Source organism: Paenibacillus qinlingensis (assembly GCF_013204845.1).
In the GTDB taxonomy this organism is placed as follows: Bacteria; Bacillota; Bacilli; order Paenibacillales; family NBRC-103111; genus Paenibacillus_E; species Paenibacillus_E qinlingensis.
Genome location: NZ_JABMKY010000038.1, coordinates 1 through 57,671 on the forward strand (window position 1 = coordinate 1; position 57,671 = coordinate 57,671).

General features: G+C 41.7%; 52 protein-coding genes and 4 pseudogenes (1 of these 56 running past the window's edge). 18 read left to right on the forward strand and 38 right to left on the reverse strand.

The window, feature by feature from the left end; all coding sequences use genetic code 11:
• Positions 1-862 precede the first annotated feature (862 nt).
• Entirely contained in the window at positions 863-1,501 is a 639-nt protein-coding gene (locus HQN88_RS37425; RefSeq protein WP_216855930.1) for an immunity protein Imm33 domain-containing protein, read from the forward strand.
• A gap of 38 nt (positions 1,502-1,539) precedes the next feature.
• Here the strand turns inward: HQN88_RS37425 and HQN88_RS38755 are convergent.
• Positions 1,540-1,942: pseudogene (locus tag HQN88_RS38755) on the reverse strand (IS110 family transposase); the annotation flags it as partial.
• Positions 1,943-2,144: 202 nt separating this feature from the next.
• On the opposite strand from HQN88_RS38755, the gene HQN88_RS35545 reads away from it, so the two are divergent.
• The 3 genes from HQN88_RS35545 to HQN88_RS38550 all read left to right on the forward strand — a co-directional run bounded on the left by HQN88_RS35545 (position 2,145) and on the right by HQN88_RS38550 (position 2,963).
• On the forward strand, positions 2,145-2,390 hold the full coding sequence (locus tag HQN88_RS35545) for a hypothetical protein (RefSeq protein ID WP_173121159.1): 246 nt from the start codon (positions 2,145-2,147) through the stop codon (positions 2,388-2,390).
• A 45-nt stretch (positions 2,391-2,435) separates the two neighbouring features.
• A complete protein-coding gene (locus tag HQN88_RS38545; protein ID WP_337995196.1) occupies positions 2,436-2,579 on the forward strand; it encodes a hypothetical protein in 144 nt (47 codons plus the stop codon).
• A 132-nt stretch (positions 2,580-2,711) separates the two neighbouring features.
• The gene (locus HQN88_RS38550; protein ID WP_337995195.1) at positions 2,712-2,963 is read left to right on the forward strand and encodes a reverse transcriptase domain-containing protein; all 252 of its coding nucleotides are present in this window, start codon (positions 2,712-2,714) and stop codon (positions 2,961-2,963) included.
• On the opposite strand, the pseudogene HQN88_RS38760 reads toward HQN88_RS38550, so the two are convergent.
• Both HQN88_RS38760 and HQN88_RS35555 read right to left on the reverse strand, forming a co-directional pair.
• Positions 2,944-3,104, reverse strand: a pseudogene (locus HQN88_RS38760) (IS110 family RNA-guided transposase); the annotation flags it as partial. The gene HQN88_RS38550 and the pseudogene HQN88_RS38760 sit on opposite strands and share 20 nt — an antisense overlap.
• Positions 3,105-3,333: 229 nt before the next feature.
• Positions 3,334-3,744 (reverse strand): Lrp/AsnC family transcriptional regulator, encoded by a 411-nt coding sequence (locus HQN88_RS35555; protein ID WP_173121161.1) that lies wholly within the window; start codon positions 3,742-3,744, stop codon positions 3,334-3,336.
• Between the two features lie 256 nt (positions 3,745-4,000).
• Between HQN88_RS35555 and HQN88_RS35560 the strand changes: the two genes are divergently transcribed.
• Positions 4,001-4,759, forward strand: a complete 759-nt coding sequence (locus HQN88_RS35560) for an MBL fold metallo-hydrolase (RefSeq protein WP_173121163.1) — start codon at positions 4,001-4,003, stop codon at positions 4,757-4,759.
• An 85-nt stretch (positions 4,760-4,844) separates the two neighbouring features.
• On the opposite strand, the pseudogene HQN88_RS38765 reads toward HQN88_RS35560, so the two are convergent.
• Positions 4,845-5,080: pseudogene (locus HQN88_RS38765) on the reverse strand (transposase); the annotation flags it as partial.
• 135 nt (positions 5,081-5,215) lie between these two features.
• Between HQN88_RS38765 and HQN88_RS35565 the strand changes: the two are divergent.
• From HQN88_RS35565 to HQN88_RS35585, 6 genes and pseudogenes are all read left to right on the forward strand, one after another.
• Positions 5,216-5,705: pseudogene (locus tag HQN88_RS35565) on the forward strand (IS1595 family transposase); the annotation flags it as partial.
• Between the two features lie 26 nt (positions 5,706-5,731).
• Entirely contained in the window at positions 5,732-6,130 is a 399-nt protein-coding gene (locus HQN88_RS35570; protein ID WP_173121165.1) for a hypothetical protein, read from the forward strand.
• Between the two features lie 252 nt (positions 6,131-6,382).
• Positions 6,383-6,805 (forward strand): DMT family transporter, encoded by a 423-nt coding sequence (locus tag HQN88_RS35575; protein WP_173121167.1) that lies wholly within the window; start codon positions 6,383-6,385, stop codon positions 6,803-6,805.
• A 39-nt stretch (positions 6,806-6,844) separates the two neighbouring features.
• Entirely contained in the window at positions 6,845-7,069 is a 225-nt protein-coding gene (locus tag HQN88_RS38555) for a hypothetical protein (protein ID WP_338118554.1), read from the forward strand.
• Positions 7,029-7,556 carry a Crp/Fnr family transcriptional regulator gene (locus HQN88_RS35580; RefSeq protein WP_338118555.1) on the forward strand — a complete coding sequence of 176 codons (528 nt, stop codon included), beginning with the start codon at positions 7,029-7,031 and terminating at the stop codon, positions 7,554-7,556. Before HQN88_RS38555 ends, HQN88_RS35580 begins: the two co-directional genes overlap by 41 nt.
• Positions 7,553-8,020, forward strand: a complete 468-nt coding sequence (locus HQN88_RS35585) for a DMT family transporter (protein ID WP_173121169.1) — start codon at positions 7,553-7,555, stop codon at positions 8,018-8,020. The genes HQN88_RS35580 and HQN88_RS35585 overlap by 4 nt, the downstream gene beginning before the upstream one ends.
• Positions 8,021-9,733: 1,713 nt before the next feature.
• Here the strand turns inward: HQN88_RS35585 and HQN88_RS35590 are convergent.
• Positions 9,734-10,183: a tellurite resistance TerB family protein gene (locus HQN88_RS35590; protein WP_173121170.1), complete on the reverse strand. Its 450-nt coding sequence runs from the start codon at positions 10,181-10,183 to the stop codon at positions 9,734-9,736.
• 201 nt (positions 10,184-10,384) lie between these two features.
• The gene (locus HQN88_RS35595; protein WP_173121172.1) at positions 10,385-11,302 is read right to left on the reverse strand and encodes an AraC family transcriptional regulator; all 918 of its coding nucleotides are present in this window, start codon (positions 11,300-11,302) and stop codon (positions 10,385-10,387) included.
• Positions 11,303-11,487: 185 nt separating this feature from the next.
• Here HQN88_RS35595 and HQN88_RS35600 point away from each other — a divergent pair, with 185 nt between their 5' ends.
• Positions 11,488-12,903, forward strand: coding sequence for an MFS transporter (locus HQN88_RS35600; protein WP_246320637.1), 1,416 nt, complete (start codon positions 11,488-11,490; stop codon positions 12,901-12,903).
• A gap of 62 nt (positions 12,904-12,965) precedes the next feature.
• Here the strand turns inward: HQN88_RS35600 and lepB are convergent, their stop codons facing one another.
• From lepB to HQN88_RS35630, 6 genes are all read right to left on the reverse strand, one after another.
• Positions 12,966-13,634, reverse strand: a complete 669-nt coding sequence (gene lepB / locus HQN88_RS35605; RefSeq protein ID WP_173121174.1) for a signal peptidase I — start codon at positions 13,632-13,634, stop codon at positions 12,966-12,968.
• Between the two features lie 440 nt (positions 13,635-14,074).
• Positions 14,075-15,004, reverse strand: a complete 930-nt coding sequence (locus tag HQN88_RS35610) for a hypothetical protein (protein ID WP_173121176.1) — start codon at positions 15,002-15,004, stop codon at positions 14,075-14,077.
• A gap of 30 nt (positions 15,005-15,034) precedes the next feature.
• The gene (locus HQN88_RS35615; protein ID WP_173121178.1) at positions 15,035-15,712 is read right to left on the reverse strand and encodes a DUF7002 family protein; all 678 of its coding nucleotides are present in this window, start codon (positions 15,710-15,712) and stop codon (positions 15,035-15,037) included.
• Between the two features lie 202 nt (positions 15,713-15,914).
• Positions 15,915-16,457 carry an NAD(P)H-dependent oxidoreductase gene (locus HQN88_RS35620; RefSeq protein WP_173121180.1) on the reverse strand — a complete coding sequence of 181 codons (543 nt, stop codon included), beginning with the start codon at positions 16,455-16,457 and terminating at the stop codon, positions 15,915-15,917.
• Between the two features lie 93 nt (positions 16,458-16,550).
• Positions 16,551-17,534 (reverse strand): SLAC1 anion channel family protein, encoded by a 984-nt coding sequence (locus tag HQN88_RS35625; protein WP_173121182.1) that lies wholly within the window; start codon positions 17,532-17,534, stop codon positions 16,551-16,553.
• A 96-nt stretch (positions 17,535-17,630) separates the two neighbouring features.
• Entirely contained in the window at positions 17,631-18,497 is an 867-nt protein-coding gene (locus HQN88_RS35630) for an SDR family oxidoreductase (protein ID WP_173121185.1), read from the reverse strand.
• A gap of 291 nt (positions 18,498-18,788) precedes the next feature.
• On the opposite strand from HQN88_RS35630, the gene HQN88_RS35635 reads away from it, so the two are divergent.
• Positions 18,789-19,700, forward strand: coding sequence for a LysR family transcriptional regulator (locus tag HQN88_RS35635; protein WP_173121186.1), 912 nt, complete (start codon positions 18,789-18,791; stop codon positions 19,698-19,700).
• 56 nt (positions 19,701-19,756) lie between these two features.
• On the opposite strand, the gene HQN88_RS35640 is transcribed toward HQN88_RS35635, so the two are convergent.
• The 4 genes from HQN88_RS35640 to HQN88_RS35655 all read right to left on the reverse strand — a co-directional run bounded on the left by HQN88_RS35640 (position 19,757) and on the right by HQN88_RS35655 (position 22,633).
• Positions 19,757-19,963, reverse strand: a complete 207-nt coding sequence (locus tag HQN88_RS35640) for a hypothetical protein (RefSeq protein ID WP_173121188.1) — start codon at positions 19,961-19,963, stop codon at positions 19,757-19,759.
• Positions 19,964-19,987: 24 nt separating this feature from the next.
• The gene (locus HQN88_RS35645) at positions 19,988-20,314 is read right to left on the reverse strand and encodes an NIPSNAP family protein (protein ID WP_173121190.1); all 327 of its coding nucleotides are present in this window, start codon (positions 20,312-20,314) and stop codon (positions 19,988-19,990) included.
• 256 nt (positions 20,315-20,570) lie between these two features.
• Positions 20,571-21,056: a GNAT family N-acetyltransferase gene (locus tag HQN88_RS35650; protein ID WP_173121192.1), complete on the reverse strand. Its 486-nt coding sequence runs from the start codon at positions 21,054-21,056 to the stop codon at positions 20,571-20,573.
• A gap of 11 nt (positions 21,057-21,067) precedes the next feature.
• A complete protein-coding gene (locus tag HQN88_RS35655) occupies positions 21,068-22,633 on the reverse strand; it encodes a putative bifunctional diguanylate cyclase/phosphodiesterase (protein WP_173121194.1) in 1,566 nt (521 codons plus the stop codon).
• A gap of 385 nt (positions 22,634-23,018) precedes the next feature.
• Here HQN88_RS35655 and pdxR point away from each other — a divergent pair, with 385 nt between their 5' ends.
• A complete protein-coding gene (gene pdxR, locus HQN88_RS35660) occupies positions 23,019-24,452 on the forward strand; it encodes a MocR-like pyridoxine biosynthesis transcription factor PdxR (RefSeq protein ID WP_173121196.1) in 1,434 nt (477 codons plus the stop codon).
• Positions 24,453-24,619: 167 nt separating this feature from the next.
• Positions 24,620-25,654: an S-layer homology domain-containing protein gene (locus tag HQN88_RS35665; RefSeq protein ID WP_173121198.1), complete on the forward strand. Its 1,035-nt coding sequence runs from the start codon at positions 24,620-24,622 to the stop codon at positions 25,652-25,654.
• A gap of 49 nt (positions 25,655-25,703) precedes the next feature.
• Here the strand turns inward: HQN88_RS35665 and aroC are convergent, their stop codons facing one another.
• Positions 25,704-26,759, reverse strand: coding sequence for a chorismate synthase (gene aroC, locus HQN88_RS35670; protein WP_173121200.1), 1,056 nt, complete (start codon positions 26,757-26,759; stop codon positions 25,704-25,706).
• Between the two features lie 19 nt (positions 26,760-26,778).
• Entirely contained in the window at positions 26,779-28,125 is a 1,347-nt protein-coding gene (aroA, locus tag HQN88_RS35675; RefSeq protein WP_173121202.1) for a 3-phosphoshikimate 1-carboxyvinyltransferase, read from the reverse strand.
• A 106-nt stretch (positions 28,126-28,231) separates the two neighbouring features.
• Here aroA and HQN88_RS35680 point away from each other — a divergent pair, with 106 nt between their 5' ends.
• A complete protein-coding gene (locus HQN88_RS35680) occupies positions 28,232-29,110 on the forward strand; it encodes a LysR family transcriptional regulator (protein ID WP_173121204.1) in 879 nt (292 codons plus the stop codon).
• A gap of 77 nt (positions 29,111-29,187) precedes the next feature.
• Positions 29,188-29,667 carry a hypothetical protein gene (locus HQN88_RS35685; protein WP_173121206.1) on the forward strand — a complete coding sequence of 160 codons (480 nt, stop codon included), beginning with the start codon at positions 29,188-29,190 and terminating at the stop codon, positions 29,665-29,667.
• Between the two features lie 74 nt (positions 29,668-29,741).
• Here the strand turns inward: HQN88_RS35685 and HQN88_RS35690 are convergent, their stop codons facing one another.
• Positions 29,742-29,960 carry a hypothetical protein gene (locus tag HQN88_RS35690; RefSeq protein WP_173121208.1) on the reverse strand — a complete coding sequence of 73 codons (219 nt, stop codon included), beginning with the start codon at positions 29,958-29,960 and terminating at the stop codon, positions 29,742-29,744.
• A gap of 307 nt (positions 29,961-30,267) precedes the next feature.
• On the opposite strand from HQN88_RS35690, the gene HQN88_RS35695 reads away from it, so the two are divergent.
• Positions 30,268-30,825 carry an NADPH-dependent FMN reductase gene (locus HQN88_RS35695; RefSeq protein ID WP_173121210.1) on the forward strand — a complete coding sequence of 186 codons (558 nt, stop codon included), beginning with the start codon at positions 30,268-30,270 and terminating at the stop codon, positions 30,823-30,825.
• A 178-nt stretch (positions 30,826-31,003) separates the two neighbouring features.
• Here the strand turns inward: HQN88_RS35695 and HQN88_RS35700 are convergent, their stop codons facing one another.
• The 19 genes from HQN88_RS35700 to HQN88_RS35790 all read right to left on the reverse strand — a co-directional run.
• Entirely contained in the window at positions 31,004-32,596 is a 1,593-nt protein-coding gene (locus HQN88_RS35700) for an ATP-binding protein (protein ID WP_173121212.1), read from the reverse strand.
• Positions 32,597-33,020: 424 nt separating this feature from the next.
• Positions 33,021-33,665, reverse strand: coding sequence for an HAD family hydrolase (locus HQN88_RS35705; RefSeq protein ID WP_173121214.1), 645 nt, complete (start codon positions 33,663-33,665; stop codon positions 33,021-33,023).
• A 392-nt stretch (positions 33,666-34,057) separates the two neighbouring features.
• The gene (locus HQN88_RS35710; RefSeq protein WP_173121216.1) at positions 34,058-34,816 is read right to left on the reverse strand and encodes a sugar isomerase domain-containing protein; all 759 of its coding nucleotides are present in this window, start codon (positions 34,814-34,816) and stop codon (positions 34,058-34,060) included.
• 51 nt (positions 34,817-34,867) lie between these two features.
• Positions 34,868-35,620 (reverse strand): SDR family NAD(P)-dependent oxidoreductase, encoded by a 753-nt coding sequence (locus tag HQN88_RS35715; RefSeq protein ID WP_173121218.1) that lies wholly within the window; start codon positions 35,618-35,620, stop codon positions 34,868-34,870.
• A 22-nt stretch (positions 35,621-35,642) separates the two neighbouring features.
• Positions 35,643-37,307, reverse strand: a complete 1,665-nt coding sequence (locus HQN88_RS35720) for a glycoside hydrolase family 3 protein (RefSeq protein WP_173121220.1) — start codon at positions 37,305-37,307, stop codon at positions 35,643-35,645.
• Positions 37,304-38,659 carry a neutral/alkaline non-lysosomal ceramidase N-terminal domain-containing protein gene (locus HQN88_RS35725; RefSeq protein WP_173121222.1) on the reverse strand — a complete coding sequence of 452 codons (1,356 nt, stop codon included), beginning with the start codon at positions 38,657-38,659 and terminating at the stop codon, positions 37,304-37,306. Before HQN88_RS35725 ends, HQN88_RS35720 begins: the two co-directional genes overlap by 4 nt.
• Positions 38,660-38,747: 88 nt before the next feature.
• Positions 38,748-40,868, reverse strand: a complete 2,121-nt coding sequence (locus tag HQN88_RS35730) for a choice-of-anchor Q domain-containing protein (RefSeq protein WP_173121224.1) — start codon at positions 40,866-40,868, stop codon at positions 38,748-38,750.
• 30 nt (positions 40,869-40,898) lie between these two features.
• A complete protein-coding gene (locus tag HQN88_RS35735; protein ID WP_173121226.1) occupies positions 40,899-43,823 on the reverse strand; it encodes an OmpL47-type beta-barrel domain-containing protein in 2,925 nt (974 codons plus the stop codon).
• Between the two features lie 131 nt (positions 43,824-43,954).
• Positions 43,955-44,836, reverse strand: a complete 882-nt coding sequence (locus HQN88_RS35740) for a dihydrodipicolinate synthase family protein (RefSeq protein ID WP_173121228.1) — start codon at positions 44,834-44,836, stop codon at positions 43,955-43,957.
• Positions 44,837-44,880: 44 nt separating this feature from the next.
• Positions 44,881-45,756: a carbohydrate ABC transporter permease gene (locus HQN88_RS35745; protein ID WP_420794180.1), complete on the reverse strand. Its 876-nt coding sequence runs from the start codon at positions 45,754-45,756 to the stop codon at positions 44,881-44,883.
• A gap of 18 nt (positions 45,757-45,774) precedes the next feature.
• Complete coding sequence (locus HQN88_RS35750) at positions 45,775-46,734, reverse strand: ABC transporter permease (RefSeq protein ID WP_173121232.1); 960 nt, start codon at positions 46,732-46,734, stop codon at positions 45,775-45,777.
• 87 nt (positions 46,735-46,821) lie between these two features.
• Positions 46,822-48,459 (reverse strand): extracellular solute-binding protein, encoded by a 1,638-nt coding sequence (locus tag HQN88_RS35755; protein WP_173121234.1) that lies wholly within the window; start codon positions 48,457-48,459, stop codon positions 46,822-46,824.
• 149 nt (positions 48,460-48,608) lie between these two features.
• Positions 48,609-49,961 (reverse strand): neutral/alkaline non-lysosomal ceramidase N-terminal domain-containing protein, encoded by a 1,353-nt coding sequence (locus tag HQN88_RS35760; protein WP_173121236.1) that lies wholly within the window; start codon positions 49,959-49,961, stop codon positions 48,609-48,611.
• 197 nt (positions 49,962-50,158) lie between these two features.
• On the reverse strand, positions 50,159-51,763 hold the full coding sequence (locus tag HQN88_RS35765; RefSeq protein WP_173121238.1) for an extracellular solute-binding protein: 1,605 nt from the start codon (positions 51,761-51,763) through the stop codon (positions 50,159-50,161).
• A 23-nt stretch (positions 51,764-51,786) separates the two neighbouring features.
• Positions 51,787-54,099 carry a helix-turn-helix domain-containing protein gene (locus HQN88_RS35770; protein ID WP_246320639.1) on the reverse strand — a complete coding sequence of 771 codons (2,313 nt, stop codon included), beginning with the start codon at positions 54,097-54,099 and terminating at the stop codon, positions 51,787-51,789.
• Between the two features lie 163 nt (positions 54,100-54,262).
• Positions 54,263-55,597, reverse strand: coding sequence for a DegT/DnrJ/EryC1/StrS aminotransferase family protein (locus HQN88_RS35775; RefSeq protein ID WP_173121242.1), 1,335 nt, complete (start codon positions 55,595-55,597; stop codon positions 54,263-54,265).
• 73 nt (positions 55,598-55,670) lie between these two features.
• Positions 55,671-56,045: a Rid family detoxifying hydrolase gene (locus HQN88_RS35780; protein WP_173121244.1), complete on the reverse strand. Its 375-nt coding sequence runs from the start codon at positions 56,043-56,045 to the stop codon at positions 55,671-55,673.
• A 28-nt stretch (positions 56,046-56,073) separates the two neighbouring features.
• On the reverse strand, positions 56,074-57,099 hold the full coding sequence (locus tag HQN88_RS35785) for a galactitol-1-phosphate 5-dehydrogenase (protein ID WP_173121246.1): 1,026 nt from the start codon (positions 57,097-57,099) through the stop codon (positions 56,074-56,076).
• A 19-nt stretch (positions 57,100-57,118) separates the two neighbouring features.
• Positions 57,119-57,671, reverse strand: partial view of a cyclase family protein gene (locus HQN88_RS35790; protein WP_173121248.1) — the 3' portion only. Its footprint extends 110 nt past the window's final position; only the last 553 of its 663 coding nucleotides appear in the window; its start codon lies off the right edge, out of view — the gene reads right to left on this strand; it ends in the stop codon at positions 57,119-57,121.

Below are 57,671 nucleotides of genomic sequence, written 5' to 3' on the forward strand. Positions count from 1 at the left end.
GTAGAGCGTCCTCCTGGATGATGGAATTAAAGGGCTTTTGACCCGTAGCGTACTTCCATCGTACAGAGGCGCTCCTTTTTTTACAAAGCTGAAATTTATCCATCTACAGGAATCTAACGGATAAGATAGCCTGATTTTTTCTAGAATATAGCGCTACTTGGAGGCTAATTAATGTCTGTTAATGTGTTTAGAACGAATCAAGAGGATAATTCATTTGAGCTAGGTTTTGAAATACCAATTTCTTACGAAGAACGTTTTTTCAATACACAGCAATGGAAGGCTTAGAGTAGGCGTTTAAACTTGAAATTAGCTAAATTATCTCTTTTAAGTTGCCTCATTGTTTCTTTAATTGTTTTTGCTTTGTCATTATTTCTAAACAGTGGTTTTAGTCAACGAATATCGGGGCAATGTGTTTAGGGGCATTAATTTTAGCCGATATCTCTAAAGCTGTCTGGGCATTAAGTGACGATTACTTGGGGGCTATGAGAATCATGAAGAAGGGAAATCACTTTAGACATAAATTCGATAAAATCTCTGTTATATCAATGCCTTATAAGGACTTGGCTATCCGTTCGCAGGAACTTCACCGCCAATGGGATGAACGGCGTGGAATAAAATACATAGTTAGTGATATTGTCTAAGTATCGTTCAACTAGAAAAATCGTTTGTTCAATAAGAAATCAGGACGAGGCGGCCAGCATGAACGGGAAGCCTAGTTAAAGTAACAGATAACGATAGTTAATGACAAAAGGAGCCGCGAAAGCTGCTCCTTTTGTCATTAAGCTATTGGCCAGATAGAATTGCTAATCAACTGTAAAGAAGGGAAAAAAGATCATATTGCTTTGATATAAGGAGAATATGAATGATTGAATATCGTGGAATAAAAGTTATGTTTGGAAATGGATGCATTCGGACAAATGGGTTGTTTAAAATGATTGAAAAAGATTTCATGATAAATATTAAAAAAAGGATACAAGATGAGTATATAGAGCTAATCAGATACCTAATTGATTACGTAATAGATGCTAAGCCATCAATTACGCCTGACCAGACCATTGCATACCATTCTTTGCTGGTAAAATGTCATGAACTTTCTGAAGTTTATTATGAGATATGGGAAGTTCAAAGTACTGGTGAAGGTTTTGTAGAGGGTGCCGACTATGCAATTAAAGTAGTTCAAGAACAAAAACAAGAATGTCAGAAGTTCGGGGCAACGCCCCTATTTCCGATTTTTAATCAAATGATTGTTATTTCTAAATGTGTGTATGAAGGACTAGCGGTCGAAGCAGTGAGATATCCTTCACCAGAGCTTATGTCGGGATGGTGGCTTACAACTGACCTTTATGACGATAACGTGCAATCTTTGATGACGGTTCCTTTTCACCATTTAGCATTAATGAGACCAGAGATAATCAAATATTTCGCTTTACCTTTTGGATATAGATTTTACATCTCAGATAAAGAACAAGATATTTGGTTCAATGAGAATGCATTAAAATAACAATGAAAGATAGCGAGATATATTAGGTCGTGCCGTTAAAAAGGTATGCGGGAACAGCGGTAGATCTGGTTAACGGCACTGAAAAGTCGTTTAACGACTGTTTCTCGGTTAGCCATGAGTACTCGCAGCTCCTCGTACTCGGAGGAGTGGAAGCAGGCAGGGGAGTGCCGTTTTTCACCATGTCGGCAATAACTAAAGCATCCTTTTTCGCTTTTAGAGCGTGTGTTGTCGCGGTTTTCTTTATTTTTTTTTAACTAGGTGAGGATTTACAAGTACAGCTTCAATTTCTTTATTTTTAAGCCACCCGGCAAGGCTGAGCCAGTAATGACCAGTCGGTTCCATACCAACGATAATTTGGGATAATTTGTATGAAGCTAGCAAGTCGCGAATCCAACGATCGAGTGACTTGAAACCATCTTTGTCATTACTGAACACTAAAGGATCAAAACAAACAAAAACCGCTGCATCCTAATAAGGAGAATATCGGTTTTTGTTTGTTTTTATCTTTGCTAAGTGGCAGTTCCTACTTTGTTTTAGTTTAAATAGATGTACAAGTTTAATGAAAATTTTATTTTTAACCCCATTTCTTTTTAAATAGTTTTTCTTAACCTAGAGTCAATGAATGATTAGGAGGAAACTAAGGATGAAGAAGTGGGTTTTTGGGCTTGTTTTACTATTACTGCTTGGCTATGTAGTTGTTCAATATAAACAGGAGGTCATTAGCGAGAATTTGTTACCGAGTGTAGCTAATCAAGCCCAAGTGGTAACTCCTCAAATGACAGAGCTTAAAGTAACCAAAGATCAAGTTAATAAAGGAAATTTGTTGTTGGTCAATAAGGATAACCCTGTACCCCCTCAGGTAGGAATGTGGGGACAACGCTTCATTTAGGAGGGTGCCACAATGCAAGCTTTACGATATTGGGAGTATTAAGGCATGACGGAATCTTTTACGGATTTGCACGAAAGATCAGCAAACAAAGAGAACTTCTCACATCTCTATGAGATCGTCACATCTAGAGAAAATATCTTGCTGGCTTACCGTACGATGAAGTCCAATAGAGGATCAAAGACACCTTGAACTGATGGACTAACCATTAAAGACATCGAACAACGACCCGAATACGAATTAGTAAGTGAAATCCAAAACAAACTACAAAACTATCGCCCCAAGAATGTCAGACGAAAGCTCATCGAAAAAGATAACTGTAAGATGAGAGTGCTCGGCATCCCATGCTTCCTCGACCGCATCATTCAACAGTGCTTCAAACAAGTCATTGAGCCAATAGCTGGAGCCCAATTATACAACCAAAGCTATGGTTTCAGCCCCCTACGATCGGCACATCATGACATGGCAAGAGTACAGTTCCTCATTAATCAGGCGTCGATGCATTATGTAGTCGACATCGACATTTTAGGGTTTTTCGACAACGTCAACCATACTCTGAACCAACAGAATGACTAGCAAGAGCAATAAGTGCTCGAGCCTTTATTTCGCTAAGCTGACGTTTCATTAGGGACTTCCACCCACATACCACATCTTGAGGCTCTAATTTCCTCATTCTTCAGATGTTGAGAAAAGCCTTAATGTGGCCAATGAGCCTTTTTTAGGGGTATGGAGCGTTGCGTACTCACATCGTACCGAGGCGCTTGTTTTGTTGCAAAGCTCAAAATTAACGCTCTACAGGAATGCTATCGCACCATAAACTGTGCAAAAAGTATTTGCTATTAATTAACTAATTACCTTCTAATAAAATTATTCTGCTCTTTAGTCTGCAAAATCGGGTTCGCAAACTGCGCAGAAACCGATCGGTTAATTCACAATACTAATTTCACTAATTATTAATAACAATTGATAATTTATAGTTTGCATGCTCGTTTAGATCTACTAAGAATTGATCTAATAATTCATTAGATGGAAATCTACACTCAAGAAGATAACAACCATCACCACTAATTTTATTGTTATTTATTAAGTATTGATCTTGTGTTCTTATAAATGAGAGATAAGGCTGGTGAGATGGGCTATTTGTATAAATCGTAATAAAAGCGTGAATAAAACACCCTAATTTAGCTTGATTAACTTTTATGGTATAACCCTCAAGTACTCCGTTATCCTCCAGTTTTGCAACTCTAGATGCAGCTGCTTGTCCGGTCAAATGAACTTTCTCTCCTAATTCTTTCTTCGTAATACGACTATTTTTAGATAATTCAGCTAATATTCGCATATCGGTTTGATCCAACATGTAATCACACCCTGTCTGTGGAATGATAAATACATATATATAAGCATAATTTTTCAATATTCCTTCTCTTGGTTAAATGTTATTTACGTTGAAATCAATATTTTATCCAATCCGAAGGTATTTAGTCCCATGTTAAGCCCTTTCACAAATCAATTTCAAAAATCAAGTCAAACCTGCAAATGACTTGATTTTATCTATGTAACAGCTAGTCCTTATCATATAAAATTAAAACATAAAAGAAAAGGAGATGAAGTTAATGAAAGTATCACAAATTAGAAATGCTACTTTAATTATAGAATATGCTGGTAAGAAATTTTTGGTTGACCCGTTTTTGGGTAAGAAGGGGGCTTACATACCATTTCCAAACTCGTTAAGACAAGATCAATTTAATCCATTAGTAAGTTTGCCGATCTCCATCGAGAATATTATAAATGTCGACGCAGTCATTGTAACCCATCTACATTTAGATCACTTTGATGATGCTGCCAAAGAAGTTTTGTCTAAAGACATCAAAATGTTTGTACAAAACGAAGAGGATGCCGCGGAAACTAGAAACGCTGGTTTCCAAAATGTTGAGGTTCTACAAGAAGATACGAGTTTCGAGGGGATCCAATTAATTAAAACAAAAGGGCAACACGGAAGAGGAGAAATAATAAAACTTGCTGGTTTAGTGTGTGGCATTGTTTTCAAACACTACAATGAAAAAACGTTATATGTAGCTGGAGATACGGTCTGGTATGACGCAGTCCAAGAAGTAATAGAAATACACAAACCTGAGGTCATCGCTGTAAATGGTGGAGATAACCAATTTCTTCAAGGCGGATCTCTTATTATGGGAAAAGACGATATTTATGAAGTGTATAAGTCTGCCCCTAGTGCAACAATCATTGTGAGCCATATGGAGGCAGTGAATCACTGGACATTATCTCGAAAAGAATTAAAAAGTTATATTCAAGAAAAGGGTATATTGTCCAATGTATTCGTGCCAGATGACGGCGAATCCTACACTTTCTAAAGAAAAGGAGGAGGGAAAATAATCATGTCAATTTAAGCTTATAAAGAATTGGTTCGTCGTTTCTATGAAACAATTAGAACAAGAGAATTATGAGGACCGTAGCTAAATATAGATATTTTCGCAAATGCTACATCGCCTCTTTTAAAGAGAATAATCTGGCCCTTACGTTTCCTGACGTGCTTTCAGCTAAATTTAGGCCAGCTTACGCAATAATTGACGCCCATGTGCGTATGGTCTTAGGTCACCAGCTCCTGAAAGAATTACCGCAGTACAGATTAAGCCTAGTCCTTTGATAGAGTAAAGCTGATCGGCAATTGGAAGGCTATTATCCTCAATTCTCCTTGTTTCGTTTAGTTATAATCGGATTCACCATAACTTTGATACCCTTGTCAATATATTGAGCATCGTTCGCCGATAGAGCATAACACGAAACATTGGATCTTGAAAAAATAGAGTCAAAAGAGCCTGTTACTATTAGGTGATGAGGTTACCCATGTAACCTTGTTTTACACTGGCGGCATAAGATTCTTTCGGCTCTGAAGCAAATCCCAACCGAAGAGTTCCAAGGAATTGTCGAAATGGACGAGACCAATTTCTTGTACTCTAAGAAAGGCAAAAAAAACATCTCTGAACGGAAGTCCCGTAAACGCGGCGGCAAAGCTAAATTTCGAGACATCAGCAAGGACCAAATATGCGTACTGGTCGCTCGCGACCGTCAGAAGATGACTTTACCACATTAAGAACGTGAACAGTTACCACAGCCGATTGAAACGCTGGATTAACCGTTTTATCGGAGTTGCAACGAAGTATTTACAACATTATTTAGCTTAGTTCCTACTAAGGAATATGAGAACACTCAACGTCGAATAAGAAAAATATGTTGGTTGCCTCGTGCCTATTTGCTGTAAATGAGATAAACAATAAACTTCGACGGACGGCTTCTTAATGCTGCACTGACGGGCAGTAAATATTTTGAGGAATATATTAAAAATTAATATTTTATTATTATTTGTTGTAGCATTTTTATCAGGTTGTAACGGAAATGGAATAGAACTTAAAGATGGAGATAGAAACATTACTGAAGAAATGGATGAGATGATTTCTAATTACATCATTCAAAATTACTCATCTTCATCTCGTGCCACAGGAAAGCAATTTGAGGTCCAAAAAGTATATGGTACGAGTGAGACAAATAGGGTCCTCAGTGTCTACATGTGGTCTTATTACGGTGGATTTAATAAATCAACTGGTACGGCAACCTATGCAGGACGTTCTTTGCCTGCTGTAATTCAGTTGAAGAAAGATTTAGCACATTACTCTATTATCAAATATATAGAACCACAAGACGGCAGTTTGTATCAATCTTCTTAAAAAAAGATGTTTCCCGAAAAATACTTGAAATTAGCTCGGTGAGTGGCGTACTGAACATTTATGTTTGTGCTGGTGTAGTCTAGTTAAATTTCTTTATCAAGCACATGCTAACACATACCACCCTCTCGATGTAGATATTAAATTGAATTGTAGCTTAGCTGTGGAATAGGTAAATAGGACATATGTCCTTTACCGAACCTTGACTTATCGTTAAATTGAAAAAGCGTGAAGATGAAGGGAGGAATATAGGAGATGAAAGGGGCCATATATGCTTGTTTGGGCGGCGCTTTCCTGACTTTACAAGGTGCGGCTAATGCGACCATCGGCGAAAAAATCGGAACATGGCAGGCAGCTGCTCTTACTCAGGGTACTGGATTTGTAGCAGCATTAATACTCGTTTGGTTGGTCGGGGATAAGTCATGGAGGAATCTTAAACAAGTGAAGCCAGCATACCTGTTCGGTGGAGCTTTTGCAGCTTTTATCCTGTTTAGTAACATAACGGCGTTTCACCGAAATGGTGCAGCATTAACTGTATCGGCAGTTCTGATTTCTCAAATCACAGTAACCTTAGTATTGGAGAAAATCGGTTGGTTCGGCTCAGTCCCACTTCGCTTGAGATCATCACAATGGGTCGGTATCGGGTTAATGGTTATTGGGATCTTATGTTTAAAATAATAATGTATAGAATACCTGATAAAGGAGGAGGCGATTGCTATGAAAGAGATCGTGGACACGAATCGAATCAATCAATATCTCAGTCAATTTGGCTTGGAAAATGCTTTGCCTGAGGGATTACGACAACATCTAACCCTATTTCGTTTTGAATCGGAAGAAGCACTTTGCCTCCAAGGCGAAGAACCCCCAGTATATACATTTTCTTGTGCAAGGAAAGGTAAAAGTGTATACAACCTCAACGGATGGAAAAACATTACTAATTAATTTTACTATCCCGTTGGGGGTAATTGGGGAAATAGAATGTTTGAGAGGGAAGGAAAATCTCAATACAGTAACAACTGTGTCCTCTGTAGAGACGATCAGCGTTCATAAACGTTGGTTAAGCCAATATGAAGATGATGTATCGTTTCTACGATTTTTGCTTGACATGGTGACCCACAAATTCTACCTAAAATCGATATCGCTTAGTTATAATCTTCTATATCCAGTAGAAGTCAGGCTCGCCAGTTATCTACTGTCTATTTCAACGGAGGACGTGAAGGGGGCATATTCAGGCGTAAGCATGGCGAATTTGAAAGATACAGCGAACCTAATCGGGACGAGTTACCGACAATTGAACCGGGTTCTTCAGGAATTCAGTCAATCAGGAATGGTTGAGCGGAGCAAAGGAACACTTATCGTGAAAAATCGAAAGGGGCTAACCGATGTAGCTGGCCAAAATATTTACGAGAATGGGGATAGGAAGTCATGATATGGGGCATTTTGATGGCTTTGGCGGCAGGCTCCTTAATAAGTGTTCAAACGATGTTCAACAATAAAGTTAATGAAGCTGCGGGATCTCATTCTACGACGGCTCTTGTGCTCGGTATGGGATTCTTTGCTTCTACTAGTATGGGATTAATGATTGACGGAGTCGCGCTTTTTTCGTTAAAACCTATGCAACCATGGTTTTGGTTTAGTGGTTTACTGGGGATTGGCGTCGTAACTTGGATAGTAAAAGGAGTGAAACTGTTGGGACCAAGCTACGCGATTTCGATCGTCATGGCATCTCAGCTATTATGTGCATTATGGTGGGATTCCGCAGGCTGGTTCGGACTGGATAGGGTCCCTTTTACGATTCAAAAAACAATAGGGGTTACTTTATTAATCTGTGGCTTGATTTTATTCAGAGCAAAGCCCAGAACTCTTATTTCAAAACAGAGGGAGAGTAATTAGAAGCAATTATTATAAGCCCTAGAATTTGAAGGCTCAACTAACGGTGTAACGTTTGTTGAATACACAACAACGAAAGGCTGCCGATCGTGATATAAATTCAATACACGTGCTTGACCTTTGCGTTATTTCGAATTGACACCACCTTCGATATATGTATAAAATACGGATTTCAATTTACTGAAAATTTGATGGAACATTTTCCATGAGAATCATAATATAACCATTCTTCGAAATTGAAAAGAGGGAGGACACTCCTATTTTTTTTCGGAGACAAAAAAAGCTTCCTTTTTTAGGGCGCTTTTGTCTATTTGCATAGGGTATTTTTTTCCCTAAAATGAGGCCGTTTTGGTTTTTGCACCCCCCCTGTTAGTAAGGTCGGGGGGAGCGGCGGTAGGAGGGAGGGTAATTGGTATCGAAGAGAAACTAAAAAGGTAGGTTCGCGAACCTCAGCTGACGCTGAGATATCCCGAAGCTTCGAGATACGCAGATTAGGGAATTTCACGATCGTAAGCTCAACTTGACTATCGAACTCAGCACGAAGTCGTTCAACTTGTCGACGATATGCAGGAAGCAAGAGATCTTCACAGCAAGAGATCTTCACGGCTATAAAGCTTTCTGGCCAACACACCGATATTCGTAAATTGCGCTGCCATGACATGAGATCTCAGCTGTCGAAGCTGCTTGACAAACGGAACTGGATGCAGTGTAAATTCCTTGTAACTCGGAACCACGATAACAGTTTAAGGCAAAAGTTTACATAGTCCAGGATATGGCATCGTTAATGCCGATAAGTAGTCCGGATCAACTTGTGTATAAAATACGGATTTTGTGAAGTAGTCATTGCTTCTTCTGTTGTTCCGGGGGTTTATTATAATTTATTGGCACAGCATCTAGGCACTGTCAAGGGCTAAATTCTGACTCATTTGCCCCCTGTTTTCTTAAAGAGGGTTTGATATCATCTATTTTGCATGCGTTCTTCGACAGACTCAGTCCTTAGGATTAAATGGTGACATCTCTGCATCTTCCCAACATAATTCAGTAGCATTATTTAATTGAACTACTTCCTTAATTTCAAATTCTATTACTCGTTCCGCTCCAGAAAATGTTGCAGTCGCCACCTTATCCCAAATGATTTCCCCCGAACCCGTCAGGTGCAACGAATGACAGGAAGTCTGGAAGTCTTTTTACTGAACGATCATTGAAAGAGAGTTACTATATCTGCGAGGGATAAAACAGAAGAATTTAGAATAAGAATTGAAGAAAATAATCAATTATGTATTAGAGGAAGGTTGACAAATTATTAGACATTGAAGAGAAATAGTAAGTGCGGGAGAAACCCAAAACCCCTCAGAGCCTAAGAAAAATGCTGCTTAATATATTTTACATTTCAATATATTCCGGTTGATTCTCCGTTCATAAACATCGACTATAATGAAGCTATCAAAGGCTCCAGGAGGTATCCATATCACATGTATTACGAAGAAGATCGCGAACCGTATGATAACGATAGGGATGAAAAGTAAACGACATCGGCAAAGATCAGTTCTTATCCGCATTCCACAATGCGTGTAAAGAACTGATCTTAATCCATATAGGAATATACATGTCGCAAACACAACAGTTGTTGCAAAATTTTAATCGTGTACATTGTGCGCAAAAAGCCAGCAAAAGAGATTGCTGGCTTTTCTGGTGTTCTCTATTTTGGTTTTGTTCTTATAAACTGAATTCACTAGGATTTAAGCCAAGCGAATTACATATGTCACGCACCGCGGCTTTTTCTTTATCATCGAAATCTCCATCTGCAGCTCCGATTGCACTGCATACACCAACGATGACTCGTCCAATCTCAGGCTTACCTTTGAACTTGGCAATAGATTTTAGTGCTTCTTGTTTGCCAATCATGGCATCAAACTCAAGGTTTCCAACATAGTGATTGAATCGAGCAATAACATCGCTCATATCAAACACTTTTAGTTCTTCACTGCGGCTCATGTATCCAGCCATTTTTTGTTTTTCATTGGAATCTATGGTTCCATCCGCTGCGGCTACAATAGCACATCCGGCAACTACGGCATCCATAAAGTCCTTGTTCTTGAATTTTTTCACCTGTTCGGTTAAGCCTTGTTTTGAATTTTGCAACCATGATTTGAATCCAATACTCATATAGGAAGCCTCCATTATTTAATTTACACGCTTCCTTTATTGTAGATACAATTTTTAAAATTAGCAAATTATGTAGAAATCAATCGATATTTCTTAGATATATTGGACCCTTGTAACCAATTTACTCTAGTGAATTGAAGTCCTTTTCACTTTACTCGCTTTTTGTAATAAGGTTACCGGACTTACGCCGATGAACTATGATTACATAATCTCGAACGCTTCCGGCACGGGTTTTCTATGAAACGCTTTAATATCTTGCAGTGGAGGAAGCCCAAAGAGTCGGCGGTACTCACGGCTGAATTGAGCCGGGCTCTCGTATCCGACTTCCAGGGCGGCGGATGTCACGTTCACGGATCCGTTCAGCATGAGGCGCCTCGCTTCCTGAAGGCGGAGCTGTTTCTGATATTGCAGAGGAGCAATCGTCGTGACTGCTTTGAATTTATGGTGAAGTCCTGAGACACTCATTTTAGAGGATTTCGCTACCTCTTCGATTGAAAATGTCCTGTTGTAATTCTCCTTTATCCATTCAATGGCTCTACTCACCCCCTCGTTCTGCTGGTCCATGAAGGCCCTTTGAACAAACAAGTGTCCATAATCTCCTGTTAGTAAACGGAAAATCATCTCGCGCTTGATTAATGAAGACAGAAAGCGAATTTCCACCTCTGACTTGCTCCGCAGCTCCAATAGCCGGATGAATAAAAGCTGCAAGTGCTCATCAGATTTACCTACGTAGGCTCCCGGACCCAGCTTTCCGTCGAGCGGCTTCACATGGATACCGGTATCCATCATGACAGAAGCAATTTCTTCCGTCGTGATATCAATTCGCAAGCCGATATACGGTGATTGCCGCGTAGCGCCGACAACTTGACCGGAAGCCGGGATATCAATTAACGAAACCAAATAGTCACCCTCGCTATAATACACCGTATCTTCACCGAGATGAAGCTTCTTGGACCCTTGTAGAATTAGGCAAAATGATGGTGTTAGAACACCGGGGATGATCGCCGTCGGTCGGTTACGCCGAATCAGTGAAAAAAACGGTATAGACGTCTCCGTACGACCCTCTGTAAGCTGAAGAGAATCAACAATATGCAATAATTGTTCCAATTTTGTCTGCATAGGAACATCCCTCCATTCCTTTTCCCACTCCTATTATACCCCCTTCCTCCAAGGACGCCAACTTGTTTATCGAAATTAAAAATATTATTTTTGCAGGATTGTGCAATTTATTAGCAGAAACGAGCTACTTCCCAATCTGGAATCGCGTCATAATAACGCTATAACATGAAAGGGAGGTCTTCCTCTTGAATGAACATTCGAAACGAATTATTTTGGCGATGATCGTCGCCTGTCAGCTAATGATGGTACTCGACGCTTCCGTTTTAGTTACTGCGTTACCTGAAATCGGCCGCACACTCCATCTATCGACAGCGGCTTTGACTTGGGTGCAGAATGCTTATATTTTAGCGTTCGGAGGCTTCCTCCTGATAGGAGCCCGGGCGGGAGACATACTAGGAAGAAGAAAAACATTTAGCGCTGGTATCGCTTTGTTCTCCCTGGCCTCAGTGCTGGCCGGATTGGCGCCGACTGCGTCACTGCTGCTAGTGGCTCGCGCTATGCAAGGATTGGCTGCAGCGCTTGCAACGCCGTCTGCTCTCGCCTTATTGTCTGTTAGCTTCTCGGCAGCTCGGGAACGCTCGAAAGCGATCGCTGTTTACAGCGCTGTATCCGGAGCCGGCGGCAGCGTAGGTCTAATCGTCGGCGGACTACTGACAGATCTGATCTCCTGGCGCGCCGGGATGTTTCTCAATGTGCCTATCGGCATCGTTCTACTACTTATGGTACCTCGTTATATGCAGGAGACAGAGTCTAAAACAGGCCGATTGGATATTATGGGAGCTATGACGTCGGTGATCGGTATGACGGCGCTAGCATTCGGCTTTGTTCAAGCCGCGTCTGGCGGATGGGAAACGCCACAGGTATGGGTCTCGCTTGCTCTCGGAGGTATCTCCTTAGCGGCCTTTGTGCGGATCGAAGCACTGGCCAAAGAGCCGATTACACCACTGCGCCTATTCGCAAGCCGCACGCGATCCGGGGCCTATTTAGGTAGGTTGTTTCTCTTGTGTGGAAATTATCCGATCTTTTTCTTCGTTCCGCAATTTCTGCAAAACGTCCTTCATTTCAATTCTTTGGAAGCTGGACTCGCGATTATGCCGTTCACGGTCGTTCAATTTGGGATGATGTATGCCATGCCTTCGCTTGTTGCCCGATTTGGAAACACGAAAGTATTGATCGCCGGATTGATAATCGCGATCACTGGAACAAGCTGGCTGAGCTTCCTTTCAGCTGATTCTAGCTATCTTTCACATGTGTTTTTCCCTTTAATCGTTATGGGGGGCGGTGCCGGGATGATCTTCCAACCCTTTACGACACTTGGATTGTCCGGTGTGGACGCCAAGGATGCAGGAGCGGCGTCAGGGCTCGTCAACGTTGCTCATCAGACCGGTGCGTCCCTTGGACTCGCGGTTCTGATCGCCGTCTTCGAGGCCGTAAACCGACAGGCAGTTCCTTCTGTTACGTCTTTTACCCATGCGATCTCCGTCTCGCTTGTAGGTTCAGCCGTTTTCCTGACGGCTTCTCTATTAGCGGTCTTGATCTTGCTCTTGCCGGCAGATAGAGCACAGCGTGCCGTCGCGGCCAGCATGCAGAACGCGTCCTAAAGCTTAACCACAACGCATCAGGGAGCAAATGCCATGTGGCAATCTGCTCCCTGATGTATTCATTATCGTTCAGACTTACCAGCATATCCTAATACCTTTCCCTTACTAGCAGTGATTGGCAAAGGTCCATAGATCTGACTGTCAACGCTTCGCCACCACGTATCCCCCATAACAAAGAGATGGCCTTCGGGCACTTTAACCTTTCCCATGTCCATATTAAAGTATTCTTTCATGGTATTCTGGCATGATTCATTACATTGAGCTGAACCAGGTTTATTCAAAGTTTTAAAATATTCATCTTCTTCGAGTCCCCAACTAAGAGCCTCACCATAGAAGGTGTCTAATCTTTTATCATTTATATACACTTTGCCTTTTTTAATTTCAATTTCTTCGCCTGAAAGTGCTATTACCCTTGCAATATTATACTCAGATGGATTTAGATGTGGGTACTTGCTCTGATCGATTTTTGGGGTTTGATAGTAAATCACATCGCCCCGACTATAATCGTTATGATCGAAGTAGTTCGGATCAACAGCGATCTTCCCTTTGTCTTTCGAGATGTATTCTAAGTTCCTCCGCGCCATTCCATCATTATTATGTTCAATCGCGATATAGTCTTGAGACATGACAACTGTCTGTGGTGTCTCTTGCGTATTTACATCTGTAATCGTTTGCTTTTCGCAACCTACAACGACCAGAACAAAGAATACAATTGCAATGGACTTCTTCATTTAATCCCCCCCCCCCCATTTCATCATACAGACCTCACGACGGCCTGCTTATTAATCAATCCTATTTCCGATGAGAAAGATAACTTAGTAATTTTACCGTTAAAATAAGAGAACTAATTGCAAGGCAAAATAAAGCAAGCAGTTCTAATAAACTTTGGATTGGCATTCGAGCATTTAGATTATCTAATACAACAAATCGTGTAATCTTTAAGGAAATGTAATAGATGGATACAAATACTAAGACAGCGGTGATAATTTTAACGAATCTATACATAACGTGGCCCCTACCGTTTTAATCAGATAATTCCAATATCTGTATAAATATTAGACGATCATATTTCGTAATAGTTGCATAATCCTTCCAGTTCGTAGCCAGGACGATCGTACGGATCAAATTGATAATAAAAACACGATACCAAGGGGTACCGTGTTTTATGACTTTAGCTGCGCTCGGATAGGCGTTGTATTGCTTGTTTATTTCTTAATTGACGGTAGCCTGCCGACACACACATCAATACGCCTGTGGTGACAAAAACACCTACTGGGAAACCCCAACTCCCCCATGCTGGAACGATCAGAGGCATTAACGAGACACCGAAAGCAACAGGTACAGGTGTTTTAAACAACATGCAGAGAATGAGTGTTATCAGTATATTGATTACGCCAACCCAAACGATTGAACCGGGCAATAAATGATAAACGCTAACCGCAAAAAGAGCAGTCAGTGTCAGCACCGCTAACCGAGATGGAACCAATTTCCAATTAAATTTCTCTGTATGAAAAATCTCGAATATGAGGGCAAACACAGGTGGAACCACGATAACCTCTACATTTGTTGCGAAGGCTAGTCCGATCCAAGCACATAAAATGATGCTAATGATAACCGTATCCGTTATTTTCCGAAAATGCTGCGGAGGACCAGCTGTCGTTAACTGTTCTGGTTTCCTTACTTTAAAAGCGGCTATCATAATCACAAAAGTAAACACAGCCGTTGTAATCGCAAAAACATAATCATGCAAACCTAAAAAGATCGGCAGCAAGGCAGCTGGAATTGTTGGTCCAAAATTAACGCGAAATAGGTGCATGAGAATGACGATAATGACAAAACCTAGCCAAAGTTTGGACAGAGGCGTTAAAGACAGCCCATTTAAGGAAGTTCCCAAGAATGCAGCTATAGTTGGGGAAAGCCACAGATGAAGGGGTTTCTTTATCCAATGTGGAACAGGAAACACCATCACCCCCATGGCCATACCAGCAATTTCTGGGAAGAGAATTTCCTTTTCTTGTAGACTTACTGAACCGACTAGCATGAGAATAACTAACATGTATCCTGATAAAAAACCTCTCGATTTTAACGTATTCCAAATCATTTCTTTCGCCCTCCTTTTCGTACCTTCCATTTAAAATCCCTGTAAAGATTGTGCATGCTCCTTCCAATTGTCATTCATCTCACTACGATGATCGCAATACACGGTTTGTAAATAGCGACTCAGATTCGTTACTTTTCCTTCTACAAGAACTTCACGTATCTCCGATGGTTTTGAAGGCACATCATTTCGCTGCACAACCTCAAATTGGTCTATTGGTAAAAACATTTGCAAGCTTTTTTTATATGAAGTCCGAGTTGGATAGCGTGGTGAACTTCCAGAATCATACTTTGTTAACTTTATCCTGTCATAAAAGTCAGTCATCAAAGAATACGCATCGAACTGAAGAATAGCGAAAGCCTCATTGGGTTCTCTTTTTGAGTAAATCGCTAGCATCTTCTTACAATCTCGTTGGGTCGGCCAGAAAAATACGTGCTTATCCACATACTGGTGAAATGCTAGATGAGTGGTATTTGCATCCATTACTTGATCGGCAATCTTTAAATGCGCATTTGCTACAAACAGATGTCCATGAAATTGAATTTCTCTCCTCGCTTCTCTCCTTGCATCAGATAACTGAGGATTTACCTGATTACAAGAATACAAAGCATCCAGATGTAAAATAGATGGTAAATTTCGTGCCCTTGTAAAGTGAAATAATGACTTCCTCATTGAACTATTCGTTATTTTTTTTACAATGAAATCGTTCATAGCTGGATACCTCTTCGCCTTCGTTTTGTGCGCAATTTAATTATAGTAAATCAATATGTATACGATCAATATCGGGTTTTCTATTATCATAATGCTTCTTTTCTATGACAAGAGCCGTTCTTATAATAAAGAACAGTCCAAAGATTAATTGAACATCATTGGACTGTTTTTTGATTTTCCAGTGTTTATATGACTACATTATTCATGAATGAACAACGGCTGATTTGACAGTTTTAATATGATGAAGGTAGTCCTTGCTACTCTTAGCTATACGCTCATCTGTCACGTTCGTCGAATCGTTTAATGAGAAATGCGGCAAATAAGTAGCACTTATGAAGTTAGCAAGTGCTTCAATAGGTCTCAGCAATTCTTGCAGTGTAAACTGATTAGAGCCGCTTGATTGATACGACGCTTCCGTACCGTAGGTTGAAATGGCAACCCCTATTTCTTTGCCTTTTGTTTTCGAACCATCTGGTCCATAAGCCCATCCATATTGTAAGACTTGATCAAACCATTTTTTGAGTAGCGGTGGCGTGCTGTACCAGTAAAACGGGTATTGGAAAATGATTCGATCATGCGACTCCAGCAACTGCTGCTCCTTAGCCACATCGATCTTTTCATCAGGATACGTTTGATATAACTGGTGTATGGTGAACTCATTATGCTTTTGTAATTCCTCTACCCATGCTTTATTCCATGTGGATCCTTCAATGTTCGGGTGAGTAACGATGACTAAAGTTTTCATTGTGATTGCTCCATTTCGTATTTAATATTTGTGTTTATTAAAGTAAGGGCACCAGAATTACACTAGTAGTATCTGAAGAATAGCTCTCTATTATCACCCTTTAAGCAGATTGCCATTAAATAACGCCTTTATTGTTCGAACAAAGAGAACGACCAATACGATGTTCATCAAAACAAGAATGATCGCAGCAATGGTAATTAGCGGCCACGAATTTACAAACATCGCATATTGCAAAGCAGCGTTGCTGAGTGCAGCCAATGGAAAGCTTACACCCCACCAGGAAGCACCGAACGGGATTGATTTTTTAAATACTTTGAAGAACAACACAATAAACAAGAACAGACCAAAGTAAAACAAGATCGAAGCAAACTGATCAATTCGATGCTCAAAATTAATATAGCCAAGAAATCCAACCTCAAACGGCCCAATCATGATAAGCATAGATGGCGTTAACCCTGCATGCATGGGAGCATGATGTATCAATCTGGATAGGATCATAGTAAGGAATACTAAAGCTACAATTCCGCCAATCGCTAGAGAAAGCAGATTAACTTCATGTGCCCAGGCAAACGGCATACTCCCACCTGCAACCGCAATATCTAGTGTTCCTACCCCAGGAATGAGCCAAGCTGGTACCGCATGACCATGCTCATGATTCCCGTCTAACAAACGTGTAACGATGATAAAACTAAGCACTAATGTCGTTACAGTTCCGATGATCCAGAGCACTTGACCAGTCAATTCACTGTAATTCCCAACCACGGATGACAGCAATAAAATGGCAATCGTGATCGTACCAAAGAAATTTCCTATGATGGGATGCTTAAATTCATCTTTGACTTTTTGCGGGTAGAGAATCCACTTAGACATATATCCTAAGCTTAATATGATAAAAATGAGCACCGCGGCAATTCCAATGATATCTGCGATTACAAGTGAAGTACCGAATAACTTACTTGCTTGTCTCCAAGCCAATGACAGACCGGAAATTCCCATAACCGACGCAAATAGATTAACGGGTAAAAATTGTACAGAACCGATGCTTTTTTGTTTAGGTACGGCAGTTATGGTTTGCATAGTTGATTGTCACTACTTTCTATCATTTTTATAGTCGTCTTACCCTTTTATACGATTGCTTTGACAAAAGCCGTCTGGCTTTGCTTTCTTCCAGTATTAATTCTTGCTTTTCAATGTTCTAAAAATGAAAGATGAAAAATCATTTGGCTTTCGACCCAATATCCACGTTAAAACATTCGAATTACCGATAGATCCATGTTCATTATAATGTTGAAACATCTTTACTCGTGTGTTTACTTGATAGTCTCCTAATTCAAGCTTTTTTAATCGTGCCGAGAACGTTTCGTCTTGAGGCGTTTCAACTTTGATCTCATGGCCTAAACGCTGTTCCATAGCTGCTATCATATCTGACAAAGATAAATTTTCAGGTCCGCAAAATTCATATGTAGCCCCTGTAAATCCTGAACCAGTAAGAATGATTGAAGCTGCCTCGGCTACGTCTTCTAAGTCAACCATACTTATGCGTGTTTCTTGCGTAGTAAAATACTTTTGTTGAAAGATACCTCTTTCACTAAGCAGCTTCCAAGACTCGAGTAGATTCTGCATCAATACTCCAGGCTGAATAATCGTATAGGGAATACCTGAGTTCACTAGAAGCTCCTCAACCATGAGTTTCTTCTGATGATGAGGCATTTCCTGAATAACGGGATGTAATACGGAATGGAATACGAAATGTTCTACTTCGGCTAAGCGAGCTGCATTTAACATCACTTGTCCTATTTGAACTTCATTGGGATTCATAGCTGAACAAATGTGGTATACAGCCCTAATTCCAACTAAAGCTTCATTTACAGCGTTTTGATCCATCATGTCTCCTAGAACTACTTCCATCTCACCTAAGGATTCAATTTCCTGAATGTGTTCGGTTTTATGAACAAAAGCCCTTATCCGCTCCCCTTTAGATAGTAAAGCCTTAATAATTGCACGACCCGTTTTAACGTTTGCTCCAGTTATAAGAATCATAATAATTTCTCCTCTTTTCCTTATAAACTCTTAGCGCTCCCCTATTTTACCTATTAAAAGGTAGTTGTTTTATCAACATAAGTATCATTATCAAATAATTGATGAAAAGTATCAATACTTGATGTTCTATCGTTATCATTAATAATATGGATGATTGACTCCACTTCGTTTTTACATAAATAGAAGGCGTTTATGATAAAGTATAAGTTTAAAGGATTGTTGCCACGCATTTACTTTTCACGAAATACATACTACTATTTGTCAATAACCATACAAAAGTGAGGTATACCCATGGAGTTTCGACAACTTGAATACTTTATTGCCATCTGTGAAGAGTTGCATTTTACAAGGGCTTCAGAGAAACTGGGCATGAGTCAGCCGACGCTGAGTCATCAAATTAAATCGCTAGAGGATGAGTTAGGTGTTCCATTATTTGATCGAATCGGTAAAAAGATTGCAATTACCGAAGCCGGTAAAATATTATTACATGAGTGCAAAGTGATTTTTACTTCCTTAAATAATGTCAAAGTACAGATTTTGGAGCTTCAGAAGGTTAACCGCGGAACGTTATCCATTGGTGCACTTCCTGGTGAGTTAACGCAGCTTGTTTCATCTTTATTGCTCGATTTCCATCACATTTATCCCGAAGTACAAATTAAAATTCTAAATCTTGACGATATTGTGGAGCGAGTCATACAGAATCAAATTGATTTGGCCATAACGATTTTCCCTGTCGAAGATGAACGTATTCGCAAAATTCCATTGTACAAAGAAGATATCTATTTGGCTGTTTCTAGAGACCACGCTTTGGCCGACCGTGTAAGCATTAACTTTGACGAAATCAGCAGGTACCCGCTTATCCTCTTCCCCCAATCGCATAAATGCCGTCAAATTATCGATTTAAACAGCACAGTCTGTGGCATACATATGGAGCCGATTATCGAGACAACCGCGATTGAAACGATTATTGGGCTTGTAAAACAAGGTGCCGGCGTGACCGCGCTATCCAAAACTTACTTGAATATGTACAACGATAAACAATTAACAGCTATTAAAATCGTAAATCCAACGCTGCAAAGGGAAATTGGTATTATCCATCATAAAGATAAGTATTTAAGCCAGGCTGCCCGGTTATTTATCGACTTATTATCAAATCATATTGTTAAATTGAAGTTAGCTGAAGAAAGTGCGATACTAGCTTAGATTTCGTTCAAAATTAAAAAAAAAAAGAAGCCGCTTCGATGCGGCTCCTAACATAATTAGTAATAAATAGCGGTTTGAGGCGCAGGTGACACAATAAAAGTACATGTTTTACGTAAATACCATTTGTCACCCACTTTGACTTCATTTTCATTCCATGTGTCAATCATACCGCCTCCAACAATTCTTCCTTCCTTCATGACCATGATAAATTGCCCGAATAAAATAGCATTATCTAATTCAATGTCGTACTGAACTGTTTCCATGGTTTTTCCACCTTTCTCGATGAATTATGAGCTCTTTACGTCATGTATCACATCGTTCATAAAGATACTCTCTATTTTCTCGTACAGAGGCCCATCTAATTCGGTTCTATACTGAAGATCCAGCCATTCTGGATCATGCAGAAAAGCATCAAAGTTTCGTTCGCGTGAATCTGCGTTCTCATGTTCAAGTACGTAATAGAGACGATTTTTTGATACGTCCGCGTCTACCCAAAAATTCGTTGTCTTCATATTATGTTTAGCTAGAATGGCTATTGTGTTATCCCGAAACCGAGCTAGGATCGCTTCCATGCGACCAGGTACAATATCATATATCCGCAACTCGTATAGCATAAGATCATCCTCCATTTCATATCTTAGTTTACCTATTAATAGATAAGTCGATCGAAACACTCTTTCTTAATCCTCACTCGCTTCTTACAGCTTGATTATTGAATAATTGATGAAAATTATCAATATTCGATATTCTATCGTTATCATTAATAACTTGAATCAAAAATATACGTATAAGCCAATGAAAATGACAATAAGGATCGCCAACTGTCGAACAGTCAGACGATCCCTATTACGTTTCTGTTGTGGTTTATATTCACGAAATGAAATCAAGCCGATGAAATAAAGAATTTCGATCAGGGTAATCATAACGAATCGGTAAATCATGTTTGGTTATCGCGATCAACCCATTTTTCTCAAAAAAATGTAAGGACTTTTTTGCAATGGAAGGCGTGTCTAAGTAAATGGTTGTAGCTCCTTGCTGCCATGCATACTCAAGAATTACATCAAATACTTCTTGTTTAAAAGAGAGTTCAATCCCTTGATTTTCAATATATATAAATAACTTTTTTACATGAAAGATATCGTGCGTATTTAGCTGCTCTACCGTATTTCCCCGTTTTTTCACTTTCAAAGTAACCCAAAGATTTCTTCCATCATAGACATTTCGCGTTTGATAATCTAAGTTGTCAGGCACTTCATCATTCATTCGATTTACGGTGAACTCATTATGTTGAAATGATAGGATGAGCTCAACAACTTCCTCAGAATAATGATCTTGTAATAGCCTTAAACTACTCATGTAACTTTCCCTCATTCGTTCAATATGTATTCGATATCCGACGCTCCAAGTGGCTTACTGTATAGATAGCCTTGAGCTTGATGACAGCCACTATGCAATAACCAAGTATGCTGTTCATGTGTTTCTACGCCCTCAGCAATAACTTTCAACTTTAATTTTCGTGCCAATGAGATAATCATCTTCGTTAATGCTTTATCCTGAGGCAAATCTTTGATGAAACTTCGATCTATTTTTAAAGCATCCAATTTAAAAGTTTTGAGATACTGCAAAGAAGAATATCCTGTTCCAAAGTCATCAATGGATAGAAAAATGCCCATTTCCTTAATCTCTTTCAAAGCATTGACGATAGGTTGTTCATCTTTCATAAGTGCACTTTCTGTAATCTCAATTTCAATAAATTTAGGTTTAATCTCGTTCTCACTAAGGATTTCCTTAATTCTATTCACGAATGAAGCTTGAAGAAACTGCTTTGCAGACACGTTTATAGCAACTCTAACTGGAGGTAAACCTTTTTGTTGCCATTCTTTAATTTGCCTGCAAGCTTCCCGAAAGACCCATTCACCTAATGGCACAATAAACCCAGTTTCTTCTGCAAGCGAAATAAATTCCATTGGTCCAACAATCCCATGATCAGGATGGTTCCAACGTACCAATGCTTCGAGACTCTTAATTTCACCGCCATCCAGTTCAACTCGTGGTTGATACTCCAAGAAGAACTGACGACCCGCAAGTGCTTTTACAAACTGTGATTTAAACACAAATCGTTTATATTCACCCTCATCGAAGGAAGATTGATAAATAACGAATTGATTTCTGCCTTCCTGCTTCGCATGATACATTGCTTTATCCGCTCTTTTCATAAGCATGCTCGCAGTCATACCATGATCTGGGAATACACTTATACCAGCGCTCATCGTTACTCTTATTTCATGCTTGTCTAGCCATACCGGCTCTTTAAACGCTTCAATAATTCGTTCAGCCACACCGACCATTTGACCACTCGAATGAATCTCTTCTAAAATGACTGTGAATTCGTCGCCTCCTAAGCGAGCGACAGTGCCATATTGGCCTACGCTTGTATTAATTCGTTGGGCTATCTGAACGAGCAAGCGATCTCCAGCTTCATGGCCAAGTGAATCATTAATCCATTTGAAATGGTCTAAATCAATAAACATCAATCCTAGTTTGATATCTTGTTTTTGATGTTTTTGGATCATAGCGGTTAATTTTTCTTTAAAATATCTTCTGTTTCGTAAGCCCGTTAAGGAATCATGATAAACTAAAGCTAATAATTTCTTTTTCTCTTCGTTTCGTTGGATCGCATAAGCTTTCAGTTCTCTTAACGTCTCATTAATCTCTAGTTGTTCATGCTGATTTATCTTGACTTGCATGGAGGACTTTAAGGAATGACTGCGTTTGTTGGGTATAGATATGGCTCGTTTCGTCTTATCGATGGCTCTTAATATCGTAGATAAAGACTCCCCGGATGCAAATAATGACAAAATGTCGTTTTTTATTTGAAGGATCCTATTCCTTGAATTTACTTCAATCATAGTTCGTGAATTCATAGTTCTCATCTGTGAAACTCCTCATGGCATGCAAGATTATACGATAAAATGACATAGGCACACATTCCTCATAATAACTACAATTGATCTCGATGTAACCATCCACTCAACAAGAAAACAAACCATCCAACTTCACCACAGAAATCTAATCTATTCTTCACTTCGTTTTAATAACTTAATAATAAAATTTTACTTAATAAGCATACACAAGCGAATAACATATATGATATGATACTTAAAAATTACAAAGAATAGTTGCCAAGTGTGTGAAAAATAGTAAAAAACGACAACCCAACTATAGAACGCTGGGTGTTTTTTTTTGTATTTTATCGTTGCACATTTAACGTAACTTTGGATAGTTATGACAAAAATTTGATAAAAGTTGGTATATTTTATGTGGAAGCCGGATCGATCAAGCAAAACGCCTATCTATCAACAAATTGCAGATTACATGGAACACCGCATAGCATTTGGAGAGTTCCCACCTGGGAGTACACTTCCTTCCGAACGAAAATTGGCCGCCGTACTGCGAGTTAACCGAAGTACTGTTGTTGCTGCATACGAAGAACTTCGTGCTACTGGCATACTGGTAAGTAGTAAAGGCAACGGTACAATTGTTTCCAATCTCAATGAGGAGAACGCGACTAACCAAACTCCTAACTGGAAAGAGTACGTAGAAGGTGGGAATTTTCTCCCCAATCAACCATTCGTACGCCGTATTCGCGAGGAATTACTTCACAAAAAGGGGCTTATCGACTTTGCAAGCGGTCAGTTGTCACCGGATCTATATCCGCAAGATATCGTCCGTGAACTGTTACAAAAGCGTCCTTTCTATGAACAACTCGGTTACGATAACCCTCAGGGGTGCGCACAGCTTAGAGAAACGCTTGTTTCATTTCTTGCTCAGCATCTTGGCATTCATACGACATACTCATCTATATTAATTTCATCTGGTTCCCAACAGTCTATATATTTAATTTTACAGTGTTTACTAAATCCGGGAGACGCAGTTGCGATTGAAGACCCTTCTTACTGTTATTCGCTGCCCATGTTTCAATCAGCTGGTCTTCGATTATTCCGATTACCCATGGATGAACACGGGATAAACCCCGAAGAAGTGATAGCGTTATATCGCAAGCACAAAATCCGCATGTTATTTGTTAACCCTAATTTCCAAAATCCAACGGGTAGTGTAATGCCAACCGATCGAAAAATTCGATTGCTTGAAATTGCATCGGAGCTCGGCATACCTATAGTTGAAGATGATACCTTTTCATTAACAGCCTTCGATGGACACCCACCTCCTACTTTGAAATCATTAGATAAGAATAACAATGTCTTATATATCGGATCCCTATCCAAAACAGCCACATCTGGCTTACGAATTGGTTGGTTAATTGCGCCACAATCCGTCATTAGTCGCTTATCCGATGCTAGACAACAGATGGATTTCGGCTTGAGCAGCATTCCGCAGTGGCTTGCCAATCATTTTATTAAGGAAGGTCATCTTGATAATCACATTCCTATCTTACGTACAGAATTAGCAAAGAAAAGAAATGAACTCATTCGAGGACTAACTGAAATCATGGGAGATACGATTTCATATTCCATACCTCAAGGCGGGCTTACGCTTTGGTGTAGAATCAATCGTGAAGTTGATGAATTTAAATGGCTCGAAGACTCCACCAAGAGAGGCGTTATCTTTGTACCGGGCACTGTGTATGGGTCCAGTAAAGGGTGGATCCGCTTAAGCTTTGCAAGGCCTTATTTCCATGAAATTTTCCCTGGCATTCAACAACTCCATGCTGCATTAGAAAATGTGCAATAAGTAATGACCCCAAAGGCTGCTAATTTGCGGCCTTTTTCTATTCATTTTATTATTCTCTCAACCAACCTTTTAAAAGATAGTAACTTATTTAAGTGTAGATGCAACCTTTTTATCAACAGTGCCGTTTATGTTTCTGAAACACAAAAAAACATATGAGGTGAAACAAAATGAAAAAAACAATCAAAACCTTTACGCTAACTGCAGCAACTGCATTGCTATCCCTATCTTTGGTCGGCCAAAGCTTTGCAGCTACTAGCTCATTCACTGACCTAAACAATCTTGCGTCAAAAGATAAAATTATTGCCCTACAACAAAGTGGTATTGTTGGCGGAATTACTTCAACATTATTTGCTCCACAAGAAAAACTTACGGCAGCCCAATCCGTACAACTACTAGTGAATGCACTAGGACTTAATTTAGATTTAGTCAACTTCGTGAAAGAGCCGAAAGCAACTGATTATTTTGCGAATGCTTCCAATGACGCTTGGTACGCTCAGGCACTTATCGTTGCAGCTGTCAACAATGTTGAACTTCCCAAAGATCTCAATCCTGCCAAAAAAATAACACGCGAAGAGTTCACACATCAGCTCGTTCGTGCAATGGAATTGAGTAAGAAACTCCCTTTGATTAACCCAGTTGTCGTCGATATTAAAGATGGTGATCAAATAACCGTTGATTATTCGGGATCGATCCAACGTGGACTTAAATACGGGATCATCAAATTGAATACCGATGGTACATTCAATCCTAAAGATGAAATTACACGTGCTGAGGCTGCCGAGGAAGTATTTCAAGCCCTTGATTATTTGAAAACTCATCAAACCCCGGTCACAAACAATGACCCTATCTCAGCAACACAAGGTGTTCAACTTATCACGGATGCACTTGGTAAATTGGGTACGGATATCCAAATCAAGATTGATCCAGATGCCAAAGTGACACGCGAATCGTTCACCTATCTTCTCGTTCACACGTTCCAAACCAGTGAGAAATTACCGATGATTAAACTAAATCCTGTCGATATCAAAGATAATGACAAAATTGACTTATCCAATGTTGGCGCAATTCAAACCGCGCTTGCATTAGATATCGTCGAGCTGCAAGCAGATGGTACTTTCCATCCGCAGGATGGCATTACCCTTGCAGAAGCAACAGAAATCACAAATCAAGCGGTTAAAGCTGCCGAGAGGTTAAAGAAGTAAAATTCAAAAAAGCAGACCCATTCTTGAATGGGCCTGCTTTTCCTTTTATTTATCCAAGATTAGCTGCTTGTCGTTTATACAAATCTTCTAATACTAAGCACGCCATCGCTTCAACCACGGGTACAATTCGTGGGCAAATACATGGATCATGTCGACCTATTGTTCGAATTTCTTGTTCCTCCCCATTCACATTTAGCGTCTTCTGAGCAACAGAGATGGAAGAAGTCGGCTTAACGCTAATTCGGAATATAATTTCTTGTCCCGTACTAATCCCGCCTAGAATTCCTCCGGAATGATTACTGAGAAATCCGTCATTGTTCATTTCATCATTATGCTCACTGCCTAACATGGAGGCAGCTGAGAACCCCGCACCAAATTCAATCCCCTTAACAGCACCTATAGAGAGCATCGCTTTCGCCAATTCAGCATCCAATTTATCGAATACAGGCTCACCAAGACCAGGCATAACACCACGAATACGGCATTCTACGATGCCTCCACAACTATCACCAATCGCAGCTAATTCCTCAATTTTTTCTATCATTTTAGCTCCAGCAATCGGATCACATGCACGTACCGCATTGCGTTCAATCGCATCTTCATCGAAGGTCTGACATGGAATTCCACCGATTTCAAGGGTGTACGCCAACACTTGTACACCTCTATGTTCAAGCAGCTTACGCGCAATTGCACCACCTGCTACCCTGCCCGCTGTTTCTCTGCCCGAAGCACGCCCACTTCCGCGATAATCACGGATTCCATATTTCTGCAGATACGTGAAGTCCGCATGGCCAGGTCGAAAAGAGTTCTGGATATCATTATAAGCTTCCGGCTTCATATCTTGATTATAGAGATTGACGAAAAGCGGCGTACCCGTCGTTTTCCCTTCAAAAACACCTGACAAGATATGAATGATATCGTATTCTTTGCGTGGGGAGGTCACCGAGGATTGACCGGGCTTTCTTCGATCCATCTGTTTCTGAATATAGGCTTCATCGATCTCGATGCCTGGCGTTACACCATCCACAATGACGCCTACCGCGGCTCCATGTGATTCTCCGAAAGTTGTAATTTTGAAAATTTCACCGAAAGTATTCCCTGCCATATGATTGTAAACCTCCTATTTAGTAAGTAACTTCTACACCTAACGTAGATAATTGTTCAAAATAACCTGGACATGTCTTGGATACACACCCTGGATCTGCAATACGGATATTCTCCGCTCTTAGCCCGATTAGAGACAAAGCCATAGCCATCCGATGATCGTCATGCGAATCTACCAAAGCAGCCAAAGGTTGCCCAGGATAGATCGTTAAACCATCTTCATGTTCCTCCACACGGATGCCAAGCTTGCCGAGTTCACTACACATAGCAGCAATACGATCGCATTCATGATGTCGAATATGAGCCGCATCGATGAGCCTAATAGGTCCATCCGCAAAAGGAGCCATAGCAGCGATCGTCAATGTTTGATCGGACCATTTCTTCATACTTCGTGTAAAACCACCTTTGAGCTGTTGTGTACCCTGTACTTCAACAAAATTCTCGCCGCGTTGAACGGAACACCCCATACGCTCTAATACATCTAGCATCTCTATATCAGGTTGACTCGTGCTTCGTGCGTCAATACCTTCGATCCGTACACAGCCTGATGTTAAGGCAGCTAAGGCCCAGAAATAACAACAGGTAGAGACATCTGGTTCAAGTTGCAACGTCTGTGCTTGATACGTCCCTGAAGGAACACTAATCGATTGTCCGTCATCTGAAACCATCGGTGTGATACCAAATTCAGCCATCATGTCCATGGTCAATTGTACATAATCCCTTTGTACAATTTCACCCTCCACCTGGATGGTTAATGGTGCTTCCGAATAGGGAGCGGCAAGTAGAACTCCACTTATAAATTGACTGGACGTTGATCCAGGCAATTTTACGTTGCCACCTTTGAGACCAGTAGCATCCAGTTCGCAAGGCAATCGATGTTCAGCCTCCAAATAATTGAACGAAGCTCCTAGCGCTGAAAGCGCCAAAAGTAAGGGGGCAAGTGGGCGTTCACTTAATCGTTTACTCCCTTTGATCGTCCATTTCCCTCGTCCGATAGCCAAAGCTGCTGGCAAGAACCGTGCAACCGTACCTGCTGCCCCCATATATAGCTCACCAGACGAATTGGGCCAATTCCCCCCACAACCATCCACATAAGCAGTTTCTCCCTCGATGATGACAGACACTCCTAGTTTGGTTAATGCTTCTATACACCAATACGAATCATCGCTTTTCAAAATACCACCTAACTGTGATCTCCCCTCAGCTAGCGCGGCAATCAATAACGCTCGGTTCGTCAGACTTTTACTACCAGGTACTCGGATGGTTCCTGTTACGTGCGATTTAGGTGGACTAATTCGCACTTCCGATATCCCCTTATTCGTCGACCAGGGAGAACGCGCTTCCCAATCCCATTGATGCATTGCCATTTTCGCCACCTCTTTTGTGTTTTTGCTATATGCCAATTATAATCAGTACTATGAAATAAATGAAATTGGAATATACATATCTTGTCATAGAGGTGATCTATATCAGATGATCAATTTAGAATGGTATCGGATTTTTTTACACACGGCCAAATGCCGTAATTTAACGAAAGCAGCGCAAGAACTTCATATAACGCAACCATCCGTAAGTTACGCCATTAAGCAAATGGAAGAGGCGGTCGGGCTTAAATTGTTTCATCGTCTATCGAAAGGCGTTGAGCTCACAGAAGAAGGACGTACGCTCTTTGACTATGTGGAACAATCCTTTGCTATGTTGGATTCGGGACAGAAGCATCTTCACAATCTTAAACAATTACATCAAGGTGAGATTCGGATCGGGGCAAGTGATTCATTGATTAAGCACCTCCTCTTGCCTCAGTTGAATGCGTATCATCAACAATATCCAGGTATACGGATTCGGTTATCTCATGGAAAAACGGGTGAGATTACGAAGCGTTTGAAGGAAGGTGAGATAGACTGTGCCATCGTTCATCTGCCGATTGAAGATTCTGAGTTGACGATTCACACACTAGCAGTGTTGGAGGATTGTTTTGTGGTTGGGGAAGATTTCCGAGAATGGACGAACCATCCTCTCTCAACGAAGGAACTCGCGGAGCTACCTTTAATCTTTTTATCTCCAGGGAGCAGTACTAGAGTGTCTATTGAAAAATGGTTTGCAGCGCAAGGGTTCGCGGTGAATCCAGATATTGAATTAGGCAATATTGATCTCTTAGCGGAGTTCGCGAGGTTAGGTTACGGGGTTGCCTTCATAAGTCGATCATTCGTGCAGGATGAGCTTCAATCAGGAACTCTTTATGAACTCACACTGGAAGAACCACTTCCACCGCGCAGCATTGGGTTAGCCCTTCGTCGAGATATGAAATTATCCGTAGCCGCTGAAGGTTTTGTCCAAATTTTGCATAGATAGTTGGGCGTAAATGAACGATATACCTTATTCCAACGTCTTAATTAAGAAAGAAATTTAACTGTTTAAGGAGTACATGAATGAAAAATTTTCTCACATCACGATTAAACTGGACTAGAATTAGCGAACAACTGGAGTCATATTGGGAAGCCAATGTACTAAAATGGAAGAAACGGTTAAACCCTTTGACGAATAAAATTGGATTTGGCATCTACTTTTATAAAAACATGACCTTAAACCTCAATCGTTTGAACAAAGAAATCTTACAAATTGCTGAGGATCATATCAACCCTTCACTGCTGAAGAAACCCGAGTTCCCCAGTTTTATCTCCGTTGTTGATGGTATTACTGCGTCCACGATGGTTATGAAACTACCCAATCATATCACGAAGCAAATCACGTCAATGGTCAGAGCGCTCCCTGGGTTTAAATCCCTACAAGCCATCGCTTGCGAGTATGGGTACAAATGTGAGCTGCATTACAATCAAGGGAAAGCATTTTTCGGATCCTTGCAGATTCACTTTATTAAAATCAACACGTTTCCATCGCTGCCTGCTTGAATCCTAACTTACCCCCACTACCGTATCAAAATAAAAAAAATCTCCTTAGTTGGAGATTTTTTTACTATTTACGTCTATTCAATTGTGTATCGAATAAAGGCTAGCAAGGCTAATAAACCTGCTGCGATCGAGATGACGTAGAAAGAAGTAAGCCTAACCCACTTTGTGCCTGTTTTCTGAAAATAGGACTGATCCCCTTCACGATTTTTACGAGAAAAACCGATGATAAATGTCGATAATAAACCAAATAGTAAAATAACAGAAAAAATCACAAAATATATGGATGTATTCATAAGAAAAGCGACCACCCTTCTTTTATCTAATTTAAATGTTTTCAACTAAATTATATAGGAGCTTGTATGATAAATCATATACATCCTCTTCCATGTTCATACAAATTTCAAAAAGTATTTCTGAGTATGACGCGAAAATGTCATTTTTCATGAATTGAGTTACCTTAACATATATTATGTAAACTTTTTACGTTTCTTATTGATCCCCTTACGGGAAACATTTATTATAATTGTATTTTCAATTGCAGACAGTTTCCTTCGACCGTTATGCTACTCCTATACACTTTATTTATTGGAGGCCAAAACGATGTTAAAAATCGGAATTATTCTCGGCAGCACTCGACCTGGACGTAGAGGCGAAGTCGTCGCTCAGTGGGTACACGAAGTTGCAAGTAAACGCACTGATGCCTTATTTGAGATCGTCGATCTGGCAGATTTTAATTTACCACTTTATGATGAACCTCATCCACCTATGATGATGAAATATACAAAAGAACATACCATTGCTTGGTCAAACGCAATTCAAGGTTACGACGGATACATTTTCGTGACGCCAGAGTATAACCATGCCGTTCCAGCGGCGCTGAAGAATGCGCTCGATTTCCTATTCAATGAATGGAAAGATAAAGCTGCTGGGATCGTCAGCTATGGTGGTGGTACTGGTGGAGCGCGTGCAGCTGAGAACCTAAGGCTCATCTTAGCCGAATTGCATATTGCCGGCGTACGTGCTCAAGTAACGCTGTCCCTCTTTACTGATTTTGAGAACTTCACCGTGCTCAAGCCCAATCCGCGTCAAGAGACTGCTGCGAACACCATGTTTGATCAAGTCCTCGCTTGGAGTGGGGCTTTGAAAACATTGCGTTAAGATCTTCTTTTATCTAGGTTAGGTTAAATCCTGATATTGATTTGTACGATAAGAAAACCGCCCCCTTGAAGAGGCGGTTTATTGTGCTACTATGTGTTGAAGAATCACTATGTCCACTTGGTTCTAGTTCTAAATAGTAACCTGCTCAGTTATTTAAAACTGATTCGTTGATTCTATCCTATACAAGCGGTAAAGTAACCTCGAACCTTGTTCCAAATCCTTTTCGAGAGGTAGCTGTCATATATCCTTTGTGATTTTCAATAATACGATAACAAATTGATAATCCTAGGCCTACACCATTTTCTTTTGTTGAAAAAAATGGATTCAATATCTGATCAAGTTCTACTTTCGTCATTCCCACTCCGTTATCTTCAATGATGATTTTAAATTCTTGATTGTCAGTATCTAACTCAGTACATAGTTGAATAAATCCATTCTTTTCAATGGATTCAATTGCGTTCTGAAGTAGGTTAACTAATACTTGTTTAATCTGAGAAGGGTCAATCATCGCTACTGTTAATTCATCATCGTAACTGGCTGTAATTGATGTGTTTTTCAAAATGGCTTGACTATTCATAAAGCGAATGGTGTCTGTCAATAATTCTTTCATATCAATTGCTCTTCTCTCTGGCGTACTAGGCTTCGCCATGACTACAAAATCTGAGACCAATTGTTTCATACTTTGAAGCTCGATATCAATTAAACCAACGTATTTCTGAAATTTTTGTTGATCATTAGATCGCTGTAAGAGCTGGAAAAAGCCAATAATTGAGGTTAATGGATTCCGAATCTCATGAGCTAATCCAGCTGCCATTTTCCCAATTGCTGAGAATTTTTCAGAGTTAATGATTTGCTTCTCCAAGATTACTCGTTCTGTAATGTCACGAAACTGAGCGAATGCACCAAGCAATTCACCTCGTTCATTTAAGATTGGCAGCACATCAAAAAGACACACATTTTCTTGATTTAACGAATAACGAAAAGTGAGCTCGATATTTTCACACTGCTTACGATATTTGAGTGCTTGATAGAAATAGCTGCCAAAATGTTCAAATGGAAAAACCGGGGTGCCTGTAACGCTCCGTCGATTTCTTCCTGTTATCTTTTCAGCGAAAGCATTAAATTCTGTAATGATTCCTCTCTCATCTGTCATAATGATACCATTTCGCATATTATCCACTACAAGCTGCTGTATGAGGTTTTGATTATGATTTGTAAGGCGTAGTGACAATTCTCGTTCAATAGAGTCCACCATATTTGCAAGCAGAGCTAAATAAGTATGATTATGATGCTCGACAGAAGTCATGATTGAAATTGAACCTGAGAGGCTGTGGTAATTTGTGAAATGAAATGGGACGCAGTAACAAGCAGCATTCTCCAACATTGTATGGTAGTGTTCCGCGCCTATAATTTGAATAGGCTTTTGTTCTTGAAGTGCAAGAGCAACTACATTTGTCCCCATATATTCTTCATCAAACTTAATGCCGACTTTGATGCCTAATTGATTTATCATCGACTTCATAGTTTTGTCACCATATGTATCTAAAAGGTAGCCATTGTCATTGCTTACAACTATTAGATGAGGCGTCCCTGACAATAACGCTAATATTTTTTTCGAAAAATATTTGGTGACAACAAGGATCTCCCTATATTTGTCCTTCTCTTCATGCAGTTGTATTTCTGATAACTTAAACCCCGGAGCTGGTATTTCCGAAGGGTCCATCCCCCGTTCCAAACACCTTTGGCGGGAATTTACGATCCATTTATTCATATGACTCTCCTCAATTTAATAGCAGCTTCAAATAGTATTATAATTTTAAATTAACAATTCTTACTGCTCCAGATCGTAGTGGCAACGAGTGAATTTAGCAGAATTGCATGCTAAAGACCCCCTCGATTACCGAAGGGATTCGTCTACATGTGTTACTAATCCTAATCCTTACTGGGAACGGTAATAATAATCATATTTATGAGGACAAACAAACAAAATCTCGAAGTAATTGACTTATCCCTCTCTGAAGGGTCTTTCAGAGCTTGTATGCGTCTTTCTTGACTATTATAGCATTTACTTCTAAATCAAAAAGCTACTCGTTCTACTATTTTCTGACTATTATAGCATAACTGGAGCATTTGCCTAGAAAAGATGGGGAAAACGCATGCATTGAGTTTTCCGCGACACGCTGGCATATGCTCTCTCAGGTCACATTATTCAGGATAATGTCCTTTAGTTCAATCAGAGTCTTGATTCGATAGCTAGCCAGTGAGAAGTCATGTGTTTTTGTGAAGTCATTATGGACAATAGCACAGTCGATACCAGCCGCCACGGCTGAGTTCAACCCTCTGTTTGAATCCTCTACGACCAGGGTCTCTTCTTTGGTAGCTCCGAAGCGCTTCAGGCCTGTCAAGTATGGTTCCGGGTGCGGCTTGGTGCGCTCGTAGTCCTCGCGAACAAGGACGAATTCCATCAATTGTCTAATCTGGCGCTTTTCATGAATAAGTTGAAAATCCGCACGTTTAGAAGTCGTCACGATGGCCATACGGACGTACTTTGATAGTTGGGTTAGAGTTTCAACTACACCTTCAATCTCTATGGCTTCTGTTCTTAGATATTCCTGATAATAAACGTTGCGGACCTCACGCTGCTTGCTGATGGTTTGTTCATCAATACCTGCCGCCAAAGCTTGGGACCAAGTACCCAATGACTGAGTCATGTCGCGGAGGTATTGATCTTTATCCAAGGTAAATCCAATGTCAGCCAGAGCGCGTTCTCCCGCTTTGTAATACCAGAATTCAGTATCAACCAGAACACCATCATGATCGAAGAGTATGAACTTTTTCATTGTTTCGTTCTCCTTTGTCAGCTGCGCAAACATAGGTGCCATCACGCGCCTTTGATAAGATTCGATGGGTCTCCTGTTACTTCAATAGACAAAGACAGCCAACCGGCTGCCTTTGTCTATTGAAGTAACTGTTTATTCGGACCTCAACCCACAATATTTTGAATAGAACGAAGGCACTCATCAATAACATTATCGCTATCATATAATCTTTCTTTCTGAGGCTGGGTATCGTGGATTTTAATTGTGCTCATTCCATATCCCCCCTCAAATTAATGCTTAATATATGGAATATAGTACCATAATTAGCGTGTCAATCACCACCTAATCTCCTGTAAATGTGATGAAGGCTGCCGGTCATACCGGCAGCCTCTTTCACAGTGTTATTTATACAATTAAAGTTTTTTAATACGCCCTTTAAATCGCTCAATAAAACGAGCATTCGATTCATCACCGCCAGCCGCGTTTCCGCTCATCCAGATCGGCGGGTTCATTCCCTCCGCAACAAGTATGCTAATAGTTTCCGCAACCAAGGCATTTAATAAATAGGCATTGGCAAAGGTAGACATCGCTGCCACGCGCTGTTCTAATCCTTCAATTTCCAGAACAGCATCTCCCACTTGAATCTTGCAATCCAAAACAACATCTACAAGATCATGCAGGTTTTGTTTGGATGGGTGTCGCGCCGCATGATTAAGAGGGGTTTGTTGAGCATGTTTCCTCGAAGTAACGCCTATTGTTTTTACACCTCTCTTTTTTGCCTCCAAAGCTGTGTCGATGACGGCCGAATTAATCCCATATGCATTAATAAGGATGAGTAGATCCCCTTCTTGCAGTCCATAATCATCCATCACGATGTTTCCGTATCCGGGTGTACGTTCGATTGCCATGGAACGCAGTGCTCCACCGCTCAATAAAGTGCCTTCGTCAAGAATTGCACTAATGTGCATTAAACCTCCCGCACGAAAAAAGATTTCTTGAGAACCTAAATTCGAATGTCCTCCAGGTCCATAGGCATATACAATGTTATCCGCTTTGATATGATCGGCCATCATCCGAGCCGCTTGTAGAACCGATTCTCTTTCTTCGTCATGCAGCTTATTTAAATGTTCTGTAATTTGAGCTAAATATTTCGTCATTGGAGATGTATACATGAATGATTGACCTACTTTCACATTTTTAAATTCATCCAGACACGTAGTTGGCTAATAAGCGAGTTGGCCGCCGTCTACTACAATTGATTCTCCTGTTATAAAGGCCGCGTCCTCACTGGCTAGAAAAGCAAACACGCCGGCGACTTCCTGAGCTTTTCCCACTCTCCCCAGAGGGATCTTGTTACGAATATATTGCTCTACAAATTCCGAATCATCGATGGATTCTGTCAGTGGTGTCTGAATATACCCCGGACAAACGGCATTTACACGGATGTTATAACGCCCGAGTTCCAAAGCCATTGTCTTGGTTAGCAGGACAACCCCACCTTTGGATGCATTATAATGGGCATATTTTTCCTCACCCACCAATCCATTGGTCGAAGCCATGTTGAGAATACAGCCGCTCTGTTGCTTAACCATGTGACGTGAAACCCTTTGAGATACATAGAACATCCCATTCAAATTAACATTCAAAATTTGCTGCCAATGCCGATCGGTAATATCGAGAAACGATTCTTCCCAGGCTATTCCTGCATTATTGATAAGGATATCAATTCGCCCAAAGACGTTTATTGCCTGATGAATGGCATCATCAACTTGTACCGGATCGGAAATATCAACGCATAGCGGGAGAACGTTATATCCTTTATCTGTAAAATCTTTTGCCGTTTGCTCAAGTTCCAAGCCATCATTGGAAAGAAGCGCCAAATGTGCGCCTTCCGTAGCAAACCGTTCAGCAATTGCCTTCCCAATTCCGCGACCTGCGCCGGTTACCATCACGATTTGTCCGCTAAATCTGCGCATGAATGCATCTCCTCAGACTTCTTTATAAGCCATACCCATACTGATATTTTTCGTTTACGGTAACGGGCAATTTGCCGCTTGCTTGTAGAGTTCCATACAAAACTTTCAACACAGCATTAATGGCATATACACAATCGCCATACGCACAGATGCAGTTGGGAAATGGTTTCATTTTACGCATGATATAGGGGCTGCCGAAAATAAGAAGGGCTGCATCCGTATGCTGTTCCTTGATGAAATTCATCAACGTCAACTGAGACTCAGGAACCGTTCCGCTTCCTTCTTTGTATGATAAAACCCTAACAAACGTCGCATAGATGACATGAGCATAACGCTTAGCTGCCAGAGCCTGAGAGATGGCTGCCACATCTTCACTCGTCGGATGCTCCCCTACAATGATCATTTCCAAGTCATTAACATAATTGCTAAGTTGTTCACGCAGATAAGCCGATTTTCCTTTGACGACATAACCTAAATCCTCAGCTTCTCTTCCCTCTTCATCACCTCTAGTGGCGATTAGAAGTGTTTTTTGGTTAGTGAATGGCATGGTGGTTGCTTCCAGAACCGTCACCGATTTGTCAGCGATCTTCTCAGCTATTGCCCTATGCTCAGGGGCACTAACGATTCTCTGTGCTTCTTCCAAATCGATTGGACTGTTAGCGAGCAAGCCGTAATCACTTTTCACTCCCAGTATTCGTCTAACAGAACGATCGATTAGCTCGAGCTCAATTTCTCCAGTTTTCACAGCATTAAGTATGGCTTTAAATGTAATCGCAGGATCAGATTCATAATCCTGAAGAATAATGTCATGACCTGCTTTAATTGCCAGTACAGCTGCTTGCTCGATGCCATATTGTGTTTTAATCCCACGCATAGTCAGACTGTCGGAAATTAACAAACCTTGGAAACCCAATTCATCTCGCACTAAGTCCGTCATGATTGTCTTTGACAAAGTCGCAGGCACTTTCTCTTCATCGGGAGCAAGCAGTGCAGGATACAAGATATGCGCCGTCATAATGCCCATCAAGCCTTTGGGAATCAATTCTTGATAGGGCTTAAGATCCACATTCATCAAGTACTCTTTATCGCGCTCTACAATCGGCATAGCAACATGAGAGTCCTCTTGCGTATCCCCGTGTCCTGGGAAATGCTTGGCTGTTGGAATCACGCCAACCCCCTGCATGCCGCTAATAAGTTCAGAGGCTAACTCCACAATGAGATCGACTCGGTCACTGATGGCTCTTGTGTTGATGATCGGATTATCTGGGTTGGAATTGACATCAACTGTAGGGTTACTAACAACGCCAAAACCAATTGCGCGGGCTTCCTTTGCAATCGTGCATCCCATTTGGTAGGCAAGCTCCTTAGAACGAGTTGCACCTAGCGCCATCAGCGTAGGAAACGATGTGCCAAAGTTAAACGTATCCGCGAGTCCATTCTCCGCATCCAAATAAAATAAAAAAGGAGCGGAGGCTGCGGATTGAAATTCATTTACCCAGGCTACAATATCCTCTAAATTGCGCGACCCTTTTGTTGTAAACATTACAGCGCCGACTGCGCCCAGCATGCCATCCGAATTCATTTGCCTAGCTTTCTGAGCATAATCATGGCCTCTTACCACGATCATTTGTCCGATCTTTTGCTCCAGCGTTAATTGTTCCATCCACTGCTCTACCGTTTGTATCATTTGGACCATTCCTCATCATGTGTTATGGGTTGACTTTGCGTTCGAAGCAATAGATCCGCTTTGGTAATTTGCCCTATGATAATATCTTCAATTTCCGGCACGAACGATCCTCTGAAGCCGCCAAAGCAGTAATTGCAATCGACTTCGTACCCCCCCTCAGCGATCATTTTACGTGTAGGTACATAATAATAAACCCCGTTGGTATAACCGAGAACGATGGTTTTTCCACCAGGAAACATGCTCTTGAGCAATAAAGAATATTCTGTTGAGATTTCACCCTCCATCGCGATCAAGCGAGTTTCCTCATCCAGATGCCAGATGGATAGATAGATTGGCGTTCGATCCTTGACCGAGCCATCTTGGATTTGTTCAATCGTTCGATGTGCCCCCCTTTTTCGGAAATCGCCTACTTTGGAGTCGTTGATGATATTCTCGTAAAAAGGGATACCCGTTTGTTCCATATAGAGAAGTGGGTCCACAAGGATTGTCCGAAAGCTGCAGCGTATCGGGGTAAATGGTTGCTCCTCCAGGATGCTAATGATGTCTTTGGCCAAGTCTCTACCAGCCTCTTCCATTTCCGTCAAGCTGCAGCTCTTGAAAATATCACCATCCGCGCTTTTTATTGGCTTTAGCTCTCCTGCACAACCCTGAAGGAATAAGGCAGTAACCCCTGGATACGTTTCCTCTAAATAACGGCTCGTTGTTCCGGGAAAATCATTGGAAATCATATAGTTATCCGAACTCATCGAAGTTGGATGGCAGCCATAGTTATATAAAATGCCTCTTACCTCGTTCTCTTGATCAACCAGCTTTAGTACGATTAGATCCTTATCAATCTCTGCTTCGGGGTAAGGTGCCCATTTAACGCCATCTGCCGTAAGCTTCCTCCGGCTGATAGCAAAATCAGAAGTACCACGTCCAAGAAGCAACGTACCTTCTTCTAGTTGAGAAAAACACTCGTCTACTATTGAAACCAAGGTATCGCGAATATATCCGTAGAAGGACACATCCTCTGAGAAGTCTTTGCCGATACTGAAAAGCCCCACTCGCAATCTTTCATCCGCACCTGTTAGAGCGACGGAATGGTGGGTGTGCGAAAAGTTAATAAGCACTTCTTCATGCTTCAGACCAAACTTTTCTTCCAGTATGTTTTTAATCCCGACAATAAAGCTGCGATCGGATCCGACTACGTCAAGCGTAATAATCAGTAGCGTTGTATTCGCTTGAATAAGTGCTGCCTTGGCAAATAGGGGTTCGTGTACCCCCTCGCTTTTATGTGTTCGATCCCCGAACCCAGCCAGAAATATAGGTCCCTGCGGAGTAATTTCAGCTGTGGTAAGACTGAATTTCATATCCTTACACTCCCTTTGTATAGATGTTATCTAAGAGCCAAACAATGTGAAATACCATCATTTGGCTCTTACATGTTGACGCTAGGTACTAATAGGTAAACGTTTGGGTTATGCTTCCATTATTATCGCTTACCGTTGGTGTTAAAGTAGGGTAACTTATCTTATAAGAGGCCGTACCTCCATGTGGCGATGCCGTATCATAGCTGCCTGAGAAACTATCGTTGACTTTTGCATAATTCCATCCCGTCGATGTTTCAAAGTTCGGATTCGTTAGGGTAACGCCACTAATAGCCACATCATCCCAATTGACATTAACCGAATAGCTGCTTATTCCCTGTTTGCTGATAAGTCTGAACTGTATCGTAGACGAAGGATTCGTTGCCGTTATACTGACAGAGGATACTTGGTACCATGTATTGGCTGATTCACTGTTATCTGCAATATCTTTTTCCCATACAACCACTCCGTTCACTAGAACCTGTTTAAACCACCAACCTTTCGGACTACTGCTAGGCCGATCATCCTTATTCCAAAATGATAACGTCTTAGTTGTCGCCGTCGTCACCGTTTGCGTGAGTGTGCTACTAGCATTCAAAGTGGACTGTTTATCACCGGGATAAGATAATCTGTAGGAATACGAGCCGCCATGATGAACGGTGTTGTCAAAGCCGTCTGTAAAATTGGTACTGTTTATTACGGACCAACCCGTTGTTCCTGTCGTTGTTTCAAAGCCAGGGTTTGTCAGGGTCAAACCGTTTATGGCCACATCATCGAATCTCACATCTGCTGGGTAGTTGTAAACAATCTGTTTACAGATCAATCTAAACTGCAAAGTAAAGCTTGGGCTGGTCGTAGTAATATCAATGCTAGGTGGGGTTGCTAGGTCAGGGGAAGCTAAATCTTGTTCCCACACAACGACACCATTCACAAGAGCCTGTTTAAACCAATAACCAGTTGGACCACTTGCCACAGTGTCGCTATGCCAGAATGTGAGCGTCCTTCTGAATTCATAGGCGCCGATATCAATACCTGAACCTGTTGGACGTGATTTACCATCCAGATCCGTCGCAGGCGCGTATGTTGTGGAGCCTTTGTCAATCGCTGGTGACGCAGCTGCGAGACTGTAATCTCCCCCTCCAGTCGCTACATAATTTACGAATTGGGGATCAGCAGCTATGGTCCCTGTATGGGTAAGGCCATTTAAAAGCTTTAAATTATAGTCGGTTGTTTTGTAAACTAAATTGTTCGTGTATGTGTTATTGACACCGGTATTCCCCTGTTCGGAGATCCCGTATTTCGTGTCATAAACGATATTATTCGATACATGAACGTTATCAGCTGGCCCAGCGAACGTAGTTGGGTGGTAATGTCCGTTGGTACCCGTGTCTGCGCCTACTACGATGCCGGTATTGGAGGAAAAGACTGTATTGTTGGCAATCGTGACTTGGCGTGCATCATGCCAGAGATGGATGGCTACCGCACCAATCTGATAGACAAGATTGTTCTTTACAATGCCCGTCGTGCTGAAGTAGATACCTTGAATGAATGTGCAATTCGTTGAGCCAATGTCATGGACTACATTCCCAATAACTTGAGTATCTACGCCATATTCCCAAAAATCCGTATTGATCCCGGAGCCGCCTTTATTCGTGCAGACATCAGTCGTCGTAGCAATATGGTGGACATGATTGTTTTTGATAACGGTCGAGGTACCCGTATTGTAAATACCGTTTAATGCTTTGGTAGCGACACCATTAGCATCTAATCTACCGTCAACTTCAAACCCATCGATGTCGACATAGTCACCACGGTTATCCCAAATTAACTCTATTGGCGTATAACTCGGTGCCAGGAGAGGCGGAGGAACAATCTTGGCTCCCCACTTTGTGTCAGAGACATAGACGATGCGATCAGACGAATTGCCACTCGCGGTTGTCTGGAAGCCGCCTGTATAAGTACCTGGGGCAACATGCACGATGGCTCCTGGAGAAGCGGCTTGTGATGCTCTAAGGATGGTCTTATAGGGACTCCCCGACGTGCCATCGTTCGTAATGTCATTTCCTGAATTGGAGACATAAATATGAGTGACGGTTGCATGTGCTTTCGTTTGAAAAGCGTTTACAAAGCCTAACAAGCTTAACAGGCAAATGGAAAATGTAAGTAAACTAAACGTCCATGATTTTCCTGCTAGCAAACGTTTAATCGGCATACTGATCACTCCCCTTCTAATGAATACGTACTAATGACCAGAATGATCATGTGGCACTGTAACGGTTGCAGACGTATTCTTTTGGTTGCCCGCTTGGTCCGTAATCGTATAAGTAACCGTATATATTCGTCCTGATCCACTGCCTAATCTTTCAGCACGTAGCTTAAAAGAAGTGTCTGTTGTTCCGATATTGGCTTCAATGTCATCTCCATTGTTTGGTTCATTGCTCGAAATAGAGCTCAAAATGATGGATGCAACACCGGATCCAGCGTCACTCGAACTCAGCGTTGCAGAAATCGACACCATTTTATGATTCGCCGGCCACAGTGTTGTTTTGTTCAATTGCACACTAAGTAACGGAGCTGTTTTATCGATATGGATAGGAAGTGAGTGAGGCACCTCCACATTTCCCGCCCCATCAGTTGAACGATAATAAAGCGTGTGGAGTCCTTCTGTCGCCACCTGGATAGGCCCCGCATAAGTCTGCCATACAGAACTCTGATCCAATCGATACTCTATCTTGCTTACGCCAGTATCAACATCAGCGGCACTTAAGTTCACTTGAACATCCGAATGGTACCATCCGTTCTTCACTTCCCCATACACATTGGATGTCGTTGTCGGAGCTGTCGTATCTTGGTATGCTAGCAGCTCGAGATCGATAACACCCATTTTATAATTAGATGATTCCGGGTTTTTACCTATATTCTCAAAGGTCAGTTGATGGACGCCGCTCGTTAATTGAATGGCGCCAATCGGTTCGAAGGCTGTACCTCTCCCTGTGGACCCATAAAACTGATATTGCGCAAATGGCTGTCCATCGATCTTGATAGCATAATTCCCATAGCTGGTCGCTTTAAAAGTTTTCAGGCTGAGTTGGTACAGGTGCGTTTCCGATACATTCAAACTGAATGTAATGGAAGGACCTTCCGTTACCGCTTCAAACTGCAGTGTAGGCGCATAGATGATCGTACCTGCTGTTTTAGAGACGATTGGTAAACTGGTGAATGGGTATACAATGGATATACCAGGTAGAATGGTAAAACCGCGAGTAGCCGAATAAATGTGCCCATTAAAAGTAACATCCACTGTAATATCAGCCGTACCAGATACAAACGCCGTTACCAATCCGCTAGTATTTACACTAGCGATACTTGGATTACTGCTACGATAGGCAATCGTGGCATTCTTCATCGCAGAGACCTTACCGTTGTTGGAGATTCCTGAAACAGTCAATTGGCCCGTCTGGCCCTTGACCAACGTATCTTTAGGAACAGATAAAGAAACGAAAGCAAGCGTAGATGGATCAACTGTTACGACTGTACTCGTCCTTTTGGTTACACCATCTAGCGTCACATCCACATTCAACATGTCAGTGCCGCTGCTTTTTCCAGTCAACATACCCGACGAGCTGACGGATGCAACCGTATTACCGTTCATATAGTAGCGAATGATTGCATTACTCAATGCTGCTGCACTTCCATCACTCATCATGCCTGATACCGTATACTGCTGAGTTTGCCCTATTTCCGGCCTCAACTCATTGGTCTGAAGGGTTACCGATTGCAGACGCTCTGCAACGATAAATGAAATGGTGCTGGATAGGGATGTTCCGCTTGATAACGTCGCTGTTATATTCGCTGCGCCATTCGCAAGAGCCGTCACAACGCCATTCTGGTCAACCGTTGCCACACTCGGATTGTCGCTTACATACTGAGCTCCACTTAAGTTAGAGGAAGAAATAAGCTGTGTGGAGTCACCAATTCGAAGTGATCTTGAAACTGCATTTAAGGTGAACGTTGTTGGGGAATATTCATATGCCCCAATATCATAACTAACACCTGAAGGACGAGAAATGCCATCTAGATCTGTAAGCGGCGCATACGTAGATAATCCCATGTCAATTGCAGGTGATGCGTAACTGAGGTGATAGTCCCCTCCACCTGAAGCATTGTAGTACACAAACTGTGGATCAGCTGTAATGGTTCCCGTATGGGTAAGACCATTATGGAGACTCCAGTTGTAAGTGCTGTTCTGGTACACGAGATTGTTCGTATAAGTATTGTTGATACCGGTATCTCCCTGTTCCGAGATCCCGTACCCATTATCATAAATAATGTTATTCGAGACGTTAATGTAATCAGCCGGCCCTGTTGTGTGCCAATAGTCGCCTCCGCCTACAACGATGCCGAACCAGGACGAGAAGACCGTATTGTTCGCAATCGTGACGTTATTTGCATCATGCCAGAGGTGAATGCCAGCTCCGCCGGTATTATAGACAAGGTTGTTTTTCACCGTGCCCGATGTACTGATATAGATAGCTTGAATGAAGCTGCAGCCCGCATACCCGATGTCGTGGACGACGTTGCCGCTGACTTCCGTCATGATGCCGTAATGATAATAATCCGTGTTAATGGCAGCTCCGCCACTTCCTGTACAAGCGATATTCGTCGCAATATCGTGGACATGATTGTTCTTTATCGCGACATAGGAGCCTTCGTTGTAAAGGCCGTTGCGTGTATCACTGCCATTACCGTCAACTTCGAATCCATCGATGTCGACATAGCTGCCCTGATTATCCCATATCATCCCGTTGGCATTGACAACAGGTGGAACGAGCCTGGCTCCCCACTTCGTGTCCGAGACATACCGAATTCGGGCAGTTGCTGTTCCACTGGTGTTGGTCCGGAAGCTGCCTACGTAAGTACCTGGAGCAACATGAACGGTAGTGCCAGGTGTGGCAACTTGAGATGCTTTGAGAATCGTTAGAAATGGCAGAGCTTGTGTGCCAGGGTTGGAATCACTTCCAGAAGTAGCTACGTAATAGTCCGTGGCGGCAAAGGCTCTCTGTGGGATCAGATTCATCAAGCCCATAATCAAGGTGAGGCACAGGAGCAGGGTCAGGAATCTTCTGCCCCTTGTCTTACTGGCTAGCAAGCTGTAGTAGTTGAACATGTTTACACTCCTTCTACTTTTGGAATTAACGATCACTCCTATACTGTAGAAATCATTCTAGCTGTGTAAATAATGGGGCTGTTCATCTCACCTCCTTCAGCTACTAAGCAAGGGGCCGCTGCTTTTCTTTATCATTTCAATTGTTTCAATCCAGCTTCATAGCCTAACATAACTTCCTGAATTCTTCGTTCATTGGCATTGATGAGTGGAAGCCTTGTTTCTGGGGAAGAGAAAATCCCCAAGTGGTACAGCAATGCTTTCGATGTGGGAATCTCGTCACCGGGACCAAACATGGAGATGAATGGTAGGATAACTTCCGTATAGAGCTTAAAGCTTTCACTCCGATTCCCGCTACAATACAGATCCCAACAATCACGAAACTCCTTCGGATAAATAATGGGTGCGATGATCATATTTCCGTCTACACCCGCTTCAAAGGCTCTAAAACAGATAATGTCATCTCCGCCGAAAACAATGAGATTCGATTGCTCTTTTAATTTGCGAATTTTTGCAAAAGCATGGTCGGTCATTTTGATTGCTTTGACAGATGGGATGGTTTGCGCAAGATGCAAAAGCTCATCCGCTGTAAATCGAGTACCTGTCGTCGTTGGATTATCGTAGAATACAATATCTAAACCTGTAAGATTCGCGAGCTTCCCCACATACTCCTCAACCATGTCTAGCGAATTCGGAAAATAGTAAGGACTTGGAACCAACGCAGCTTTAACACCAGCATGAGCTGCTGCTTTGCCGATTTCTACGGCTTCTGCTATATTCGTGTGGCCGAGGCCAACCACAATCTCTTTCCCTGATGGAACTTTCTTCACTATATAATCCACGATCTGAATGCGTTCATCTTTGGATAAAGCCGGAGCTTCGCCTGTACTTCCGCAAACTACGTATCCGTCCAATGAATTTGCAGTATGTTCTATTAATCTATCAAAATCTTTAAAAAATACGTTGCCGTCAACAAACGGCGTTGGTATAACCGGTATATTTCCCCGTAAGCTCATCGTGTAAACGTCCCTTCCATTTTTCGAATTTTGGGGTGGATTCTTTACTCTTTAATCGCGCCAATCATAACGCCTTTAACAAAAAACTTCTGCAAGTAGGGGTATAAGATCAAAATTGGCCCTGTAGCGACGATAATCGTTGCATACTTAATAGTCATGGCCACCTCCAACTTATTCCCTCCCGAATTAGCTGTCATATTGTCTGTACTGTTACTTATTAGAATTTCTCTGAGGATCAGTTGCAACGGATAATGCTCGCGATCTCTCATATAAATGAGTGCGTTAAACCAAGAATTCCAATGCGCAACACCATAAAATAAAAACATTACCGCTACAACAGGCAGCGAAAGCGGAATCATGACCCGCCATAAAATGACAAAATCATTCGCGCCTTCTAAACGAGCCGATTCCTCTAAGCTTACGGGCACAGCCTGAAAGGCCGTTCTCATAATGATCAGGTTGAATGCGCTCATGGCTACAGGAAAAATCAGCGACCACAAACTATCCAACATGCCAAGTCCATTCACAAGCATATAGGTCGGAATCAATCCCCCATTGAAGAACATCGTGAAAACGATCATAAACATGATCGGATTTTTCAACATGACGTTATTTCTGGATAAGGCGTAAGCGCCAAAGGAAGTCATAATCAGATTCAGCAACGTGCCAACGATCACAACGAACAATGTGTTGAGATAACCGGAAATAATAATGGGATTATGGAATACAGCCTTATACGATTCCAGATTGATACCATGAGGCCACCAAATCATACCTCTGGTCTGGGCGATCCAGCCTGGATCACTAAATGAAGCGACTAATACGTACCAAAACGGATAAAACGTAGCAAACATAAGCAATAACATAAAGAAGATATTGCTGCTATCAAAAATACGCTCCCCTGCTGACCGTTTATTCATGTGACGCATACCTCCTGCTTACCACAGCTTTGTTTCCGTTATCCTCTTGCTTAAGGAGTTCGCTAGCACTAATAAAATAAAATTAATCACTGAATTAAATAAACCTATCGCAGCGCTGTAGCTGAAACTCGCCTCCAGTATTCCTTTACGGTATACATAGGTTCCGATAACATCCGCTGTGTTATAAGTAGCTGTATTGTACATGAGCAATATTTTATCGCTGTTAATCGACATGAGATTGCCAATTTGTAAAATCAATAAAATAAGAATGGTTGGCATGATACCAGGCAACGTAATATGAACGACTTGCTTGAAACGATTCGCTCCGTCCACTTTTGCTGCTTCATAGAGTGCAGGATCAATGTTGGCCATCGCTGCCAAATAGATAATCGTGCCCCATCCTATGTTTTGCCAAATGCCTGAAGAAATGAATAACGTACGAAACCACCCGGATTCACTTAAATAGGCTAACTTTTCTAAGCCAAACAAAGCCATGACGTTGTTGATCAGTCCATCTCTTGCCAAGAAATCAACCATGAGACCTACTACAACGACAAGTGATATAAAATAGGGCAAATAGGTAATGCTTTGAACAATACGTTTAAATAGAGCACTGCGAAGTTCATTAAGAAGCAAAGCCAATACAATTGGCGCACTAAATCCGAAGGTGAGATCATAAAGACTAAGGAGCAGTGTATTGCGGATCAATCTGCCAAAATAAAAGCTATGAAAAAATTCGTTGAAATATTTAAAGCCAACCCACGGACTATGCCACATTCCAGTTCCAGGCGAATAGTTTTTAAAGGCAATTTGGATGCCATACATCGGGCCATAGTGGAATATGAGATAATAGAGCAGCACAGGTAAGATCATGATATAGATATAGCGATTTACTTTTAAATCCCGCTTCAACCTATAGCTAAATGTCATTCTATCCGCCTTTGTCAGGGCAGGAATTGGTTTGGAGATAAGCGGCATCTAGTATTCCTCCTTGTATACAAAGCAGCTTGAAATTCAATGGTCCGTGTCAAAACGCATCGTATCAACACGGACCATCTCACTTGATTATTTTTTCAAAAAGCGATCGTAAGCGTCTTGATTAAGTTTTATCGCTTCTTGAATCTTTAATTTGTTCAACGTTTGAATGTATTCATCGAATTTGCTTAATGGCTCTGACCCCATAATGAACTTATTGTTCATTTCATTTTTATACGTATTTAAATCGGTCATAATGGTAGTAAACTTCGCTTGTTCATCTGCATTTAATAAGGAACCAGGCAATTGCTTCGAGTGATCGGCGTCAATCCATGTGGCCATGGCATCTGCTTGCTCCTTGTCGTTATGCCATTGTTTGTCAGCTTCTGGGTCGGTGATGAAAGGCCCCCCTGAAGTTTCTAACGAATAGATGGACAAGGCTTGAGAAACAGATAATTTATTCGGATTTTTTAGAATGGTATCGGTATATTGCGGTTTTCCGCTAACAAGGGAATAACTTTGACCCTCTACACCGAAATTGTACATGAGCGCTCCTTCTTTGCTGTATCCGTAATCCAGCCATGCGGCTATTTGTTCTGGATTTTTGGCTGTTGCAGATATCGCAGCGCCTCTGCCGTCAATTGCCACACCAACCGTGGATACAGGTTTACCACCCCCAGCAATAGTTGGGAAAGGCACTCCGATGAGTTTGAAATTGGGTTCTTTATCTCGTTTTAATTGCATGAAGGCGCCAAGACTGCTTCCTACCCAACCTGCCATTGAGCCAAGTTGATTATCTAACATCTTGCCATCTCTTATTTTGGCATCTGATGTTAAATAATCTTTGTCAATCAGTCCTGCTTTGTACCAGTTGTTCATTAAAGTTAGGAAATCCTTGTACTTCGGCTGTGCAGGACCGTACTTCACAACCCCGCCCTCTTGATAGAATCCTGTTGTAAGGCCATAAGCTCCAAGAAACGGATAACTACTTTCCATATCCGTTTGTCTGTAGAAGAATGGAATCTCATCCTTTTTGCCATTCCCGTTGGGATCCCCGTCTCGGAAGGCGATCAATACTTTCTCCCATTCTTCGATCGTTTTAGGAGGCTGTAAATTCAATTTGTCTAACCAATCCTTACGAATCATTAAGCCATGATACACAAATACCTGAGGATCACTTCCAATAGAAGGAAATGCATAAATATTCCCATCGTCACTTGTTATTGATTTCCTGATATTTGGATTGTCCTTCAAATACTTGGATAAATTCGGGGCGTTCTTCTCAATGAGTTCGTTCAAACGGAGAATTCTGCCATCCTTGATGGCTTTGTCTGGAAAATTCACCGACCACTGGTTATAGATCACATCTGGCAGTTTCCCCGTGGCCATCATCAAATTAAATTGGTCTTTTACTTGCGCTTCACCGGCAGGGGGATGTTGAAATTCCACTTTGGTACCGGTGACCTTTTCCAATTGTTTGTACAATCCCATTTCACTGTAATTCTTGATCGAAACTGCCGCATCCGTATTCATTACCGTCCAATAAGTCAATGAGGCAGGGTATTTGGGTCCTGTGCTTGGGGCCACTGATGCTGATGGTATTGCGCTTACTTTAGCGGGGCTAGTCTCGTTAGTACCCGTGCTGTCGGTGTTACTGCAGGCGATGGTTAAGCTGCCCAGCATGGATACCGACAGCAGTGTCACCCCTAGTTTCTTCCTAATTTTCATCGTGCATAACCTCCCTTTTCATACGCTTTTCGTTATGAATCCGCCTATCGGCTTACCATAACTATATAAAGGGTGCTTGCCAATCGGATATAATCCATAATATATATTCGCTATCTGGTTTACTTCATCAGCGTTATCCGTTTTAATCGTTACTGTTCTTTTTTACCTATTGGGGCAGTTTGGAGCAACTGAACACCTGCATCCCGAATTAAACTTTCTATTTCAGGTACAAATGGGCTCGGTAAACCAAAATAATAGATAGAATCCCTCGATTCGTAACCCCCCTCTTCAATTTGCTTAGCCGTAGGGACGTAACCAACCATCCCATTACTGTAGGCTAGAGGAAGTACTCCTCGACTAGGATCACATTTCTTGAAGAACAATCCATACTCGACTACGATTTCTCCATTCATCGCTAGAAACGTAAGACCCTCTGCAATCGTTAAGAGGTTCATCTTTAATGGAATATGAACAGCGTTTCGTTTCGCATTCTCAAGCAGCATGCGATGCCATGCCCCCATCATCCCCTGCTCGAAGCTCCCCGTTTGCAGTTGATCGATGGTTGGATTGTACTGGAATGGCAGGTTAACTTCCGTAGTACTTGCATGGATCCAGCTAGGGGATAGCTCTTCCATCGGACGCTTCAATACGTGCAGGACAACATCGGATAATTGCTTCCCGAATCGCTGGACATCACGGTCATCTCCTCTAAAGAACACATCCTCCTGGATCAATGCAGGACGAATATCACCGCAACACCCCTGTAAATACGAAGCAATAGCCCCGCCGCCAATCGCTTCTTCCACACAACCCATCGCGATGCCTGGAAATTCGGAAGATATGAAATTATAGTCTGTTGTTGTAGGGTGACACGTGTAGTGAAACATAACTCCCATCGTTTCATTCGTAAGCTTGCTGCAAAAACGGATTACGCTGACCTCTGGATCGATAGGTCCTTCTAAATTTGGAGCCATGGACATCTCGCCATTTACGATTTTGCGACGGTTAATACCCATACGGCATTCACCAACCCCCTTTTCGATGGTAACTGGAATCAGCTTGCAATAAGCTTCTTCAACCCCTGCAAACAAACGTTCCTCCAACATGTCTACATAGTCGGGATTTAATGCATCCAGCAAGTCCGCGGTTCTGGGTCCACAATGGGTGTGACTGGCGTTCAGAATGATCGAAGAGGCGGTCAGTCCATAGTACGCTTCAAGTCGCTTATAGATGGCCCCCATCCTTTCCGTACTCCAGGCAAGAATATCCGCTTGTACAACTAAAGCTTTTCTTTGCATGTCAGAGACATCCATTTGTTGAAAAAACCAAACTCTCAGTTGCAGTGGATGAAGAATCCCATCAAAATCACCATGTCTATGACCAAATCCAGATAATGCCATGGGTTGTTGAGGTGTAATATTGAGCTTGGCTATTCCTAGTGAGATATCCGAACCGACAGCCGCGGCTGCTTCCACAAGTAATGTATCCGCTTTCCATTTCATACTTATTAAACCTCCAATTATTCCTATGATTTAACTAAACCTTAGCTTCTATTTAGTATATAAAGGGGATTCACTCTCGCATATAATCCATATTTCATGTGGATGATCTGGATTACTTATTACGTGAGAAAACAAAAATAGACCTTCGGAAGAAGGTCTAGGTTACAACATTTTCAAATCTCCGAACATCGAAGTCATCACTTCTTCAAATATCGGTCATAAGCAGCTTGATTAAGCTTTATTGCATCTTCCATCTTTAATTTGGTCAATGTATGCAAATACTGTTCAAACTGGACTAAGGGCTCCACACCCATAATAAACTTATCGACCATGTCATTTTTATAGGTCGTTAAATCGGACATGATCGAGGCATATTTCTGTTGTTCTTCCGCATTCATCCATATGTTCGGCAGCTCTTTGGAGTGGTCTGCTTGAATCCATTTGTTCATAGCCTCTGCTTGTTCAGCATCAGCATGCCATTGTTTGTCGGCAACTGGGTCAGACGCGAATGGGCCACTTGACGTTTGGAGCGAATACATGGAGAGAGCTTGAGAAACAGACAGATTTTTTGGGTTTTTCAAAATAAGATCCGTATATTGTGGTTTACCATTTATCAAAGTATAGCTTTCGCCTTCTACGCCAAAATTGTACAAGATTGAACCTTCTTTGCTGTAACCGAAATCCAGCCATGCCGCAATTTGTTTCGGATTTTTGGCAGCTGTGGAAATCGCTGCACCATGGCCAGTAATTAATGGAACATCCTTCGATAACGCTTTACCGCCGACTTTAAGCGTCGGAAAAGACACGCCAACCAGCTTGAATTGGGGCTCTTTGTCTTTCATAATCTGCATGTAGGTGCCAAGATTGCTTCCCACCCAACCTGCCATAGATCCAAGCTGATTATCCAACATCTTGCCATCTCTAATTTTGTTATCCGAAGTTAAATAATCGCGATCAATCAAGCCTGCCTTGTACCATTTGTTCATGAGTGTCAGGAAATCCTTAAATTGCGGTTCTGCGGGGCCATACTTGACAACACCGCCATCTTGAAAGAAACCAGGTGTAATTCCAAATGCACCAATAAATGGGTAACTGTTTTCCATATCGGTCTTTCTATAATAGAACGGAATTTCATCCTTCTTGCCGTTCTTGTTTGGATCCCCGTCTCGAAAAGCTGTCAGTACCTTCTCCCACTCGTCAATCGTGGAAGGCAGCTGCAAATGTAATACATCCAACCAATCCTTGCGCAGCATTAGACCATGATAGGCAAATATTGGTGGATCGTCTGCGATATAAGGAAAAGCATAAATATTTCCTTCGTCTGTCGTAATTTCTTTTTTCAGATACGGTTTGTCATGAAGTAATTTGGAAAGGTTGGGGGCATATTGATCGATAATTTCATTTAAGCGAAGAATCTTACCGTCTTTGATCGCTTTATCCGGGGAATTTGACAACCAATTGGTAGAGATAACATCTGGAAGTTTACCTGCAGCCATCATCATATTGAATTGATCTTGTGTTTGGGTTTCCCCAGCTGGTGGATGATAAAATTCGACTTTGGTTCCTGTCATCTTCTCTAACTGTTTGTATAGTCCCATTTCGCCATTACTTTTAATTGTAACAGCCGCATCCGTATCCATAGCTACCCAATACGTTAATGAGGGAGGGTACACACTTTCCTTTGCATTAACGGTCTCACTCACAGCCAATTTGTCGGTACTTTCACGACAGGCTGTGTTAAGGCTAACCAGCATGGAAACCGCTAGAAGAACAGCTAACCTTTTCCGCTTACCAAGTATCATAGCACGTCCCCCCTCATTAATAGTTAACGATCCAGCATTTCGCGGTACTTTCCTGGTGGAACTCCTTCGACTTTTTTGAAAAAACGAATAAAGCTGACGGCGTTTGCATAGCCGATTTTTATAGCAATATCACCCATAGTCGCTTTTGGATCGGCTAATAATTTTTTAGCTTCCCGAATGCGGACAATCGCAATGTAGTCTGTTATATTTTCACCGCTATGTTTTTTAAAGAAGGTCGAGAGGTACTGTAAGCTGATTTGGAAATGATCCGCCATAGCGGCTAAACTCATGTTGTTATCATTATAATGATCGTCGATATACTGTCGTATCCGGACATATAGCCGATCCCCGTGATCGGTCTTTTCTGCCTTGGTGAATTTACATATAATCCGGTACATGTCCTTCGTCTTCTCAATCATTTCTTCCGCCGTGGAACATTCGGCAATGACCTTAGCTGGATCGACAGAGCTTTCAAATTGCTTCTTGTCCGTGATTTGCAAGCCATTCATCACTTTCACAATCGTACTGAGCAGATCGATGAACAAGAACTTACCCATTTCCGGTGATATGCCGTTTGATATAAAGTTCGCTTGGTAAATTTGATCCAGCAGTCTTTCGGCATTCGCATAATCGCCGCTTTTGGCATAATTCATCAGTTGTACTTCATCTTCGAGAGGGTAATGATAATAATGGGATTCAAGGTCAGTAATGTCTTCATGATAAATCACCGCGTGGGATCCTTTAATCAAACGGTAGTCAAGTGCAATTAAGGCCTCTCGGTAGCATCGACCAATATCTTCCAAACCCTGATGAAACTGGCTAATTGCAATCGAAATTTTCAATTTAAATCGTTGACTCGCCACTCTTTGCAAGTTTTCAATGAATGCTGCTCTCTCCAAATACGTATGCTCTTCAGGCTTGCTGTTATTTTGTAAAATGGCCAGCCGGGTGCGGTCCATCTCTACGATATATCCTTCCATACCCAACAAATCACTGCTTAAATTGGTCAAGACAAACCTCACATGAGCCCATTCCTGCTCTGTATCTTCCTTAATGAACTCACGGCAATCCTCAATTTCGAGAATCATCACGCCAAAATAGTCATGCTCGAAATGAATACCCATAAAATGAAAGGAATCATTACTTAAAGCTGTTGCTTCAACGTGTCCTTTAATGAGTCTGGACAGGAAATTGGCCTGAATAACTGGAGCATGCTGTGTCAATGTTTGCTTCAAATTGTTATTTTCACCCAAGGAGTGAATAATCGACTGTTTAATGTAATCAAACTCGTTATCGATATCCTCCCGTTTATGTATATTTCCTTGCATAATCGTTCTTACCACATCACGAATCGGCGTATAATTTCGGTAGGCCATAATATAGGAAGCGACAATGCCTGCAACCAAAATTAAAAAAAGCAGTGCTAAAGCTACATTCTTCACAGTGAGGACCTGCTCCAACACGATTTGCTTTGGTAGCACAGAGACGTACTTCCAGCCATTCTGTCCAGTTGTGTAAGAAAGCATCATCTCTTGTCCATTTTGCGTGAACGTATGATCAAACCCGTTATCATCCCCGAGCATAGCCATCAAATCTGTGTTTAAGAGTTGATGCTTAGCGGTAGACATAATAATTTGTTGATGGTCGTCTATGATATAAATAGAACTATTGTTCACTTTCTCGACTTGTTTGATTAAACGGTCAAATTCCTGTTCGTTAATTAAAATGACCAAATAGCCCTTCACATTCACCTCTTCACCAAGCGGCAATGATTGGACGTAAGTTATCACATTGCTAATTCTTTCCCCTTCTTTAATGGTCGTAACAGGTAAATACGTTTTGAAATGATTGCCTGTAAACATTTTGTTCAAAGCCCAGTCACTGCTTTGTTCATTGTAGACAAGTATTTTATTAAAATAGAAGGATGAATCTGACTTGCCAGATGGCGTTAATACCGTATCCGTATTTTTGAAGTATACCAAAAAATCACTTACAAAGCTGCTTGCTTTGTTAACGTTTCTAAAGTCCTTCATGATGTCGGCTAGATCAAACTGATTTCTAGTATAGTCACTTTCAAAGTTACTTAACGCCCACTGAAGCTTCGGATTAAATGCAATCTGGACGGTCATCGTATCGATTTCATTAAATCGATTCTCCGCAACCAACTTGATTTGCTCCAGAAGCCCCATGTTCGTGCGGTTTGCATTATCTACCATAATCGTCTCGACCCGTTGGTATAAATAGCCTCCAATGGCCACGGGAAATAAAAGAATGGCAATATATGAAATAAGGTTTGTAATAAATATACTCTTTCTACGGTTAGCCCTTCGCAACATGTTCAAATCTCATCCCACCCTTTACTGAGATTACATGCTAATCGACCTATTCGACCTATTCGACGACGAACGAAGTTAACCCTTCTAGATAATCAAATAAAATGGAATCTATTAGGCGATCATCTCTCTAATTTAGTGATTTAGGAAGTCCATTTTCTCCCTGTCACTTTTTTTTATACAAACTCCAATCACCTAAGTCCAAGGCATTTCCTTGATCTTCTGCTAACAGCTCCCGATAATTACCAGCAGCCTTTCGAAAAGCATTGGCATAGGCTTCTATGACTTCTGGTCTGAAATGCTTAAACCATGGAATGCTGAATACTTTTTCCGCGATTCTTTCACTAACTGGCAGTAGGTTATCGAGCGGCCTAACGTCTCTAGCTGCATTTGCAATTCGAGTCGGCATGCCGTGTCCATACACGTCGGCGTCTTGTAACAAAAGATGCAGATGCAGCGGGCGGTTGCAACCGGGATTGCATTCTCCCACACCTTCCGCGCGCACAGCTTCACAAAAACGGGAAATTGACAATCCCCCAAGCTCTTCTGCCTTATAATGACCATGTGCAGCATACCAGCCTCCCATATATATGTCAGAGCCTTTCTCTGGTCGATGCGCACGAATACCGGGAACATCCTCGAGAAGATCCCAGAAATAATTCATGGATCGGCTAATTTCGGCATGTCTTTCATCGTAATGCTTAAGCTGCACGCGCCCTACTGCTGAGCTGATCTGATGCATCCGGTACTTGTAGCCACCCATAGGAAGGCCCTTATACGGCTGTAAATCAGGACTCTCTATGTCTTTATTGAATCGCTCATAATGCCCGAGAACAAGTGCCCGTTCATAGATGGATCTATCATTCGTGACCAACATACCGCCTTCGCCAACAGCCAAAGCCTTGCCTGCCATTAGCGACATTGCCCCTACATGACCGATGGTTCCCAGCTTACGTCCTTTATATAATCCACCATGGGCATGCGAAACATCTTCAATCACCTTAAGATTATGTTTGTGAGCTATTCCCATAATGGCATCCATGTCAGCGGGATGACCGAGGTAGTGGACGACCATAATGGCTTTTGTTCGCTCGCTGATTCGGTGCTCAATATCGTTCGGATCCAGACAAAGCGTGACCGGATCGATATCAGCAAAAACAACCGTCGCACTTAATGAAAAAGCCTGTAAGGCAGATCCCCAATATGTGATGCTCGGACCTATAATCTCATCCCCAACACCAAGTCCACAACCATACATGGCAGCCTGCAGCGAGGCAGTACCATTGTTGAACGCAAGTGCATATGTTACATCCAGCCAATTCGTGAAATCATCTTCAAATTGTCGAGTAATCTCTGTTCCTGACATTGCACCTCTTCTTAGTACCCCAAGTGCAGCCTCTTCATCTTCCTCTGTTATGATGGGCCATGTAAACATATTTCCCGGATTTTCAGTGACAGCTTTATTTCCTCCCAGTAGTGCAAGCTTCTCCTTGTTACTCATCGCACCCGTTCTCCCCCTCTTCCATTTATAAGACACGTACAATTTGAAAAGAATGATCACTTTTCTAACATTTCTAAGGAAGCTTAGCAATGACATCAATCTCAACCAAAATATCGCCTAAGCCTCCGGAAAAACAAGTTCTTGCAGGATAAGGTTTGTCAAAGAAACTTTTATAAGTCGTATTAAATCGCTCGAAATCCCTCATATCAGATAAAATAACCGTCACTTTAACTACATGATCTGTCGTGCAATGCGCAGCATGCAAAATTTGGAGTATGTTCTTCAAAGTAAAATGGGTTTGCTCTTCAATATCCGTACCTAGTATCTCCCCTGTTAGCGGATCCAAAGGACCTTGACCGGAAATAAAGAGAAAACCTCCTGATGTTACAGCCTGCGAATAAGGACCATCACCTTTTGATGCGTTTGCAGTCTCCACAACTTTTCTCATTCGAACTCTCCCTTCTTCCCTCTTCAATTTATGGATACAACAGGACTTTAGCCACTTTGCCCGGGTTTCCTAATAACTTATCAAACCATTTACCGCCTTCTTCAAGCGGTGCTTCGACAATCCAATTCTCATTCAAATGAAAATACCCCGCAGCAAGCCACTTCTGAGCTGTCTGAAAATTGATAGCCGAATAGGCAAAGGATCCTACACAAGTAATTTCGCTGCGAATTAACGAATTGACCTGTAACAGCGATTCTGCTTCGTGAAGCCCGGTACATATAACCTTGCCACCAGGTGCAGTACTTTCGATGCATTGACGGCGTGTTTGAACTGATCCTACGGCGTCGATGGCCACCTGAACACCCCATCCATTTGTAAGGGTTGGGATCTCCCTTGCAATATCAACCTCTGTTGCATGCAGTGCTGTTGCTCCTAGTGCTTCGGCCATTTGCAGCCTTTCCCGATGCAAATCAACCGCAATAATATCTTTGATACCATAAACCCGCAGTGCTTGCAGTACAAATAAACCGATTGGGCCCATCCCCACAATTAAGACATGATCTCCTGGCTTAGCAGCTGCTAATTCTGCTACACGCACACTGCAAGCAATCGGCTCGGTCAGCGCCCCTTGCTGAAAAGTGAGATGATCCTGGAGCGGGTATACGCAAGAAGCAGGCACTTTCACATAGGTAGCATTACTTCCTGGCAGCGCTGCACTTAATAATTGGCGACTTGCACATAATTGTTGTTGACCCTTTAAGCAATACATACAGTTTCCGCAGGTTACGAGTGGATTTGCCGTTACCCGTTGTCCGGATTGTAGTGCGAATCTTTCCTTCACCCGTTCGCTTAACTGTACAATTTTGCCCGAAAATTCATGTCCGAAGATCTGCGGAGGTTTACGGAGTGCATTATGACCCAAATATCCACTAAGTTCTGAACCGCAAATGCCAGAGAATGCAACCTCAATCAATACTTCTTCATCGTTAGGTACCGGTAATTCAACTTCTCTTATTTGCATATCACGAGGACCTTCATAAACCAATGCTTTCACGGATTACCATTCCTACCTTCTATGAATTAGTAATGACCTCATCTAAAAATACAGCTCTACATGGTGTTCCACAAACGTCTGAAATAGGAAGCGGTAGTGCAATCAAAGTCCCGGGTCCTTTACCAGTCTTCCTTAAACCAACTAGCGGTGCAAGCAGCAGACGATCCTTGGCAAAAAACAACCGGTTCAGTGCATTGTCATCCATCCTTGGATCTTGCACGCTGGGTATATCCAAGCCCAGTAATCCGACATCCTTCTCGATCACCCATTCCATCACTTCCGGCAAAAAGAACGGGCATCCTCGCACAAAATCTTCGTGCCCCCATAATTGATCCCATCCTGTTGCGATCAGCAGCGCATCACCAGGTTTAAAATCAGCACTAACTGCTCGATTCAACTCATCGGCTGTTATCTTTCCCCATTTTTCTTTCTCCGTAAGTTGAGCGACCCATGCTTTCTTAATGAAGCGGTCTACGGATACTTCAGCAATCGTTTCGCGTCCTGGAAACAAATGATCTGCCGTTTCCAGATAGGTGCCTGTAAGTGTATGCAGATGAAGAAGATGACCACTC

Excerpts from the sequence above, each read along its gene's own strand:
- HQN88_RS37425 (WP_216855930.1), top strand. The coding sequence starts at position 863 with ATGATTGAATATCGTGGAATAAAAGTTATGTTTGGAAATGGATGCATT.
- HQN88_RS35545 (WP_173121159.1), top strand. The coding sequence starts at position 2,145 with ATGAAGAAGTGGGTTTTTGGGCTTGTTTTACTATTACTGCTTGGCTAT.
- HQN88_RS38545 (WP_337995196.1), top strand. The coding sequence starts at position 2,436 with ATGACGGAATCTTTTACGGATTTGCACGAAAGATCAGCAAACAAAGAG.
- HQN88_RS38550 (WP_337995195.1), top strand. The coding sequence starts at position 2,712 with ATGAGAGTGCTCGGCATCCCATGCTTCCTCGACCGCATCATTCAACAG.
- HQN88_RS35555 (WP_173121161.1), bottom strand. The coding sequence starts at position 3,744 with ATGTTGGATCAAACCGATATGCGAATATTAGCTGAATTATCTAAAAAT.
- HQN88_RS35560 (WP_173121163.1), top strand. The coding sequence starts at position 4,001 with ATGAAAGTATCACAAATTAGAAATGCTACTTTAATTATAGAATATGCT.
- HQN88_RS35575 (WP_173121167.1), top strand. The coding sequence starts at position 6,383 with ATGAAAGGGGCCATATATGCTTGTTTGGGCGGCGCTTTCCTGACTTTA.
- HQN88_RS38555 (WP_338118554.1), top strand. The coding sequence starts at position 6,845 with ATGAAAGAGATCGTGGACACGAATCGAATCAATCAATATCTCAGTCAA.
- HQN88_RS35585 (WP_173121169.1), top strand. The coding sequence starts at position 7,553 with ATGATATGGGGCATTTTGATGGCTTTGGCGGCAGGCTCCTTAATAAGT.
- HQN88_RS35590 (WP_173121170.1), bottom strand. The coding sequence starts at position 10,183 with ATGAGTATTGGATTCAAATCATGGTTGCAAAATTCAAAACAAGGCTTA.
- HQN88_RS35595 (WP_173121172.1), bottom strand. The coding sequence starts at position 11,302 with ATGCAGACAAAATTGGAACAATTATTGCATATTGTTGATTCTCTTCAG.
- lepB (WP_173121174.1), bottom strand. The coding sequence starts at position 13,634 with ATGAAGAAGTCCATTGCAATTGTATTCTTTGTTCTGGTCGTTGTAGGT.
- HQN88_RS35610 (WP_173121176.1), bottom strand. The coding sequence starts at position 15,004 with ATGATTTGGAATACGTTAAAATCGAGAGGTTTTTTATCAGGATACATG.
- HQN88_RS35615 (WP_173121178.1), bottom strand. The coding sequence starts at position 15,712 with ATGAACGATTTCATTGTAAAAAAAATAACGAATAGTTCAATGAGGAAG.
- HQN88_RS35620 (WP_173121180.1), bottom strand. The coding sequence starts at position 16,457 with ATGAAAACTTTAGTCATCGTTACTCACCCGAACATTGAAGGATCCACA.
- HQN88_RS35625 (WP_173121182.1), bottom strand. The coding sequence starts at position 17,534 with ATGCAAACCATAACTGCCGTACCTAAACAAAAAAGCATCGGTTCTGTA.
- HQN88_RS35630 (WP_173121185.1), bottom strand. The coding sequence starts at position 18,497 with ATGATTCTTATAACTGGAGCAAACGTTAAAACGGGTCGTGCAATTATT.
- HQN88_RS35635 (WP_173121186.1), top strand. The coding sequence starts at position 18,789 with ATGGAGTTTCGACAACTTGAATACTTTATTGCCATCTGTGAAGAGTTG.
- HQN88_RS35640 (WP_173121188.1), bottom strand. The coding sequence starts at position 19,963 with ATGGAAACAGTTCAGTACGACATTGAATTAGATAATGCTATTTTATTC.
- HQN88_RS35645 (WP_173121190.1), bottom strand. The coding sequence starts at position 20,314 with ATGCTATACGAGTTGCGGATATATGATATTGTACCTGGTCGCATGGAA.
- HQN88_RS35650 (WP_173121192.1), bottom strand. The coding sequence starts at position 21,056 with ATGAGTAGTTTAAGGCTATTACAAGATCATTATTCTGAGGAAGTTGTT.
- HQN88_RS35655 (WP_173121194.1), bottom strand. The coding sequence starts at position 22,633 with ATGAGAACTATGAATTCACGAACTATGATTGAAGTAAATTCAAGGAAT.
- pdxR (WP_173121196.1), top strand. The coding sequence starts at position 23,019 with ATGTGGAAGCCGGATCGATCAAGCAAAACGCCTATCTATCAACAAATT.
- HQN88_RS35665 (WP_173121198.1), top strand. The coding sequence starts at position 24,620 with ATGAAAAAAACAATCAAAACCTTTACGCTAACTGCAGCAACTGCATTG.
- aroC (WP_173121200.1), bottom strand. The coding sequence starts at position 26,759 with ATGGCAGGGAATACTTTCGGTGAAATTTTCAAAATTACAACTTTCGGA.
- aroA (WP_173121202.1), bottom strand. The coding sequence starts at position 28,125 with ATGGCAATGCATCAATGGGATTGGGAAGCGCGTTCTCCCTGGTCGACG.
- HQN88_RS35680 (WP_173121204.1), top strand. The coding sequence starts at position 28,232 with ATGATCAATTTAGAATGGTATCGGATTTTTTTACACACGGCCAAATGC.
- HQN88_RS35685 (WP_173121206.1), top strand. The coding sequence starts at position 29,188 with ATGAAAAATTTTCTCACATCACGATTAAACTGGACTAGAATTAGCGAA.
- HQN88_RS35690 (WP_173121208.1), bottom strand. The coding sequence starts at position 29,960 with ATGAATACATCCATATATTTTGTGATTTTTTCTGTTATTTTACTATTT.
- HQN88_RS35695 (WP_173121210.1), top strand. The coding sequence starts at position 30,268 with ATGTTAAAAATCGGAATTATTCTCGGCAGCACTCGACCTGGACGTAGA.
- HQN88_RS35700 (WP_173121212.1), bottom strand. The coding sequence starts at position 32,596 with ATGAATAAATGGATCGTAAATTCCCGCCAAAGGTGTTTGGAACGGGGG.
- HQN88_RS35705 (WP_173121214.1), bottom strand. The coding sequence starts at position 33,665 with ATGAAAAAGTTCATACTCTTCGATCATGATGGTGTTCTGGTTGATACT.
- HQN88_RS35710 (WP_173121216.1), bottom strand. The coding sequence starts at position 34,816 with ATGTATACATCTCCAATGACGAAATATTTAGCTCAAATTACAGAACAT.
- HQN88_RS35715 (WP_173121218.1), bottom strand. The coding sequence starts at position 35,620 with ATGCGCAGATTTAGCGGACAAATCGTGATGGTAACCGGCGCAGGTCGC.
- HQN88_RS35720 (WP_173121220.1), bottom strand. The coding sequence starts at position 37,307 with ATGATACAAACGGTAGAGCAGTGGATGGAACAATTAACGCTGGAGCAA.
- HQN88_RS35725 (WP_173121222.1), bottom strand. The coding sequence starts at position 38,659 with ATGAAATTCAGTCTTACCACAGCTGAAATTACTCCGCAGGGACCTATA.
- HQN88_RS35730 (WP_173121224.1), bottom strand. The coding sequence starts at position 40,868 with ATGCCGATTAAACGTTTGCTAGCAGGAAAATCATGGACGTTTAGTTTA.
- HQN88_RS35735 (WP_173121226.1), bottom strand. The coding sequence starts at position 43,823 with ATGTTCAACTACTACAGCTTGCTAGCCAGTAAGACAAGGGGCAGAAGA.
- HQN88_RS35740 (WP_173121228.1), bottom strand. The coding sequence starts at position 44,836 with ATGAGCTTACGGGGAAATATACCGGTTATACCAACGCCGTTTGTTGAC.
- HQN88_RS35745 (WP_420794180.1), bottom strand. The coding sequence starts at position 45,756 with ATGAATAAACGGTCAGCAGGGGAGCGTATTTTTGATAGCAGCAATATC.
- HQN88_RS35750 (WP_173121232.1), bottom strand. The coding sequence starts at position 46,734 with ATGCCGCTTATCTCCAAACCAATTCCTGCCCTGACAAAGGCGGATAGA.
- HQN88_RS35755 (WP_173121234.1), bottom strand. The coding sequence starts at position 48,459 with ATGAAAATTAGGAAGAAACTAGGGGTGACACTGCTGTCGGTATCCATG.
- HQN88_RS35760 (WP_173121236.1), bottom strand. The coding sequence starts at position 49,961 with ATGAAATGGAAAGCGGATACATTACTTGTGGAAGCAGCCGCGGCTGTC.
- HQN88_RS35765 (WP_173121238.1), bottom strand. The coding sequence starts at position 51,763 with ATGATACTTGGTAAGCGGAAAAGGTTAGCTGTTCTTCTAGCGGTTTCC.
- HQN88_RS35770 (WP_246320639.1), bottom strand. The coding sequence starts at position 54,099 with ATGTTGCGAAGGGCTAACCGTAGAAAGAGTATATTTATTACAAACCTT.
- HQN88_RS35775 (WP_173121242.1), bottom strand. The coding sequence starts at position 55,597 with ATGAGTAACAAGGAGAAGCTTGCACTACTGGGAGGAAATAAAGCTGTC.
- HQN88_RS35780 (WP_173121244.1), bottom strand. The coding sequence starts at position 56,045 with ATGAGAAAAGTTGTGGAGACTGCAAACGCATCAAAAGGTGATGGTCCT.